General features: G+C 59.0%; 56 protein-coding genes and 1 tRNA gene. 39 read left to right on the top strand and 18 right to left on the bottom strand.

Going from position 1 to position 56,432, the window contains the following annotated elements; genetic code table 11:
• Positions 1-12 precede the first annotated feature (12 nt).
• The 6 genes from ACOYJL_RS03040 to ACOYJL_RS03065 all read left to right on the top strand — a co-directional run bounded on the left by ACOYJL_RS03040 (position 13) and on the right by ACOYJL_RS03065 (position 5,530).
• Positions 13-834 (top strand): Cof-type HAD-IIB family hydrolase, encoded by an 822-nt coding sequence (locus tag ACOYJL_RS03040; protein WP_433568738.1) that lies wholly within the window; start codon positions 13-15, stop codon positions 832-834.
• Between the two features lie 170 nt (positions 835-1,004).
• Complete coding sequence (gene pepT, locus ACOYJL_RS03045; protein WP_433568739.1) at positions 1,005-2,249, top strand: peptidase T; 1,245 nt, start codon at positions 1,005-1,007, stop codon at positions 2,247-2,249.
• Between the two features lie 281 nt (positions 2,250-2,530).
• Positions 2,531-3,073 carry a hypothetical protein gene (locus tag ACOYJL_RS03050; protein WP_433568740.1) on the top strand — a complete coding sequence of 181 codons (543 nt, stop codon included), beginning with the start codon at positions 2,531-2,533 and terminating at the stop codon, positions 3,071-3,073.
• Between the two features lie 125 nt (positions 3,074-3,198).
• The gene (locus ACOYJL_RS03055; RefSeq protein WP_433568741.1) at positions 3,199-4,044 is read left to right on the top strand and encodes an HAD family hydrolase; all 846 of its coding nucleotides are present in this window, start codon (positions 3,199-3,201) and stop codon (positions 4,042-4,044) included.
• 56 nt (positions 4,045-4,100) lie between these two features.
• Positions 4,101-4,898: an HAD family hydrolase gene (locus ACOYJL_RS03060; protein ID WP_433568742.1), complete on the top strand. Its 798-nt coding sequence runs from the start codon at positions 4,101-4,103 to the stop codon at positions 4,896-4,898.
• 555 nt (positions 4,899-5,453) lie between these two features.
• A tRNA-Met gene (locus ACOYJL_RS03065) sits at positions 5,454-5,530 on the top strand.
• 48 nt (positions 5,531-5,578) lie between these two features.
• Here the strand turns inward: ACOYJL_RS03065 and ACOYJL_RS03070 are convergent.
• The gene (locus ACOYJL_RS03070; protein ID WP_433568743.1) at positions 5,579-6,928 is read right to left on the bottom strand and encodes a hypothetical protein; all 1,350 of its coding nucleotides are present in this window, start codon (positions 6,926-6,928) and stop codon (positions 5,579-5,581) included.
• A 112-nt stretch (positions 6,929-7,040) separates the two neighbouring features.
• Positions 7,041-8,243 carry a PucR family transcriptional regulator gene (locus ACOYJL_RS03075; RefSeq protein WP_433568744.1) on the bottom strand — a complete coding sequence of 401 codons (1,203 nt, stop codon included), beginning with the start codon at positions 8,241-8,243 and terminating at the stop codon, positions 7,041-7,043.
• Between the two features lie 197 nt (positions 8,244-8,440).
• On the opposite strand from ACOYJL_RS03075, the gene ACOYJL_RS03080 reads away from it, so the two are divergent.
• Entirely contained in the window at positions 8,441-8,815 is a 375-nt protein-coding gene (locus ACOYJL_RS03080; RefSeq protein ID WP_433568745.1) for a 3-hydroxyisobutyrate dehydrogenase, read from the top strand.
• Between the two features lie 109 nt (positions 8,816-8,924).
• Here ACOYJL_RS03080 and ACOYJL_RS03085 read toward each other — a convergent pair whose 3' ends face one another.
• Complete coding sequence (locus tag ACOYJL_RS03085; protein ID WP_433568746.1) at positions 8,925-9,170, bottom strand: hypothetical protein; 246 nt, start codon at positions 9,168-9,170, stop codon at positions 8,925-8,927.
• A 59-nt stretch (positions 9,171-9,229) separates the two neighbouring features.
• Positions 9,230-9,919 carry a PrsW family intramembrane metalloprotease gene (locus ACOYJL_RS03090; protein WP_433568800.1) on the bottom strand — a complete coding sequence of 230 codons (690 nt, stop codon included), beginning with the start codon at positions 9,917-9,919 and terminating at the stop codon, positions 9,230-9,232.
• A 707-nt stretch (positions 9,920-10,626) separates the two neighbouring features.
• Here ACOYJL_RS03090 and ACOYJL_RS03095 point away from each other — a divergent pair.
• The 12 genes from ACOYJL_RS03095 (at position 10,627) to ACOYJL_RS03150 (ending at position 20,898) form a co-directional block, all read left to right on the top strand.
• Positions 10,627-11,148, top strand: a complete 522-nt coding sequence (locus ACOYJL_RS03095) for a flavodoxin (protein WP_433568747.1) — start codon at positions 10,627-10,629, stop codon at positions 11,146-11,148.
• 15 nt (positions 11,149-11,163) lie between these two features.
• Entirely contained in the window at positions 11,164-11,940 is a 777-nt protein-coding gene (locus tag ACOYJL_RS03100) for a carboxymuconolactone decarboxylase family protein (RefSeq protein ID WP_433568748.1), read from the top strand.
• Between the two features lie 113 nt (positions 11,941-12,053).
• A complete protein-coding gene (locus ACOYJL_RS03105; protein WP_433568749.1) occupies positions 12,054-13,247 on the top strand; it encodes an iron-containing alcohol dehydrogenase in 1,194 nt (397 codons plus the stop codon).
• Between the two features lie 9 nt (positions 13,248-13,256).
• Positions 13,257-13,766, top strand: coding sequence for a flavodoxin (locus ACOYJL_RS03110; protein WP_433568750.1), 510 nt, complete (start codon positions 13,257-13,259; stop codon positions 13,764-13,766).
• Position 13,767: 1 nt separating this feature from the next.
• Complete coding sequence (locus tag ACOYJL_RS03115; protein ID WP_433568751.1) at positions 13,768-14,196, top strand: cupin domain-containing protein; 429 nt, start codon at positions 13,768-13,770, stop codon at positions 14,194-14,196.
• Between the two features lie 143 nt (positions 14,197-14,339).
• Positions 14,340-14,888: a hypothetical protein gene (locus tag ACOYJL_RS03120; RefSeq protein ID WP_433568752.1), complete on the top strand. Its 549-nt coding sequence runs from the start codon at positions 14,340-14,342 to the stop codon at positions 14,886-14,888.
• A gap of 244 nt (positions 14,889-15,132) precedes the next feature.
• Complete coding sequence (locus ACOYJL_RS03125) at positions 15,133-15,984, top strand: MerR family transcriptional regulator (RefSeq protein WP_433568753.1); 852 nt, start codon at positions 15,133-15,135, stop codon at positions 15,982-15,984.
• 249 nt (positions 15,985-16,233) lie between these two features.
• Positions 16,234-17,718, top strand: a complete 1,485-nt coding sequence (locus ACOYJL_RS03130) for a UbiD family decarboxylase (RefSeq protein ID WP_433568754.1) — start codon at positions 16,234-16,236, stop codon at positions 17,716-17,718.
• Positions 17,719-17,736: 18 nt separating this feature from the next.
• Entirely contained in the window at positions 17,737-19,131 is a 1,395-nt protein-coding gene (locus ACOYJL_RS03135) for an SLC13 family permease (protein WP_433568755.1), read from the top strand.
• 275 nt (positions 19,132-19,406) lie between these two features.
• Positions 19,407-19,967 (top strand): UbiX family flavin prenyltransferase, encoded by a 561-nt coding sequence (locus ACOYJL_RS03140; protein ID WP_433568756.1) that lies wholly within the window; start codon positions 19,407-19,409, stop codon positions 19,965-19,967.
• 2 nt (positions 19,968-19,969) lie between these two features.
• Positions 19,970-20,521 carry an isopentenyl-diphosphate Delta-isomerase gene (gene idi / locus ACOYJL_RS03145; protein WP_433568757.1) on the top strand — a complete coding sequence of 184 codons (552 nt, stop codon included), beginning with the start codon at positions 19,970-19,972 and terminating at the stop codon, positions 20,519-20,521.
• Complete coding sequence (locus ACOYJL_RS03150) at positions 20,518-20,898, top strand: hypothetical protein (RefSeq protein WP_433568758.1); 381 nt, start codon at positions 20,518-20,520, stop codon at positions 20,896-20,898. The genes idi and ACOYJL_RS03150 overlap by 4 nt, the downstream gene beginning before the upstream one ends.
• 3 nt (positions 20,899-20,901) lie before the next feature.
• Here ACOYJL_RS03150 and ACOYJL_RS03155 read toward each other — a convergent pair whose 3' ends face one another.
• Complete coding sequence (locus ACOYJL_RS03155) at positions 20,902-21,414, bottom strand: YbhB/YbcL family Raf kinase inhibitor-like protein (RefSeq protein WP_433568759.1); 513 nt, start codon at positions 21,412-21,414, stop codon at positions 20,902-20,904.
• 390 nt (positions 21,415-21,804) lie between these two features.
• Between ACOYJL_RS03155 and ACOYJL_RS03160 the strand changes: the two genes are divergently transcribed.
• Together ACOYJL_RS03160 and ACOYJL_RS03165 are read left to right on the top strand one after the other, a co-directional pair.
• Entirely contained in the window at positions 21,805-22,902 is a 1,098-nt protein-coding gene (locus ACOYJL_RS03160; RefSeq protein ID WP_433568760.1) for an ABC transporter substrate-binding protein, read from the top strand.
• 15 nt (positions 22,903-22,917) lie between these two features.
• Positions 22,918-24,309, top strand: coding sequence for an ATP-binding cassette domain-containing protein (locus ACOYJL_RS03165; protein WP_433568761.1), 1,392 nt, complete (start codon positions 22,918-22,920; stop codon positions 24,307-24,309).
• A 378-nt stretch (positions 24,310-24,687) separates the two neighbouring features.
• On the opposite strand, the gene ACOYJL_RS03170 is transcribed toward ACOYJL_RS03165, so the two are convergent.
• From ACOYJL_RS03170 to yihA, 3 genes are all read right to left on the bottom strand, one after another.
• The gene (locus ACOYJL_RS03170; protein ID WP_433568762.1) at positions 24,688-24,948 is read right to left on the bottom strand and encodes a TM1266 family iron-only hydrogenase system putative regulator; all 261 of its coding nucleotides are present in this window, start codon (positions 24,946-24,948) and stop codon (positions 24,688-24,690) included.
• A 13-nt stretch (positions 24,949-24,961) separates the two neighbouring features.
• Positions 24,962-27,100, bottom strand: coding sequence for a HelD family protein (locus ACOYJL_RS03175; RefSeq protein ID WP_433568763.1), 2,139 nt, complete (start codon positions 27,098-27,100; stop codon positions 24,962-24,964).
• 160 nt (positions 27,101-27,260) lie between these two features.
• Entirely contained in the window at positions 27,261-27,845 is a 585-nt protein-coding gene (yihA, locus tag ACOYJL_RS03180; protein ID WP_433568764.1) for a ribosome biogenesis GTP-binding protein YihA/YsxC, read from the bottom strand.
• A gap of 223 nt (positions 27,846-28,068) precedes the next feature.
• Here yihA and ACOYJL_RS03185 point away from each other — a divergent pair, with 223 nt between their 5' ends.
• From ACOYJL_RS03185 to ACOYJL_RS03215, 7 genes are read left to right on the top strand one after another with little or no spacing between them, the layout of a single operon-like run.
• Positions 28,069-29,616 carry an amino acid adenylation domain-containing protein gene (locus ACOYJL_RS03185; RefSeq protein ID WP_433568765.1) on the top strand — a complete coding sequence of 516 codons (1,548 nt, stop codon included), beginning with the start codon at positions 28,069-28,071 and terminating at the stop codon, positions 29,614-29,616.
• Positions 29,617-29,619: 3 nt separating this feature from the next.
• Positions 29,620-30,783: a D-alanyl-lipoteichoic acid biosynthesis protein DltB gene (gene dltB / locus ACOYJL_RS03190; protein WP_433568766.1), complete on the top strand. Its 1,164-nt coding sequence runs from the start codon at positions 29,620-29,622 to the stop codon at positions 30,781-30,783.
• Complete coding sequence (gene dltC / locus ACOYJL_RS03195; RefSeq protein WP_433568767.1) at positions 30,776-31,030, top strand: D-alanine--poly(phosphoribitol) ligase subunit DltC; 255 nt, start codon at positions 30,776-30,778, stop codon at positions 31,028-31,030. Before dltB ends, dltC begins: the two co-directional genes overlap by 8 nt.
• Before the next feature lies 1 nt (position 31,031).
• Positions 31,032-32,258, top strand: a complete 1,227-nt coding sequence (dltD, locus tag ACOYJL_RS03200) for a D-alanyl-lipoteichoic acid biosynthesis protein DltD (protein ID WP_433568768.1) — start codon at positions 31,032-31,034, stop codon at positions 32,256-32,258.
• A complete protein-coding gene (locus ACOYJL_RS03205; protein WP_433568769.1) occupies positions 32,248-32,448 on the top strand; it encodes a hypothetical protein in 201 nt (66 codons plus the stop codon). The genes dltD and ACOYJL_RS03205 overlap by 11 nt, the downstream gene beginning before the upstream one ends.
• A gap of 20 nt (positions 32,449-32,468) precedes the next feature.
• Positions 32,469-34,301, top strand: coding sequence for a serine hydrolase (locus ACOYJL_RS03210; protein WP_433568770.1), 1,833 nt, complete (start codon positions 32,469-32,471; stop codon positions 34,299-34,301).
• Positions 34,302-34,319: 18 nt separating this feature from the next.
• Entirely contained in the window at positions 34,320-35,693 is a 1,374-nt protein-coding gene (locus ACOYJL_RS03215) for a glutamate-5-semialdehyde dehydrogenase (protein ID WP_433568801.1), read from the top strand.
• Between the two features lie 214 nt (positions 35,694-35,907).
• Here the strand turns inward: ACOYJL_RS03215 and ACOYJL_RS03220 are convergent, their stop codons facing one another.
• From ACOYJL_RS03220 to ACOYJL_RS03235, 4 genes are all read right to left on the bottom strand, one after another.
• Entirely contained in the window at positions 35,908-38,490 is a 2,583-nt protein-coding gene (locus ACOYJL_RS03220; protein ID WP_433568771.1) for a DEAD/DEAH box helicase, read from the bottom strand.
• Positions 38,487-38,843, bottom strand: coding sequence for a hypothetical protein (locus tag ACOYJL_RS03225; RefSeq protein WP_433568772.1), 357 nt, complete (start codon positions 38,841-38,843; stop codon positions 38,487-38,489). The genes ACOYJL_RS03220 and ACOYJL_RS03225 overlap by 4 nt, the downstream gene beginning before the upstream one ends.
• A gap of 3 nt (positions 38,844-38,846) precedes the next feature.
• On the bottom strand, positions 38,847-39,275 hold the full coding sequence (locus tag ACOYJL_RS03230; RefSeq protein WP_433568773.1) for a hypothetical protein: 429 nt from the start codon (positions 39,273-39,275) through the stop codon (positions 38,847-38,849).
• Positions 39,276-39,411: 136 nt separating this feature from the next.
• The gene (locus ACOYJL_RS03235; protein ID WP_433568774.1) at positions 39,412-39,729 is read right to left on the bottom strand and encodes a helix-turn-helix domain-containing protein; all 318 of its coding nucleotides are present in this window, start codon (positions 39,727-39,729) and stop codon (positions 39,412-39,414) included.
• A 95-nt stretch (positions 39,730-39,824) separates the two neighbouring features.
• On the opposite strand from ACOYJL_RS03235, the gene ACOYJL_RS03240 reads away from it, so the two are divergent.
• The gene (locus ACOYJL_RS03240) at positions 39,825-40,043 is read left to right on the top strand and encodes a hypothetical protein (protein WP_433568775.1); all 219 of its coding nucleotides are present in this window, start codon (positions 39,825-39,827) and stop codon (positions 40,041-40,043) included.
• A gap of 145 nt (positions 40,044-40,188) precedes the next feature.
• Here the strand turns inward: ACOYJL_RS03240 and ACOYJL_RS03245 are convergent, their stop codons facing one another.
• The gene (locus ACOYJL_RS03245; protein WP_433568776.1) at positions 40,189-40,665 is read right to left on the bottom strand and encodes a hypothetical protein; all 477 of its coding nucleotides are present in this window, start codon (positions 40,663-40,665) and stop codon (positions 40,189-40,191) included.
• A 115-nt stretch (positions 40,666-40,780) separates the two neighbouring features.
• Here ACOYJL_RS03245 and ACOYJL_RS03250 point away from each other — a divergent pair, with 115 nt between their 5' ends.
• Positions 40,781-41,296, top strand: a complete 516-nt coding sequence (locus ACOYJL_RS03250; RefSeq protein WP_433568777.1) for a ferritin — start codon at positions 40,781-40,783, stop codon at positions 41,294-41,296.
• A 79-nt stretch (positions 41,297-41,375) separates the two neighbouring features.
• Here the strand turns inward: ACOYJL_RS03250 and ACOYJL_RS03255 are convergent, their stop codons facing one another.
• The gene (locus ACOYJL_RS03255; RefSeq protein WP_433568778.1) at positions 41,376-41,546 is read right to left on the bottom strand and encodes a hypothetical protein; all 171 of its coding nucleotides are present in this window, start codon (positions 41,544-41,546) and stop codon (positions 41,376-41,378) included.
• A gap of 39 nt (positions 41,547-41,585) precedes the next feature.
• On the opposite strand from ACOYJL_RS03255, the gene ACOYJL_RS03260 reads away from it, so the two are divergent.
• Positions 41,586-42,125, top strand: coding sequence for a hypothetical protein (locus ACOYJL_RS03260; RefSeq protein WP_433568779.1), 540 nt, complete (start codon positions 41,586-41,588; stop codon positions 42,123-42,125).
• A 161-nt stretch (positions 42,126-42,286) separates the two neighbouring features.
• On the opposite strand, the gene pyrE is transcribed toward ACOYJL_RS03260, so the two are convergent.
• Positions 42,287-42,949 (bottom strand): orotate phosphoribosyltransferase, encoded by a 663-nt coding sequence (gene pyrE, locus ACOYJL_RS03265; protein ID WP_433568780.1) that lies wholly within the window; start codon positions 42,947-42,949, stop codon positions 42,287-42,289.
• Positions 42,950-43,406: 457 nt separating this feature from the next.
• On the opposite strand from pyrE, the gene asnS reads away from it, so the two are divergent.
• Positions 43,407-44,816, top strand: a complete 1,410-nt coding sequence (gene asnS / locus ACOYJL_RS03270) for an asparagine--tRNA ligase (protein WP_433568781.1) — start codon at positions 43,407-43,409, stop codon at positions 44,814-44,816.
• A 111-nt stretch (positions 44,817-44,927) separates the two neighbouring features.
• Here the strand turns inward: asnS and ACOYJL_RS03275 are convergent, their stop codons facing one another.
• On the bottom strand, positions 44,928-46,307 hold the full coding sequence (locus ACOYJL_RS03275; protein WP_433568782.1) for a sucrose-6-phosphate hydrolase: 1,380 nt from the start codon (positions 46,305-46,307) through the stop codon (positions 44,928-44,930).
• Positions 46,308-46,400: 93 nt separating this feature from the next.
• On the bottom strand, positions 46,401-48,371 hold the full coding sequence (locus ACOYJL_RS03280; protein ID WP_433568783.1) for a glucose PTS transporter subunit IIA: 1,971 nt from the start codon (positions 48,369-48,371) through the stop codon (positions 46,401-46,403).
• A gap of 372 nt (positions 48,372-48,743) precedes the next feature.
• Between ACOYJL_RS03280 and ACOYJL_RS03285 the strand changes: the two genes are divergently transcribed.
• From ACOYJL_RS03285 to ACOYJL_RS03315, 7 genes are all read left to right on the top strand, one after another.
• Entirely contained in the window at positions 48,744-49,547 is an 804-nt protein-coding gene (locus ACOYJL_RS03285) for a YebC/PmpR family DNA-binding transcriptional regulator (RefSeq protein WP_433568784.1), read from the top strand.
• A 144-nt stretch (positions 49,548-49,691) separates the two neighbouring features.
• Positions 49,692-50,345, top strand: coding sequence for a YveK family protein (locus ACOYJL_RS03290; RefSeq protein ID WP_433568785.1), 654 nt, complete (start codon positions 49,692-49,694; stop codon positions 50,343-50,345).
• Between the two features lie 3 nt (positions 50,346-50,348).
• Positions 50,349-51,311: a CpsD/CapB family tyrosine-protein kinase gene (locus ACOYJL_RS03295; RefSeq protein ID WP_433568786.1), complete on the top strand. Its 963-nt coding sequence runs from the start codon at positions 50,349-50,351 to the stop codon at positions 51,309-51,311.
• 27 nt (positions 51,312-51,338) lie between these two features.
• Positions 51,339-51,980 carry a tyrosine-protein phosphatase gene (locus tag ACOYJL_RS03300; protein WP_433568787.1) on the top strand — a complete coding sequence of 214 codons (642 nt, stop codon included), beginning with the start codon at positions 51,339-51,341 and terminating at the stop codon, positions 51,978-51,980.
• A gap of 657 nt (positions 51,981-52,637) precedes the next feature.
• The gene (locus tag ACOYJL_RS03305; RefSeq protein ID WP_433568788.1) at positions 52,638-53,462 is read left to right on the top strand and encodes a sugar transferase; all 825 of its coding nucleotides are present in this window, start codon (positions 52,638-52,640) and stop codon (positions 53,460-53,462) included.
• A 2-nt stretch (positions 53,463-53,464) separates the two neighbouring features.
• The gene (locus ACOYJL_RS03310; RefSeq protein WP_433568789.1) at positions 53,465-54,265 is read left to right on the top strand and encodes a DUF4422 domain-containing protein; all 801 of its coding nucleotides are present in this window, start codon (positions 53,465-53,467) and stop codon (positions 54,263-54,265) included.
• Between the two features lie 129 nt (positions 54,266-54,394).
• A complete protein-coding gene (locus tag ACOYJL_RS03315; RefSeq protein WP_433568790.1) occupies positions 54,395-55,645 on the top strand; it encodes a hypothetical protein in 1,251 nt (416 codons plus the stop codon).
• Positions 55,646-55,657: 12 nt separating this feature from the next.
• Here ACOYJL_RS03315 and ACOYJL_RS03320 read toward each other — a convergent pair whose 3' ends face one another.
• The gene (locus tag ACOYJL_RS03320; protein WP_433568791.1) at positions 55,658-56,356 is read right to left on the bottom strand and encodes a hypothetical protein; all 699 of its coding nucleotides are present in this window, start codon (positions 56,354-56,356) and stop codon (positions 55,658-55,660) included.
• Positions 56,357-56,432: the final 76 nt, after the last annotated feature.

The raw sequence follows: 56,432 nt of genomic DNA on the forward strand, positions 1-56,432 counted from the left end.
GGGGAGGTAGTCATGGTCAAGCTGGTCTTTGTCGATATGGACGACACGTTCTTGAATCCGCAGAAAGAGATTACCGAGGAAAACGCGCATATCCTGGACGTCGCTTATGAGCGGGGAGTGCAGTTTGTGCCTTGCACGGGCAGAAACATCTCCGGCCTTCCCAAGCAGCTCGTCGAGCACCCTTGCGTGAGGTATGCCGTCTGCGGAAACGGAGGGCTCATAGTTGAGGCGGACACCGGAAAGGTGCTGCGCAAGATCCCTATCGAGAAGAGCACCCTTCACAGGCTTTACGCGCAGCTCCGTGACCTCTACGTGACCTTCGACATCTTCTCGGGAGACAAGATATATAGCAGCAGAAAGCGCTTCGAGCCGTTCTATTCCGTTGACGTTGGCGATGCCATGCGGCGCTTCATTATCAGCGAGAGGACCCTTGTCGATATCGAGACGGACGCGCTTCTCGACGCAGTGGGGGACATCACAAAAGCAACCGTCTTCTACACCACGCCCGAAGACAAGAAGAAGGTCTTCTCCGCGGTGGCAACGCACCCCGACCTTGTCTGCGTGCAGTCGCTTCCGGTGAACGCCGAGATTTCCAACGTCGAGGCCACCAAGGGCAAAGGTCTGGTCTGGCTCAGCAACTATCTGGGCATTGCAATCGCGGATACCATCGCCTTTGGCGACAGCAGCAACGACCTCAGCATGATTGAGGCGGCGGGAGACGGGGTGGCCATGGGAAACGCGACCGACGAGGTGAAAGCTGTCGCCGACCATATGACGGCGAGCTGCGCGGACTCTGGCGTTGCGCGTTACTTGGAGCCTCTGCTGGAAAAATAGCGTGGGTCGGTTTGGGTGCCGGCCTCCCCTCTGCTGGTCGAGCCGTTGCACTTTTGATTGTGACCTTCTCGCCTCGCCGGCGGGTCTCTTGTCGGTATTAAGACGGAGAGCTTGCAGAAGGGGTATAGAATCGCCTTGGTTTTCTTTGCGGCGATTCGAAAGGATGCATGATGAGCGACGTTGTCGAGCGCTTTATGCGCTACGTGCAGGTTGACTCCCCGTCGGACCCGGAGAATGAGGAAGAGACCCCATCTACGCCCCTGCAGCATGGCATGGCGCATATGCTGGGCCAGGACCTTGAGGAAATTGGCTGCGTAGACGTGCAGGTCGACGAGCACGCCTATGTGACGGCAACGCTTCCTGCCTCTGCTGGTGCAGAAGAGCTTCCTGCGCTTTGCCTTTGCGCGCATATTGACACGTCCTTTGATGCGCCGTCGCTTGACGTCCGCCCGCATCTCGTGCATTACGAAGGCGGAAACCTTTTGGCCGGCACCGTTGACGGCAAGGAGGTTTACACAACGCCTGACCAGGTCCCAGACCTCAAGAAGTTTGTCGGCCAGGACATCGTCTGCTCCGACGGCTCCACGCTTCTGGGAGCCGACGACAAGGCCGGCGTCGCCGAGATTTGCTCGCTTCTCTCCCGCCTTGTCGCAAATCCCCAAATGCCGCACCCGGCGCTCAAGATCGCCTTCGTGCCTGACGAGGAGATTGGTCATGGCGCAAGCTTGCTTGACCTCGACAAGCTCGGCGCGGCATGGGGCTACACCGTCGACGGGGAGGACCTAGGAGAGTTCAGCTACGAGACCTTCAATGCGTCTGCAGCCGTCGTGCGCATTCGTGGCGTGATGGTTCATCCCGGCACCGCCAAGGGCGTGATGGTCAACGCCATAACCGTCGCCTCCGAGTTTATGCAGATGGTGCCTGCCGCGGAGAGGCCCGAGCACACCAGCGACCGCGAGGGCTTCTACCATCCCACGTCGGTCAGGGGCACGGCCTCTGATGTCTCGCTTGCCTTTATCGTCCGTGACCACGATGCTGCCATTTTCGAGCAGCGCGAGCAGACGCTTCGCGACATCGCCGCCTTCTTGAACAAGCGCTATGGCGAGGGAACCGTTGAGGTTTCGATCCACGAGCAGTACCGCAACATGGCCGAGGCCTTCGGCGACTGCCCGTTCTTGATAGACAACGCGCTTGCGGCCTACCGAGAGGCTGGCGTCGAGCCCAACGTGATTCCGACACGCGGAGGCACTGACGGCTCGCAGTTGTCGCTGCGCGGGCTCCCGTGCCCCAACATTGCGACGGGCGGATACAATGCGCACTCGGTACGCGAGTTCATTCCGGTCAGCTCGCTTGAGACCACGGTCGATATCCTGCAGAACTTGGTCGCCAAGTTCGCTGTTCCGCAGAGGGCCTAGCGCAAAGGGGCGGCCGTCTGGAGCCAATCGCGCGCCATTCTCACGATTCTTATTTGTGCCGGAGCCCCCGTCAGCCAATCCACGCTGCCGGGCGGCTCCACACTTTCTTCAATTATGTAACCGTTTACAGTCAGTAATGCCCCGCCTGCCCGTATGGCAGACAATGAAGCCCATTGACGGCAGGACCTAGGCTTTTTTCAGGAATTGGAATATAGAGTGGTTATAGAAGTAGACGGGAGCATACCTATGCGGTCAAAGAGGTTCAACGGAGGCGTCGATCGATGATGCACGGCATTCTCGCGGCGGTCGCCGTGGGGATGCCCGTGCTCGCAGCTGTAGTCGAGTGGTTGGGCAGCATCGGTATCTCTGAGCGGCACCACAGCCATCATGATACGTTTGTGATATCGGCGGCTCTCACGCACTCTATTGCGCTTGCGATGGTCTTCATGGGCGTTACGGGCATGCTGCTTGTGTGGCTCTGTGAAATCGGGGTGTTCCGTGCAGACTCAATGACAATCCTGGCGTTCTTCTCGACCTTCATCCTGGTCTCATTTGTGGCCTGGCTGTTCTTGCGTCGCTATCGCGTCTCGCTCTACGACGACTTCATGGACGTGCGCCCCTTTGTGGGCAACGTCCGTTCTGTTATCTACGACGAGATCGAAAGCATGGAATGGACTGGTCTCCGGACGGGATCCGGCTATCGTGACCTCGTGATTTATGAGGATGGCGAGAAGTACGTGAGGATTCCGGGGATGCTCAACATCGAGCAGATTTTGATGCGGATCGACCGCTATGACGTGCTGGCCCGCCAGTCTGACAAGTAGCTAATGAGCTTATGAAGGCCTCGTTTATCGTGACGCAGCGCTTTTCCTGACCGTATGATAGAAGTGAATACTACCTGTATAAGCTGGCTGGAGTCCGTTTTCTTTCCGTTTGAAGGGGTCGCGTCTTGATAAAGCTTGTTCTTTCCGACATGGACAACACGCTTGTGCCCGTGGGTCAGCGCAGCGTGTCCTATCGGACTATGGAAGCCATTCATGCCGTTCTCGATGCGGGCGTTCGCTTTGGGCCAGACACCGGTCGCGACTACATCGAGCTGCTGCGCTTCTTCAAGATGGACGAGGCTCCGCTGCAGACGGCCATCATGTCTAACGGAAAGCGCGTCCGTGTCGACGGAAAGTACGTCTCGGTCACGTGCTTCGAGAAGGGGAGCCTCGATCGCTTGGGGGAGGCCCTCAAGAACGAGGATGGCATGTTTTTGGTCTGCTATCCGGAGAAGAGCAACTTCATGGTGCCGGCCTACGTCATAGGCGCCACCGAAGACGAGCTTGCCGCCATCGAGCGCTTGACTCACTTTAACGGTGGCTTGGTGGAGAAGCTGCCGAAGATAGACTACATTGCCGCAGCTATTGCTTGCTTTGGCGGCGAGAAGCGCATGGAGCGGTGCCGCCAGATTGTGAGCGAGGTCACGCCTGAGCTAGACGTGGTGTGTCCGCTGCCGGGCATGTTTGACGTGCTGCCGCACGGAGTGACCAAGGCCACTGCGCTTGACACTGTCCTAGAGGCTACGGGAATCAAGCGCGACGAGGTCGTTGTGTTTGGCGACTCGGGAAACGACCTGACGATTATGAAGCAGGCTGGCTATCCTGTGGCGGTGGGCAACGCTATGCCCGAGGTCAAGTCGGTGGCAAAGGCTGTTGTAGGCAATTCGGCTGACGAGGGGGTTGCCGATGCGCTGTTCCAGATTGCAGAGGCCTCTAAGGCCGGGCGCATTCCCGATTTTTTGCGTGGCTAAGCTAGATTGGGCTGGGTGATCTGAGGAAATGACTATCGAGGGATACGGGGGGTCAAATGATTAAGCTCGTCGCTTCCGACATGGACGGTACCCTGCTTGACGAAAACTCGGAGCTTCCCGAGGAGACGTTCGACCTGATTCACCAGATGCATGAGCAGGGGATTGTGTTCGTGGCAAGCTCGGGACGCAGGTATGGGACGCTTCGATGGTTCTTTGAGCCAGTAGCGGACGAGATGGATTATGTCGGGTCGCTGGGGTGCCAGGTCTATGCGGAGGGGAAGCTGCTCGATCGGGAAGTCTTCTCGACGCTGGCCATTCAAAAGCTGTTCCGCACCTGCTCTGCGTTCGACTGCTTGCATCTGGTGCTGTACGACCAGGAGCACACCTATCTGCTCGACGACCTCTCTCATTACGTTCGAGAGCTGGACAAAGACTTGCCGAATGCCCAGCGCATGTACGATCCGCCATCGCCAGGCATCAGCATCATCAAGGCTGCCGTCTGCTACGATCGCGCAAGCGACATCATGGACATGGTCTACGTGCTCGAGCGCGAGCTGGGTGAGTGGTTTACCTTCATGCCGTCGGGCTCCAAGTGGATTGACGTCACGCCGCGTGGGGTGAACAAGGCCACGGGAGTCGCACAGCTTATGCGCTACTACGGGATTACGCCCGACGAGGTCATTGCGTTCGGTGACTCCATGAATGACTACTCTATCCTGCGCTTTGTCGGCCATCCATACGTTATGGGCAACGCGCGCTACGCCTTGAAGCAGATTGCCGAAAACGTGATTGGCACGAACGAAGAGCACGCCGTTCAGCAGGAAATGCGAAGGATTCTGGCTGATCAGGGATAGGTCGCGGTCGTTGGTGCGTGATGTCGAGGGATTTTGGAGGGCGGACCTTATGGGTTCGCCCTTTTATTGTGCCACAGTCTTGTCGCCACAATCTCATTTTTATGACCTGGCGGGGAGGGGAGTGCGCATAACCTAACAGCACCCCCTCTTGCGGAGGCGAGTCGTTGAGGTTATGCGCACTCCCCCTTGCCGCTTCCCCTTGGCAGAGGGGGCGACCGAGCTGGAACGCTTGGTCAAAAGGCGCCGCGACCCTTGGAAAGCTATGCCTCTAAGCTGCCGTGATGCGGGTTATGCGCGCTTTCCTGAAAGCTCAGGGATCTCTGGTCCCAAGGGCTACCAGAGCAAACGCCAGAGAATGCCCCCAAGGCGAGTGCGCATAACCTCAATGCGCAGGGGCTGCGAGTGGTGTTGTTGTGAGGTTATGCGCACTCGCGTCCTGCTCAGGCAAAGACGATGGCTAGCAATGATTGTGTGGCATCTATGAAGATGGCTTCTAATATTGCTCTCTATGGCAAGAGTCGCTAAAGTAATTTCTTGCGCAAAGGCGCAGCATATTGCGGGGTGGAGCAGTTTGGTAGCTCGTCGGGCTCATAACCCGAAGGTCGTAGGTTCAAATCCTACCCCCGCGACCATAAAAAATCAGCCCAGAAGCTTTCGCTTCTGGGCTTTTTCTTTCGCTCCTATTCAAAGCGCTTCGGCACAAGCTTGTTCACGTCGCAGGTCTCGTTGCGCCACTCCCCTTGGTAGTACGGGAAGCGAGCGACGATTGCGCGGATGCGCTTCTGCGGATGTCCGGGCTCGCCCCACAAAACCTCGAGCTCGGTGCCCTCCTTGGCGTAGCCCTGCTCGATGCAGGCGAGCGAGATCATCCTGCGCTCGTAGAAGGCGTAGCAGCGACCGGTCGCAAAGCCAATGCGCTTGTCGCCGTCAAGCACATAGCTGCCAATGATACGCGCCTGCAAGTTGAGACCGTTGTAGGTGTCGTGGTACTGCTCGATGGGGTCGTAGGGCTCAACGTCCCGACCACGGAATTGGCTCATGAACACGTCGCCGACGTCCTCGGTGTTCCACTCGAGCGTCACCATCTGACGGCCTTCGTGGGCCTTGTGCGCAGCCTTGGCCTTCTCGGCGGCGGCCTTGCCGCGGAAGTCGTGGTTCATGTTCACGCAGTAGCCCCAGCCAATGTCCCAGGGCGTGACGTCGAGGGAGTGCGGGTCGTCGGCAACCGAGCCACCCGGAACCTGCGGCGGGCAGTACTTGCGAGCAAAGTCAGCCAGGCCGGGGTCGGTGTCGTAGTACGCGTAGGCATAGTGCTGGAACTGGTTGGGATAGCCGCCTGGCGTGTGGTTGAGAATCGTGTAGTTTCGGAAGCCAATCGGCTTTCCGCCGAACTTCTCGAGCGAGTTGCGCAGCGCGTCGTAGGCGGCCTCGGCGTCCTTCTCGGCTCCGTGAATCTCATAGGCCAAGCAGCCGCTCATTCCCAGGCGGTGCACAGTGCAAGGCGCTCCGCCCAGCGTTGCCGGCTTGTTCCGGGCAAACTCGATGTCGTGCAGGTCACACTGGCAGGCGTCCTCCACGATTTCGAGCGACTTGGGCCCGTCCACCTGGTAGAAGTACTCGTCCGAGACCATCTCGGTCTTCACGTCTTTGCCTTGGGCTGCCGCGGCCGCGCCAAAGTACAGAAGCGGAGCCAGCCAATAGCAGCGCCAGAGGTTGTCGCTCTTGTACATAATCACGCCGTCGCCAATGAGCTTGCCGTTGTCGTTGAGCATCAGACCATGCTTGGACTGCCCTGGCTTCATCTGCGAGAAGTCGCGGTTCACGCACTGGTAGTTGAGGAAATCCGCCGCGTCGGCGCCGCTTACGTCTATGACTGGCGAGCAGCACAGCGTGGTGCCGAGCCATGCCGTGGACCTGCATGCCAGATACTCCGCGCGTGCGCCCTCGTACTCGTTAGGCAGGTTTGTCCCGTAGAGCGGTCGGATGTCGAAAGCTCCCTCGTAGACCCTGCTGTCTTTCGAAAAGTTCATGGTGCCTCCTCCGTCGGTAACTTCATCTTGCTCGTTACCTTGAAGGTAGGATTTTCAACAGGAGGCCTCTACGGATGGACGTCCGATTTGAACGGCCCAGCTTTGGAAAGTATTACGAAGGAATGTGCCCGCTCATGCGTAGCCGCAAGGCAAGGAGCGCGCACTCCTCTGTGTCCGAGAGATCGATGCCAGACACCTCTGAGATGCGTGACAGCCGGTAGTACAGCGTGTTTTTGTGGACGTGCAGCATCTCCGCGGCCTTGTTCACATTGCAGCCGCAGGAAAGGTAGGCTGCCAGGTCATCGACATGACTCGTGCCGTCGCGTTGGTCAATTTTCTGAAGAAGCTCGAGTTCGGGAAGAGAGAAGCATTGCTCGTAACCGGAGTTTCGGACGATTTCGCCAAGGTGGGAGAACATGACGCTGCGGTAGCGAACGATGCTGCCCGCGGATACGTCGACAAGGCGAAGCGCGGCATCTGCTTGGCAATAGGCGTCTCTCAAGGCGAGGAGGTCGCCGAACGACTCGCTGACTCCTATGGCCAAGGGCTCGACATAGACACGTTTCTTGAGGGTGGCGATGATGCGCTCCGTGCCGGGGGCGGCGTTTACTACGTGGATGTTCTCGTCGTCCTGCTCGATCCCAAAGCTCCCGGCAAACGTGTTCAGCAGCTGTTGGCGGAGGTAGAAGGGCGAGATTCGTCCCTCGTTCTTCCGCGGACGCAGCACGAGCAAGATCATGCGTTCCGGAACCTTGAGGCCAGCCCGGCGAGCCATGAGGTTGCATTCCTCCGCATCGGTGAGGCTGCCGTCCAGCATCGAGCGCATCAGGTTCCAGTAGGGGACGGACTGGGAGCGGTTCGACCCGCGCATGCGCATGGAGTAGCTGACGATTTGCGCAATCGTTGGGAGAAGCTCGCGGTCCTCGTCGGTGAACTTGCGGTTCGTCTCGACGACTACGACGTGGCCCATCAGGTCGCTGTTGTATCGCACGCGTGCAGCGATGCATTTGCGGTTGGCCTTGGGGTACCAGCCTTCAACCGTCTTGTCGGAGTCATAGACGTGAGCGAGGTCGCCAGCCATGATTGCGTCATCGAGAACGGTGTCGGTGGCGTCGCCGAACAGGTCTTGGGGTTTGATGACGCGCCCATGGTCGCGGCATATGCAGAGCACGTTGAGGCCCATGTCGCTGACAAAGATTGGATTGCCGAGCACCTCGAATGCGGCGTCAAGCATGTGCTGGATGCCGGCTCCCGACAGCAGCGCCTCGAAGAGCGCGAGCTTCTTTTCTGACAGGTCTTTTGGCGTTTCTCCCATGGCGAGCTCCTCCCGACCCAATCATCATATGACGGGTCGTGTGGCGCCGAGGGCTGTGGGAGACCTACTTTTTGCAGCCAGTTTTCCGCCGATTGGCATGCAAATTCTTGAGACTGATTGACTGGCTCGCAATAATTTTATAGAAGACCGATTCTCGGAACTATGGCAATCGGTCCAGACTCAGCAAAGGGGGCATCATGGACAAAGAACTTTTCGAGTTTACGAAAGCAAAGGTTGATGAGATGCTCGCTTCGACAGCGGCATCGCAGGCAACAAGAACAGCTGCGCTTGCTTGGAAAGACGTCGTCGCAAAGGGCGTCGATCTTGAGTCTGCAACCAACACCCTACTGGACGCGGTAAGTGCTCGCCAGACCACCATCGACGATGCCATTGCGTTCGCTCGATCCGACAAGGCCAAGAGGCTCTTTGGCGAGGAAGGCGCCGCCAAGATGCTGGACCATCAGCTGAAGCGCAAGGCTGCTGGCGCCCGGTTCTGCGATTGCGCCGCATGCAAGCCTTGCCATGAGCTACTCACCAAGTTTGGCCGCGAGACGCCAGACGTATACCTGTAGCTTTGCTATCCCGCTATCCGCAATTGAAAGAAAGCCCGGTCAGAGCCTCTGACCGGGCTTTTATGTGACGGCCTCTCGTGAATGAGCGGTGCTGGTGCGCAGCGCACTGCTACAGAGGGCAGCTTTCCGAAACGTTTCCGCGGTCGTTGCCGCTGAGCTCGTAGGTCTTTGTCGCCTTGAGCATGTTTAGCTCGGCAAGTTCCATCTCGCCCTCGATGTAGGGCTCGTAATACTTGTCGATGCCGCAGGCGTCCAACGTGCAGTCGCCGCAATCCTCGCCCCAGCTGAGCGCTTCGGTCACAATCTGGATGCGCTCTTCGCGTGTGGTGTCAGCAATGCGAGTGCTCTTTGCCATACCCAATCGCGCCTTTCTACTACTCGGATTGGCTTTGTCGATAGATGTTACAGCCTAAATTAGTACCACGAGATGCGCTCTGCTTGGGCGGACATGCGTTTCATCAAGCGAATGCCGGTTACGACCATCAAGACAAGCAAGGCAAAGAACAGCAGGCTGGACAGATCGCTGTCGATGCTTGCAAGCGTGTCATAGCTGCCGTGGCAGAATACCGGAACGAGGATGGCGCATGTCTGGTTGCCGGCGCGTTCGCCCGCGTTGCCCTTTGCATCTGCCAGCTTTGCCTTGCCATAGAAGCAGCCCATAAAGATGCCGAACATGCAGTGACCTGGTATTGCCGTGACCGCCCGAACAAAGGCGACGGAGATTCCGTAGTTAAAGACGTACAGAATGTTCTCGGCAATGGCAAAGCCAAGCCCGACGAACACTGCATAGACAATTCCGTCAAAGACGTAATCAAAATGAGGGTCTTTCCACGTGCGCCATCTCAGGAAGAAGAACTTGCAGCCCTCTTCTACCAGAGCAACGATGATGAAGTTCTCAAAGGCAAGCGTCTCTAGGTCGTTGGGCTCGCCGCCGCCTAGGAACACCTCGGTTCCTAGCAGCTCAAGCAATACGGCGGGAAATGTCGAAAGCATGCCGCAAAGAAGAAGGCTCAGGAGGAGCCCTGCGGGCTCTTTTTCCATCGGGTCAAGCCTATAGACGTATACGAGAAGGATTACGGCAGGAAGCACTGCCAGCTGCAACATTAGCCTCACGAGCTTGCCCCAATTCTGTTGAGGTCGGATATCTATGGGGCCCTTGGGGCCCAAGAGCGAAATTGCTCTGGGAGAATTGTAAGGCGCAAGGCGAAGAGGAGAGGGGACGGGTGCCAAATGCCGCAGTGGCTGGCTAGTGCTGGTTTTCATCGGAATTGCAGAAGCACCGGCGCTCTCAGAGGACATTTTGCAGCGCCTAGCCGGCAATTATTTCCGTGTTGAAAAGCAGCTGCAAGAATTCTTCGGTTGTAGGTCTTTTTCGAAGAGACGCCTTAGTATCACCGGCGAGGTGCCATTTATCTACCTGCGGATTCTTTGACGTGAGGGTTGTCGATACTTTTGGGGTCCGCTTGAAAAGACCTACAACCGAAGATTTCTTGCAGCTGCCTTCGTGGACGCGCGCCGATTGGTCGCTTTCGGTCGCCTCGACACAGGGGTTCTTGGAGTTCCGCGCGCTTGGAGTAGGCGATATTAGTCCGGCTTCAGAAGAGACCGGACGATATTTGGAGAAAACCCTGCCTGGGCCATCTTTGATGGCCCAGGCAGGAGGCATGGGCGCAAGGCCATGCCGCGGGGGTTCGGATTCGGTAGAAAGGTATGCGCATGCGGTATAGCAACCTTCAAAGGACGAATACCATGTTCCCTTGCGCTAGTGCCATGATTGTCTTGACAGATATAAGGACGGAAAGGGAGAAGCCGTGTCAAAGACAATCGTCGTATGGTTCTCGCACCCTGGCGAGACATATCTATCAGGGGAAATACGCACAGTCGAGCGTGGCAACTGCGAGAAGCTCGCCGAAGCCATTGCTTCTGACCTTGGCGCTGACAGCTTCCGTATCCAAGAGGCGGACCCGTATCCTGAAGACTACCAGCAGTGCATAGCGAAGGCGAAAGCAGACAAGAATGCCAACTCCCGTCCTGCGCTTGCTGCTCCCGTCCCGGACCTTTCGCCCTATACCCACATGGTCCTCGTCTATCCCAACTGGTGGGGCACCATGCCCATGCCGGTTCGCAGCTTTCTCGACGCCGCTGACCTGAGAGACATCACGGTCGCGCCGCTTTGCTCAAACGAGGGCTCGGGCATGGGGAGCTCCGAGAGCGACTTGCACACGGCATATCCCAAGGCCCACTACGTTCGCGGCCTATCCATTCTTGGTCACGATACCGATCGTTCGATTGACAAGGCAATTAGCTGGGCGCAGAAGAGCGTCGCTCGATAGGAGAAAGGGTTCAACATGGCAAATATCAATCGCACCCAAGCCGCACAGGCCTATAGGGACCGCCTTTTTGCAGGAGCGGAGAGCCCTCTCGCATCGACAGATCCCGAACTCGTTGAAATCTGGGAGAACTTCGCTTTCGACGAGGTCGCCTCTCGTACTGACATTGACGAGCGCACGCGCTTTGTCTGCATCCTTGCCGCGCTCATGGGCTGCCAGGGCACGGATCTCTTCCGAGAGATGGTCCCCGCAGCGCTCAATGCGGGCGTAACGCCGGTTGAGCTCAAGGAAATCGTCTATCAGGGCGTTGACTACCTGGGCATGGGTCGGGTGTATCCATTCGTGCGCATCGCTTCTGACGTGTTGGACGAGAAGTGCATCGACCAGCCCCTCGAGCCCCGCTCCACCACTACGCGCGAGACGCGCCTTGCCGCTGGCAGCCAAGCGCAGGTAGACATCTTCGGCGACGGCATGAAGGGCTTTGCCGAGTCCGGCCCTGCGGAGCGTCGCCACATCAATCAGTGGCTTGCGGCCAACTGCTTCGGCGACTTCTACACCCGCAAGGGTCTTGACCTGCGCGAGCGCGAGCTCATCACCTTCTGCTTCATCGCCGCCCAGGGCGGATGCGAGCCCCAGCTCACGAGCCACGCGGGCGGCAACATGGCCATGGGAAACAGCCGCGCCTTCCTGATTGGCGTCGTCTCGCAGCTGGTGCCCTACCTTGGCTATCCGCGCTCGCTCAACGCTCTTACCTGCATCGATAACGCCGCTCGCAAGCGCGGAGAACTGGACTAGCCAGCCAAGCTATGTGCTCTATGCATAGCAACCGACCTCATTGGCATGGTGCCAAGCTCTCCAGCAGAGGGAAGATTGTCCTGTAAGAAACGCTAACAGACCGGAGGGACTTCATGTTCGATTCCAACCTCTCGTATTCCTTCAACGCCCCCACGCGCGTCATCTTTGGCCCTGGCAGCCTAAACAAGCTGCACGAGCAGCAGCTCCCTGGAAAGAAGGCGATGATTGTCATCTCGTCGGGCAAGTCAACGCGCGCGAACGGCTACCTCGATCGCACCGAGGCAGAGCTTGATGCCGCGGGCGTCGAGCACGTCGTCTTTGACGGGGTTGGCTCTAACCCCACCAAGGAGGCTGTCGAAGCCGGCGCTAAGGTCGCCCGCGAGAACGGCTGCGACTTTGTCGTCGCGCTGGGCGGAGGCTCGGTGCTTGATGCCGGTAAGGTAATGGCCATGTTCGCCCCGCAGCCGGGCGACGACCTCTGGGATTATGCTGGCGGCACAACTGGCAAGAACAAGCCCCTCGTGAATCCGTCGCTTCCCTGGATCGCCATTACCACGACCGCCGGAACTGGCTCTGAGGTTGACGCCGCGGGCGTTATCTCGAAGCTCGAGACCCACGAGAAAATCGGCGTGGGCGCGGCCGACCTCAATGCGAAGATCGCCATCGTTGACCCCGAGCTCATGCTCACCGTCCCTGCGAAGTTCACCGCTTACCAGGGCTTCGACGCCCTCTTCCACAGCCTCGAGGGCTACATCTCAAAGCCAGCCAACCTCTTCTCCGATATGGTGCAGCTCGCGGCAATCGAGAACATCTCGACCTGGCTGCCGCGCGCCGTGGCTGACGGCTCCGACCTCGAAGCCCGTGCGCACATGGCCTTCGCAAACACGATGAGCGGCTACTCGATGGTGACCTCCGCCTGCACCTCCGAGCACTCGATGGAGCACGCGATGAGCGCCTTCCATCCCGAGCTTCCTCACGGCGCCGGACTCACCATGATCAGCCTTGCCTACTTTGGCTACTGGATCGACCGCCACGTCTGCGACAGCCGCTTTGTGGACATGGCGCGCGCCATGGGCAAGAAGGACGCCGAGAAGCCCGAGGACTTCCTCGAAGCCCTGCGCGGACTGCAGGAGGTCTGCGGCGTTGATGACCTGCGCATGAGCGACTACGGCTTCACGGGCACCCACGAGGAGGCTCTCGAGCTGGCTCGCACTGCTCGCTCGACGATGGGCGGCCTGTTCATGTGCGACCCGGATACGACCACTGACGAGGACATCGCCGGCATTTACGAGCGCTCGTTCAAGTAGGGGGTTCGCGTGAAGACACTCGTTGCATATTTTACCTGGTCAAACGGCAATACCGAGAACATCGCGCGCCGGCTTGCCAAGGCCCTTGGCGCCGACCTCGAGCAGATTCGCACCGTCGTGCCCTACGACGGAAGCTACGACGAGGTGGTCGAGCAGGGCAGGCGCGAAGTCAATCAGGGCTATGAGCCAGAGCTCAAGCCCCTTGAGCACGACGTCTCCGACTACGACGTGATTTGCGTCGGCACTCCTACGTGGTGGTACACGATGGCGCCTGCCGTGAGCTCGTACTTCTCGGCAAATGACTGGACTGGCAAGGTTGTGGTCCCGTTTATGACAAATGGCGGCTGGCCGGGTACGGTGATCGACGACATGGAGTCGGCCGCCGAGGGAGCGGATATACTCGAGCCCATGGAAGTTCAGTTTGACTCGCAGGGCGGCTCGCACCAGAGGACTCCCGACCGCGAGGTTTCAGCCTGGATTGATCGCGTAAAAGCTGCTGTTGATAAAAGGAGAAACTAACATGAGCAAGGACGACACCATCACGAGCAAGGATGGCCTCTCGAAGGACTTCCCGCTGGGCGAGGAGAACGTCAACTACGCCAAGTGGTTCACCGGAACCAGCTACCTGGCCGGTCTTGGCGATCCGCAGCTGGGCACCTCGAACGTGACCTTTGAGCCGGGCTGCCGCAACTGGTGGCACATCCACCACAAGGGCGGCCAGGTGCTGATCTGCATCGCCGGTCGCGGCTGGTACCAGGAGGAGGGCAAGCCTGCCCAGGAGCTTCATCCCGGCGACGTCGTGAGCATTCCGCCCGAGGTCAAGCACTGGCACGGCGCTGCCAAGGACAGCTGGTTCCAGCACATCGCGCTTTCGGTGCCCGCGGAGGGCGCATCGGCCGAGTGGGTGGAGCCCGTCACTGACGAGCAGTACGCGTCGGTGGAGAAGTAGGCGCCAATAAGGCGCGTTTCGCCACCCCCTTACGCTGCGTTTACCATGCCGCGCCTCCTCTTCCCTAGACTCGGGGGAGAGGAGGCGTTTTTGAGTCCATGGAAAAGTCGACACGGCAGGCACGGCATAGTGTGCGAAGGAAGATGCTGCTCTACATCTTTCTGGCGATTGTTACCCTTGGGATCATCTTTGGGGGAAGCTTCCTGGATCGGATCGCCTCGGTTGGCTATTCCGCGTTCTGGATTCAGCTGATTGCCTCCTCGCTTATCGGAGTCGCCTTTCTGGTGGGAGGCGTGATCATCATCGTTTACCTGATAAACAAGGGGACGCGTGGGGAGCTCCTCGAAGGCGACGAAGGGTCCCACCAGGTGAAGGTCGTGCTCGCGATGGTCTGCCTCAGCTTGATGTGTCTGGCCATTGGGGCGATACTGATGCTCGCCTTCAACGACTACGTCCGTGACATTCCCTACCTCAGCGACCCTATCGTGGCGGACCTGACGGACATCTCGACCGATACTGACGACAGCGGAGACAGCACCACCTATTACGTAAGAGGCGTTGACGAGCAGGGGCAGCGCCTCTCCTTCAGCGTCTCAAGGGACGTGTGGGAGCACTACTCGAGCGGCGAGCATCCCCTGGTGACGGTTTCCTATCTGCCTAACAGCCACGTGGTCATCTCGATGCTGGAATAGGCTGTGGTTAGCATGTGCTTGGGTGGCCTTCACGGCTTTCCCAGCGTCCCAGCCGTGATGGACTAATTCATTTTCTTATGCACTATGGTCGGAAGGCGGGGCTGTCGCTAGCCCAAAGGGAACCGCAAGCCCGCATACCTGCTCCATGTGCGCGAAGTCGCCGCTCGCCGGATTTCGCCGCGCTCGTGCAGGGAAAAACTATGTACCTTGTATCGGGTTCATTTTTTGCGAACGGAGGGCGCCGATGCGAGAGAACGAGCTTGTCAAGATCAGCGAGATGGCCAAGATTCATGGCATTTCTCGTCAGACGCTCATCCTGTACGACCGCATGGGGCTCTTCAAGCCGTCGTATGTCAGCGAGACGGGATATCGCTACTACAGCATCGACCAAGTTCCGCAGCTTCGCGAAATCATCTTTCTGCGCGACATCGGAGTCTCGCTCTCCGACATTGCCGAATACATGAAAGATCGAACTACCGAGCGCTTGCAGGACGTGCTCTCCGAGCGGCTCGCCGCGATTGACGAAGAAATGGCGACGCTCGAGCGCCAGCGCACCTTTGTCAAGCAGCGCCAGCAGCTGCATGCGCACGTGGCCACCAAGAGCAAGAACGTGGGCCGGCCCTACTTCGAGTGGATGGAGGAGCGCCACGCCATCTTTGAGCCGTACCCCTCGAGCCACATGGACGAGCGGTCGCTGCACCTGACGCTGATGAACGCGTGGCGGCACCTCTCGAAGCTTGAGATGGTCCCGTCATGCGGCTTTGGATCGCTGATTCGTACCAAGGCGCTCTCGAGCGACGAGCCGCTTTCCGGCGCGGGCAGCATCATCATGCTCCCGGAAGAGGTGGACTCCAAGCGGCTTCATGACGCCGGCATCGATGACCAGCACTTTGTTGTGCTTCCGGCAGGCGAGTACGTGACGCTGTATACCTACGAGATGCCCTATGAGCTCGACTCCGACCGTTGGCTCATGAGCTGGATGACCGAGCAAGGCATAGAGCCAAAGGGCGACATCGTGGACCTGTGCCTGCTCGACTTGATGTTTCATGGCGAGGGCGAGAAGGACCTCTGCCAGCTTGAGGTTCGCGTGGGCTAGCTCCGCGGCTGGCGCGCCAGCCGAGGGGCTGGTGCGGTAGCCTCGCGGCTGGTGCGCTGCAGCGGGTGGACAGCGCCAGCCGCGCGACGCCTCGGGTCAAGAGCGTCCATTTATCTGCGAAAATGCCGTTCGCCGAAATGTTTTGCCCTTCTCGCTTGACTCGATACCAGCTACACTCTCGTACCTTCGTTCCGATGCGGTGGCGGTCCCGTGGCCGCCATGGATACGCAAGAAGACGAAGGAGAACAGATGAAGGCAAGCGAGATTCACGACCTGCGCAGCGCCCTGGAGTACCTCTCCGAGCAGCCGGGCCAGCTCCTGACCACCGACACCGAGGTCGACCCCGACGCAGAGGTCTCGGGCGTCTACCGTTACGTCGGCGCTGGCGGGACCGTCAAGCGCCCGACCAAGGAAGGCCCCGCGATGGTCTTCAATAACATCAAGGGCTTTGATGACGCCAAGGTCGCCATCGGCCTTCTCGCCAGCCGCAAGCGCGTCTCCGAGCTCATCGGCCTTGAGGAGGAGCACCTTGGCATCGAGATGGGCAAGAAGCTCAACCACACCATCCCGCCCGTCATGATAGAGGAGGGCAAGCACATCGACTGCCAGGAGGTCGTGCACAAGGCCACCGACCCCGACTTCGACCTGCGCACGCTCGTGCCCGCGCCCACCAACACCCCCGAGGACGCCGGCCCCTACATCACGATGGGCCTCTGCATGGGGCACAACCCCGACGACACCATGTCCGACGTCACGATCCACCGCCTGTGCATCGAGTCCAAGGACACCCTCGGCATGTGGATTACGCCGGGTAGCCGTCATTTGGGTGCCTTCTTCGACCAGTGGAAGGAGAAGGGCGAGGACATGCCCATCTCCGTCTCCATCGGCCTTGACCCCGCCGTCTACATGAGCGCCGGCTTCGAGGCGCCCACGACGCCGCTTGGCTACAACGAGCTTCAGATTGCCGGCGCCCTGCGCGGAAAGCCCGTCGAGCTGGCCCAGTGCCTCACCGTCCCCGAGAAGTGCGTCGCCAACGCCGAGTACGTCATCGAGGGCTACCTCTCCATCACCGACACCGTCCGCGAGGACATCAACACCAACACCGGCAAGGCCATGCCTGAGTTCCCTGGCTACACCGGCGACGCCAAGCCCGCGCTGCCCGTCATCCACGTGACCGCCGTCACGCACCGCGAGCACCCCATCATGCAGTCCTGCATCGGTCCGTCCCACGAGCACGTCTCGATGGCCGGCATTCCCACCGAGGCGTCCATCTACAAGATGGTGGAGACCGCCATTCCGGGACGCCTGCTCAACGTGCACGCGGCTCCCTGCGGCGGCGGCAAGTTCGTCGCCATCCTGCAGTTCAAGAAGTCCTCGATCAACGATGAGGGCCGCCAGCGCAACGCCGCCATGCTCGCGTTCTCTGCGTTCTCCGAGCTCAAGCACGTCTTCCTGGTTGACGAGGACGTCGACATCTTCGACATGAGCGACGTCATGTGGGCCATGACCACGCGCTTCCAGGCCGACACCGACCTCATCACCATCCCCGGCTGCCACTGCCACGTGCTCGACCCGTCCAACGACCCCTCGATGGACCCGTCCATCCGCGTGCACGGCATCGCCTGCAAGGCCATCTTCGACTGCACCGTCCCGTTCGACCGCAAGGCCAACTTCGAGCGCTGCCACTTCCTTGAGATCGACAAGGACAAGTGGGCGACCGAGCTGAACGCGTAAGAGAAGGGAACACGAAGCATGGCTTTGAAGCTCAACAAGAGGACGGTTGGCCTGTTTGCCGGCCTGATCGTCCTTGCGATCATCTGGGTGGCGCCGCTCAACGCCCTCGGAGAGATCAGCCAGCAGGGCCAGCAGTGCCTGGCTCTCACGCTGATGACCGTCGTGTGGTGGGCCTGCGGCGTAGCGCAGCCTGCGTACGTCTCGGCAATTTACTTGGCGCTGCTGATTTTGACGGGAACGTCGGATGCCGCCACGGTGTTTGCGTCTTGGACGAAGATGCAGATGTGGATGGTCATCGGCGCCTACCTGATTGCCGCGGCCGTCAAGGAGTCTGGCCTGGGCGAGCGCATCGCCTACTGGTTCGCCATCAAGTTCGTGCGCGACTGGAAGTCGCTCGTCATCTCGATCTTCGTGCTGACCGTGGTCCTTTCCGTGATCATCCCGCACCCCTTCCCGCGCGCCTTCATGATTCTTGCCGTTATGCTCGTGATCTGCGACGCGGCCAAGATGTCCAAGGCTGACAAAGTAAAAGTAGGCTTTCTGGTGTTTGCCGCCGCGGCGCCTGGCTCGATGTTCGTGCTCACTGGCGACTCCACGCTGAACCCGCTGGTTGCTTCCTATGCGGCTGACGGCGTCTCTTATGTGCAGTGGTTCATCTACATGTCCGTGCCCATGCTCGTGGCAACGATCTGCACGCTGGCCCTTGGCCTCGCGCTCTTCAAGCCCGAGAAGGAGATGGAGATCGACTTCGACGAGGTTCGCGAGAAGCAGGCCGCGCTCGGCCCTGTGAACAACAAGGAGAAGAGGACCATCTTCTGGCTGTGCGTTGCCATCGTCCTGTGGCTGACCGAGTCTCTGACCGGGCTCAACATCGGCTTTGTGACGCTGCTCATCGGCGCTGCCATGGCGCTCCCCGTGATCGGCGAGGTCCTGACGCCAGCTACGTGGAACTCCGTGCCCATCAACACCCTGGTCTTCCTGACTGCCGCAATGGGCATCGGCACTGTTGGCTCCGCGACCGGTATGAACTCTTGGATTGCGAACGTTGTCCTGCCCGACTCCGTGCCTGACAACATCTTCGTGCTCGCGCTGCTCATCGCCGCAATCACCGTGATCATCCACATGTTCATGGGCTCCGTCATGGCCGTTCTCGGCATTTGCGTGCCGGCGTTTCTGGCCTTCACGGCGGGTTCCGGCGTGTCCGACATCGCCGTGGCCATGATGGTCTTCTCCGCCATCAACATCCACTACATCCTGCCGTTCCACAACCTCGCGATACTTGTCGGCGAGGGCGAGGATGCCGCTGGCTACTCCTCCAAGGAAGCCATGCGCATGGGCATCCCGCTGACTGCCGTGGTGTTCATCGTCGTGCTTGTGGAAGCCCTCTGGTTCCACGTGCTTGGCCTGATGTAAGAGAGGGTCCTGAGTCGGTCGCCCCGCAGCTGGCTTCCGCGGGGCGACCGGCACTTTGCGAGAGGGACGGGGCGCACGGTCCGTGGACTCCGCTGCCGGGGTCAAACCGCAGAGTGCCGGGGGCAAACCGCAAGTTTTCGGCGGCAAACCGCAAGTTTTCTCGGTGGCAAACCGCAAGTTTTCTCTGCGCCCCCTCGTCCCAAGCTGCCGATTAAGGCGTATTTCTCAGCGCGAAGTATTCGCAGAAGCTTTGTTGCATAGTTATGGGGGTCTTTATGCGCAAGATTATTGTTGGCATCACGGGCGCGACCGGCGTTCAGATTGGCTATCGCGTGCTGCAGGCGCTTGCTGACGTCCCCGACGTTCAGACGCACCTGATCGTGAGCGATGGAGCCAAGATAATCTTTGCCCGCGAGACCTCGATCACGATGGAACAACTGACTGCGCTGGCGGACGTCACCTATGACAACCACGACTTAGCGGCCGCGGTGTCTAGCGGATCGTACAAGACCGATGGCATGATTGTGGCTCCGTGCTCAATGAAGAGCCTTTCGGCTATGGTCAATTCCTACGACGATGACCTTTTGGTGCGCGCCGCAGACGTCTGCATGAAGGAGAATCGCCGCGTCGTCTTGGTGCCGCGCGAGATGCCGCTCAACAAGAGCCATTGCCGCAACCTGCTGCAGGCAGCCGAAGATGGCTACGTGATTGTTCCGCCGATGCTGACCTTCTACAGTGGGTACCAAACGGTCGCCGAACAGGTCGACCACATTGTGGGCAAGGTGCTCATGCAGTTTGACATTGCGTACGACAAGATGAGGCCGTGGGAGGGCTAGCGATGGGAGACCAGATGGTGCTTGTGGACGTCTTCGACCGTCAGGTTGGGACGGCCGAGAAGCTCGAGTGCCATAAGCTGGGACTTCTCCATCGAGCGTTCTCGCTTTTCCTGGTTGATTCTAAGGGGCGCATACTTTTGCAAAAGCGAGCCCTGGGAAAGTACCATTCGGGCGGTCTTTGGACGAACACGTGCTGCTCGCATCCGCGCGAGGGCGAAGACGTGCGCCAAGCGGCGGCAAGGCGCGTCAATCGAGAGATGGGGATTTCCGGAATCCGTGCCTCTGACCTGCGCGAAATCGGAAGCTTTGTCTATCGGCACGACTTTCGTCCCGAAGGCGGAACCGTCATCGAGTTTGAGCTTGACCACGTGCTGCTCGGCTTCTGGGAAGGGGAATGCTCTCCCAACCCGGAGGAGGTGTCCCAGACGGCGTGGGTCTCCCAAGACGAGCTCGCCCGTTTGCTGACCGTTGAACCCGAGCGCTTCACAACATGGCTATTCACGGCGGCGCCGATGGCGCTCCGCGAGCTCCGGAAAGAGCGCGATGCGCAATGATAATAAAAACGTTAACTTGTGGAGAAGGCCGGTACGCGCTTCAGGCGGTCGTGGTCGTGACGGGCAATGGGGTTACTGTGACCATTTGCACCGCCGAGCACGACCATCTTGGCGCGACGGCGCAGGCCGTTCCGCGTCCAGAGCATGACCGGACGGCTACAACAAGCCTGCTTGCGGTGCCGTGCCACCGCGATGATGTGCCTGCTCACGACCTTGCCGCGTCCTTGGCCACGAAGCTGCGCGTGCCTGTTGCCGTTTCCGCAGGAATGCATATAGACAATGCCAGCCGCGAAGACATTCAAATGCTGTTAGACAATACGCAGGCGATGGGCGAGAAGATTGTCGAGGTTGTCAGAGGCTCACAACAAGCAAGATAAACTCTATACGCGAGCAGGGAGCTGTGCCACTGCGCGAGCAAGGGTATGGCCTTCGGCTGCATGGAGAAGCTCATTTGCCCAGAAGCCTTCTTTGAGCTGCGGCGCATAGTCAAGCGCGAAAACCACGAGCGTATAGACGTGGTCCTTGTCGGGCGGCTGAGGTCCGTTGTAGCGGCAGGTCACAAGCTTGTCGTGGCTGCCGACAAGGCGCGACGCCGAGGAGTTGCGCCCTTGAACCATGTCGAGCGATTGCAGGTTCGATGCGTTCTCAGGAATCTTGCGCGCGTATCCAGGGATGTTGCATGCGCACCAGTGAATCCATGGGAATCCACAGACGGGCGTTGAGTCAACGTCGAAGAAAATCAGCGCCAGCGACTTGGTGCCGTCGGGCACGTCGCTCAGCGTGAAGGGAAATGACCTGGTTGGAGTGCCGGCATACATGCCGGCTTCATCGGCATACTTCGCATACGCGTCCGGAATGTAGCCCTTCTCGTCTAGCTGAACGTGAACCTCCATGGTTGCCTCCAAGCTCGAACTGTCCCTTTGCCTCTGCCTGCCTCCGCGAGCAAAGGCTCATCCGTCTGTATGCGGTGTCTACCTCATTCCGCAGGCTTTCAAGAAGCGCAGGAGTGCCGTTTCCTATTTTTCTGCCCTAAACTCATGAAAAAAGTCTCCCGACTTCTACAGCGGCTGAACTTCTCGTGTCAGCGGTGCTCAACCCGGTAAATGCAGGGCGCTCACGCCGCTGCGTGGGGGCTCCGCCGCGCCGTGATGCACGGACCGGCATGTTAGAATGACGTCGCCTGACGGCAAGCCCTGGCAAACCGAAAGGCATCGTACGTATCGCTCCAAAGTTCACCGACAAGAGGCCGCAAACGTGGCCAACAAGAAGTGAGGAGAGTCTCAATGCTCAAAGATCCCCAGCTCACCCGTCGCCAGGCGCTCGCCGCCCTTGGCTCTGTCTCTGCGCTTGCGCTCGCTGCCTGCGGAAACTCTAGCAGCGACTCTTCGGCCGCCGACAGCTCGTCCGCCTCGGACGCAAGCTCTTCTGCCGACGCCGACTCTGCCTCAACCGAAGACGTCACCGTCCGCGTGGCGTCGCTCAAGGGCCCCACGACCATCGGTCTTGTCTCTATGATGGACACTACCTCAGGTGTCCCTACCGAAGACGCCCCCACTGAGCCCGCCGAGGGATCCACGGGCATCACCTATTCCTACACCATATCCGGATCCGCCGATCAGGTGCTCCCGCTCGTTATTCAGGGCGAGACCGACATCGCGCTCGTCCCCTCAACCGCCGCATCCGTCCTCTACAACAAGACCTCTGGCGGCGTTCGAGCGATTGACGTCAACACGCTCGGCGTCCTTTCCGTAGTAACTGGCGACACTTCCATCGAGCAATTCGAAGACCTCGCCGGTCACACCGTCTACCTGTCCGGTCAGGGAGCAAGCCCCGAATACACGCTCAACTACCTGCTTGACCAGGCGGGCATCGCCGACCAGGTGACTGTCGAGTTCAAGAGCGAGCACAGCGAGTGCGCTGCCGTGCTCGAGGCGGACCCCAACGCGATTGCCATCCTTCCCGAGCCCTTCACTACCGCGACGCTCGCCAAGAACAGCGCACTGTCCGCGCCGGTCTCGCTGACCGACGTATGGAACCGCTTTGCGACCGACGGCAGCGAGTTCGTCCTCGGCGTCACGGTGGCACGCACGGAGTTCGTCGACCAGTACCCCGACGCGATCGAGGACTTCCTGTCGCGCCACGCCGAGTCCGTCGCGACCGTGAACGCCGACCCAGCCGCAGCGGCTCCGCTGGTGGTCAAGGCGGGCATCGTCTCCAGCGAGGAGATTGCCGAGCAGGCCATCCCGCGCTGCAACCTCGTCTGCACCACGGGGTCCGAGATGCGCAACGCGCTCGAGGGCTACTTGCAGGTGATGTACGACTCGAACGAAAGCTCGGTGGGCGGCGCGCTGCCCGGCGACGACTTCTATTACGGCGCGTAGGGTGTGCGCAAGCCGATGGACGGGCGCAAAAAGACCGGGGCCAGCATTGCGAGAAGGGTCGTCGTGCTTCTCGCTTGGCTTGCCATCTGGGAGGTGGCGAGCGTTCTTGTGGGCAGCGAGCTGCTGCTTGCAGGTCCCATCAACGTTGCAGAGCGGCTTGTTGCGCTTGTTCCCACGCTTGCGTTTTGGCAGACGGTGGCCTTCTCCCTTGAGCGTGTCGTCGGAGGATTTTTCCTTGCGTTTGCAATCGGCCTTGCGCTTGGCCTTGCCTCCGCGCGCTGGCGATCTCTGGCAGACTTCCTCTCGCCGGCGATCTCGTTTCTCAAGAGCGTGCCCATCGTATGCGTAATCGTCCTGCTGCTCATTTGGTTCGGCGCGCGCCAGGTGTCTATCGTTGCGACGTTTTTGGCAACGATGCCGCCCATCTACTTTGGCGTTCTTGAAGGTCGCCGCGCCGCTGACCCCAAGATTGGCGAGATGCTTGCCGTCTTTGGGGTGCGCGGCCCCAGGCGCTTTTTTGCCGACACTTGGCAGCAGCTGCTGCCGTACCTCACCGCTACCTGCAGAAACGCATGCGGCATGGCATGGAAGGCCGGCGTTGCCGCCGAGCTTATAGGCAGCCCCCGCGGATCGATGGGCGAGCGCATCTACCAGTCTAAGCTGCTGTTCGAGACAGGCGACCTCTTTGCATGGACCATCGTCGTCGTTGTGCTGGCATGGGCTTGCGAGAAGGTTTTCATGGCACTCCTAACAAAGACGGGCGGCTGGGCGCTTGCAGCGGCGGTCTCTCCAAGGCGCCACGAGACTGTGCAGAAAGACGCAAAGCCCCAGCCAATCGTGTTTGACGACGTCACGCTTGGTCATGCCGGCAACGCCTGCGTGCGAGGAGTGGACCTTTTTGTTGGAACGGGAGAGCGCGCGGTTCTGGGTGATGCCTCTGGTGCGGGAAAGACCACGCTGCTCATGACCTCATGCGGGCTCTTGCCTGCTCTTAGCGGAAACGTGAGCGCGCCTTCGCAGCTTTCCGTGGTGTTTCAGGATTCGCGGCTCGTCGAGCAGCTGGATGCCATGGGAAACGTCTTGCTTGTTGGGGCGGGTGGTCGAAGCGCGCAGCAAGTACGTGCTCTCTTGCGCGAGCTTCTGCCTGAAGACGCCCTCGACCGCCCGGTGAGCGAACTTTCGGGAGGCCAGCGACGCCGCGTAGAGCTCGTGCGAGCTCTTGCACATCCATCGGCCGCCGTGCTCCTGGACGAACCCTTTGCCTCCCTCGACGTTACCGCGCATAGGGCTTCGGCGGCGTTTGTGCTTGGCCATCTGGAGGGTCGCACGCTTCTTGTCGCATCGCACGAGCGGCATGACGACGCTCTCTTGGCTGCCCGTCGTGTCAGCTTGGGAGCAAAGGGCTGATTTCCAAGCCAGCTCTTGCACTGAACTCGCCTTAGTGCGAGTTTCTCGTTCCAGATTGCACCGAACTGCCCTTAGTGCAGGCCCTGCCGGGGGTATCGCCAGAGCAGGACTCGTTAGGCAATTTAGAAAATGCAGGTAGATGGCATTATCAAACTCTCAACATCTTCAAGAATGGGCTTCGGCATCTAGAAAGGGCCTGCACTAAGGGCAGTTCGGTGCAGAAATGGCGCTCGGGCCTGCACTAAGGGCAGTTCGGTGCAGCTAGGGAGCTTCCGGCACTCTATGGGAGCTTGTTTGCCCGCTTGGAGCGGAGTTCGACAGGATTACTTAGGAACGGCAATGGCCATTCGCCTGAGGGCGCCGCCGAAGGCGGCGCCCTCAACTCTCGGAAATCACGTTCGAATATGCGGTTTTGACGCTAACTCCCTCGATGGCGCCAATGCGACCGGCAAGGGCAGCAATCTTGTCTTGGGGCGCGTCGATGGCAACGGAAATGATGTTCACGTGTCGCTTGGGGTAGGGGATGCCCATACGACCAATCACATACTGCGCATACCCATGCAGCGTGCTGTTAAGCTGCGCCACCGACTCGGGGCGCTCAACGATGATCGCCATCACTGCGACGCGCGTTTCAGACATGGCCTCTGCGCCCCTACCCCTCTTCAATGACGCCTTCTAGCAGCGGCGACAATGGTCCCTGCGAGACTATCGTAACCTTGTGCATGGCGCGGCTTATGGCCGTGTAGAGCCTGCGACGATAGAGCGGCTCGTCGGGATAGACCTCTGCTTGCGCGTCAGCCACAATAACGTGGTCAAACTCCAAGCCCTTCGCCAATCTCAAGTCAAGCGACACAACGCCCGACTCAGGCAGAATCGAGTTGCGGTCAATCAGCTGCACGGGCTTTCCCAGCTGCTTTGCAATCCAGCGGGCGCGCGCGGCGTCAGCGGAGACGATGGCGACAAGCCCCTCTTCTTCCTTTGTCTCGTCGACAATGCGTCGCAGCTCAGAGACGTAGAGGTCGGGATTGCCATCGGGAACCTCAACAAGCTCGGGCCTTGTGCCCTCGCGATGAATAGAGCTGACCTTCGTGGCCGCGTCGGCCGGCATCAGGCTTGTGAACAGTGCCGTTATCTCGGGGCTCGAACGGTAGCTGGTCAGCAAGCGGCATTCTTCGACCTCTCCGTGGGTCTGAGCAAAGATGTCGCGAATCTGCTCCGGTGTTGCCGTACCCTCGCGAATTGCCTGGTTTTGGTCGCCCAGCAGCATGAAGTGGGCGCGTGGGAAATAGCGCGCCAGCACCAGAAGCTGAGTCACCGTGTAGTCCTGAACCTCGTCGATCATTACGTAGCGAGCCTTGCGGTCGCCGCCTCCGGCAACAAGAAGCCGCAGGTAGGTGACTTCGGCTGCGCTCAGAGCCTCTTTGCCAAGCAGGCGCATTCCAATGCGGTCAAAGCGCAGCCAGTCACACGCCTCGATGGAGTCGTGTGCGTCGGAGTAAAGGCTGCGCACGTAGGTGAGCGTGTAGGCGGCCACCTCTTTATCGTCCTCAGGGGAGATGGTTTGACCAAAGACCTCAACCTGGGCCTCCACGTCAAGCCCCAGCATCCTCTCCTGCATCTCGTCCTTCTTGGAGAGCGCTGCGAACTTGCGCTCGAGGCGCTCATGCAGCTCGTCTTTCACCAGCGCGGTAAAGCGCGAGCCGATGGGGATAGTTGAATACTTGTTGATGGCGCCCTCAATCGAGGAAACCTTCAGCAACACCTCGCCGCCAGCCCTCTCTGAGCGAATCGGGCGCAGGTCGTCGGGCTCAATCGTCAGCGTGGCGATGCCTTCCTCAAGCCGCTTAAGCTCATTGGGATCGCCGTCGCGCCCGTCGTTTCTCTCGGAAAGCCCAAGCGAGGCCATGAACCCGCGCCATGTGAAGATGCGTGGGTTGGCCTCGCCCATGGTGGGGAGCACGGTGTCGATGTAGTGCCCGAAGACGTCGTTTGGCGTGAAGATCCATACCTGCTCTGGCTTCAGGGTCTTGCGCTCCTGGTAGAAGAGGTACGCAACGCGCTGCAGCAGCACGGACGTCTTTCCCGACCCTGCGATGCCGTTCACGATGAGCACAGGGACGTCCTCATGGCGAATGACCTCATTCTGCTCGCGCTGGATTGTGGCGGTGATTGCCTGCAGCTTCTTGGAGTGGTGCTTCTTCAGGGCGTTCAGCAGCAGCGAGTCCTGGATGGCCACGGTGGTGTCAAAGTATGAGTTCAGCCTGTTGGCCGTGATGTCAAATTGGCGGCGCAGCAACAGGTTAACGGTGCGCGTGCGACCGTTTACCTTGTAGGAGGTCTTGCCCATCTCCTGGTTGTAATAAGTCTCCGCGACAGGGCTTCGCCAGTCGACGACCATGGGATTTCTGTCGTTGTCGGTCATTCCGACGGTCCCGATGTAGATGTCACGCGCGGGCTTGCCAGGTCGCATCTCAAGCGTGACCTTGGCAAAGTATGGCTGGCGCAGAAGCAGCAGGACGTCGCGCAGCTTCTCAACATTGAAGTCGTGGTGCTGGTTGTAGGCGTCGATGACCGAGTTCAAGGTCTCGATGGCGGCGAGCGATTCCATGACCTCGTCTGACTCGCCCATGGTGTCGGGGCGAATCTCCTCGCTCATGTCGATGAGGTCTTGGCGGGCGGCTGCATCACGAACCGCAAGGTCTTCCTGCAGCTGGTCGCGAAGTTCCTCCAGCTTGGCGTAGACCTCGTCGAGGTGTCGCTGTTCTTGCTCAAAGATCTGGTCGTGCTCCATGCGTCCTCCTGGCAGAGCTGCCTATGGTAAAAACGTAGCTAACTATCGTAGCGCATTGGAGCCGAGCGCATGTTGGTCGCTCGGCGGCAGGTCAATTGGCCGAGCGAGAAGGGCGCACCCGAGAAGGGCTGCGTCGGCTCAAGGGGGTCGCTCAGCGCCGCTAGTCGCAGGCCTCCTGAATGCGGCGGCGAAGCTCGTCTATCCCCGTGCCCTTCTGGGCAGAGGTGATGACCATCTGCTGCGGGTCAACCTCTAGCTGACGAGCAAGCAGGGCCTCTTGCTGCGACGCCTTGCTGCGGCTGAGCTTGTCGGCCTTGGTGAGGGCGACCACAAACGGGAGCTCGTTCTCCTTCAAGAACGAAATCATGTCCTGGTCAAGGCTCTGCGCCTCCAGGCGGATGTCCACCAGCGCAATCACCAGGTTGAAGCTGCGGTCTTGCGAGAAGTACCCCGAGATGAGGTCTGCCCAGCGCTGGCGCTCCTTGGCCGAGACGCGCGCAAAGCCGTAGCCGGGAAGGTCGACAAAGCTGATTCCGTCGGCCTCGAAGAAGTTCACGTTGGCGGTCTTTCCTGGCTGTGCGGAGACCTTTGCCAAGGCCTTTCTGCCCAGAAGCTTGTTCAGGAGGGAGGACTTTCCCACGTTCGACCTGCCGACAAAGGCAACCTCGGGCGTCGTCGGCTGGGGAAGGGATTCCACCGTGCCGTACGAAGCCACAAAGCGTGCGTTGTTCAGGTTGAGTGCCATGGCTGCCTCCTCGATGCTCGAGCTGTCATTCTACCCAATGACCGAATCGAGTACGAATAATCTCCTTCCCTCAAATCTACTTAAGGCGCCTTTTAAGGATGTAGCAGAGGCGTGATGATTCGGCTCTCGTTATCGGCATGTTAAAACCCCGTTCAATAATGCCCACTTAGCGATGAAAGTGCATAGAACTAGGGCGCAAGTATCTGCATGGGATGGGTTTGATATGACAAACGAGCTGCTCCAAAGTGTGGTCTCAACTGTCCGGTCAACTCCCGACGCCGTGGCGTACGAGGTGGAAGGGGAGGGACGCACCACCTATCAGGAGCTTTGGGCGATGTCGTGCTCCGTTGCTCGTGCGCTCCTTTCCCAGACCGACGGCCAATCTCCCGTGATGGTGCTCGGTCGCAAGTCTGCCTCAACCGTCGCCTGCTTTTTGGGCTGCCTCATGAGCGGCCACGCCTACGTGCCGGTTGACGCAGAGCTGCCCGCTGCGCGCATCAGCTCCATCGCCTCTCAGATTGCCGGCGTGCTGGTGCTCTCGACCGTCGAGATGTCAGACGAGCTCGAAAGCCTCATACCCGCAGGGTCGGTCCTCGACGCCCGCGCGATAGCCAACAGCGCCGCGCGCGAGAAGGTCGAGCCGCCTACCGAGGACCTCTGGGTATCGGGCGAGCGGACCCAGTACATCATCTTCACGTCTGGCTCCACCGGACGGCCCAAGGGCATCGAGGTCAGCGCGGCAAACGTTGCAAACTTTATGCGCTGGCTGGATGGATTCCCGGTCATCTCAAAGGGCGGCCAAGTGTTTCTCGACCAGGCGCCCTACTCGTTTGACCTCTCTGAATATGAGCTGGTGGGCGCCCTCTCCACCGGCGGCTGCCTTCATGCTCTGCCCGCCTCCAAGCTGCGCGACCACGCCGCGCTCCTGAAAGACCTCGACGGCGCGGGCATCACGGTGTGGGTCTCGACGCCCTCCTTCGCCGACTTCTGCCTCACGAGCTCGAAGTTCTCCGAGCGGGTGCTGCCCGACGTGCGGCTGTTTCTCTTCTGCGGCGAGACGCTGCACCATACCACGGTCGAGGCCTTGGCCAAGCGCTTCCCGCGCGCCCTTGTGGCGAATACCTACGGTCCCACCGAATCCACCGTGGCAGTGACCTTTGGCCTTATCGGGCCTCGCGACCTGGCCGACCCCGCGCCGCTTCACGTGGGCGTGGCGCGCCCGGGCACCGAGATCCGCATCATCGACCGCAAGACGGGCGCCCTGTGCCCCACGGGCATCTCCGGCGAGATCATAATCGTGGGCGACACCGTCGCGAAGGGCTACTTCGAGAACCCCGAGAAGACCCGCGCGGCCTTCTTCATGTCGCGCATGTCTGACGGCACTCCCGCCCGCGCCTATCGCACCGGCGACGTCGGCCACCTGGACTCAAGGGGCCGGCTCCACTGCGAGGGCCGCCTGGACTCGTTCATCAAGCTCAACGGCTTCCGCATCGAGCTGGGCGAGGTGGAGGGCACTCTCGAGGGCCTCTCAGGCGTCAAGCAGGCGGCGGTCGTCGCGGTCAAGAAGGGCGGCCGCGTCCATCACTTGCAGGCCTTCGTCGTCCTCGACCAGCGCGAACCCTCTGAGGACTTTGCCGCAAAGCGCGCCATCAAGACCCAGCTCTCCTCGCACCTGCCCTCCTACATGGTTCCGCGCGTGGTCAGCATCCTGGACGAGATGCCCCTCACGGCGAACGGCAAGGTCAATCGCAAGGCGCTGGTGGGGGCATAGCGCATGTCGTTTTTTGCCGACCCAAGCTTCTACGTGCTGCTCGTTCCGATAATAGGCGTGGCCGCGGCGCTGGGACTCACCGAGCACCCCCTGCGCCGCTACGGGCTTGCCGTTTCCATCCTGATGGTCTTCCTGCTCTTTTGCGAGACGCTCGAGCAGGGTCTGGCCTTTCTCGCCTTCCTTGCGCTGGCGACGCTCTCCACGCGCTGGCTTCTGGCCAAGCCCGACTCGGGGGCGCGCTACGGCACGGCCCTCGCCCTTACGCTGACCCCGCTCGTCTCGTACAAGCTGGGGTCGGTCTTCGACCAGAACCTCCTTGGCTTCTCGGGCGTCTCATACGTAACCTTCAAGGCCATCCAGGTGATCATCGAGGTGCATGGCGGCCTTATCAAAGGCATGTCGTTCTCTGACTACCTCTACTTTCTCGTCTTCTTCCCGACGTTCACCTCAGGGCCAATTGACCGCAGCCGCCGCTTCGAGCAGGACGCACGCAAGACGTGGACCCGCGACGAGTATGCGGGGCTTCTTGGCCGTGGCCTGTTGCTGATCCTTGCCGGGATGCTCTACAAGCTCGTGGTGGCGACGCTGATCCACCGCAGCTATTCGCCGCAGCCGCTCGGCGACGGCACCGGCTTTGCCTACCAGCTCATGTGCGCCTACCAGTACGCGGGATACCTCTTCTTCGACTTCGCCGGCTACAGCATGATGGTCATGGGCGTGAGCTACTGCCTGGGCATTCGCACCCCTCGCAACTTCCGAGCGCCCTTCGTGGCCGTGGACATCAAAGATTTCTGGAACCGCTGGCACATCACGCTGTCGTTTTGGCTGCGCGATTTTGTCTTTATGCGCTTTGTCCGCTTCTCGATAAAGCACAAGCTCGTGAAGGGCCGCCTTGCCAACGCGCAGCTAGGATATCTTGTAAACATGCTGCTCATGGGCTTCTGGCATGGAGTTACCATCGACTACATAGCCTACGGCCTGTTCCACGGCGTGTTGCTCGCCTTGACGGAGCGCTATCAGAAGAAGTCGGCGTTCTACAAGGCGCACAAGAACGACAACTGGTACCGCGTCCTCTCGTGGTTTGTGACCATGCAGCTCGTGGTGTTCAGCTTCGCTATATTCTCGGGACAGATTTCAATGCTCGTGGAAGGAGCACTTAATGGCTAAGCTTTCCCATGATGAGCTGACCGATCAGATGCTGGACCTTCTCGTGGAGGTCTGCGGCGATGACGCGGTCCGCGACCATCGCGACGAGGACCTCTTTGAGCTTGGGCTTCTTGACTCCATGGCGGCAATCGAGCTTCTCGTGGGCATCGAGGAGAACTTCGGAGTGCGCATCGAGCCCACTGAGCTGCCGCGCGAGGAGATGAACACCGCAAACAAGATCATCGACCAAGTGGAAAAGCGGATCTAGCATGAGCGGTCGCACCCTTCTCCGTGCGGTTCTCGCGGGTCTCGCCGCGGCAGCCGTCGCCTTGGGCGTCTACCTCGGCTTCATCCTGCCGCAAAGCGGCCGCGCCGACGAGTCGCGCCTCTACGACTACACCTATGCCTCGGGCAAGTCAGAAAACGTCGACTTCGTGTTGGCCAACAAGTCGTCCGACGGCATCCTGTGCTTTGGCTCTTCGGAGTTCTACATCTCTAAGGACACGGTGGCCGAGTGCCCGCAGGCGGTCTTTGGCGAGGACAACTACTGCGGCGTCGACATGACCTACATTGGCGAGGGCTACGACCAGAGCCTCTGGCAGGCCATCGCAGAGGGCGCCTACGCGGGCTCGAGCGACGAGAAGAAGGTCGTCCTCTTTGTCTCTCCGCAGTGGTTCTTCCAGGGCAACGGCGACCAGGACAAGTTCTACACCAAGTTCAGCTACACGCTGTACTCCCGCTTCTGCGACAACCCTGACATCTCGGACGAGACGAAGGAGTACGTGCGCCAGCGGGTGCTTGCGCTGGGCGTCGACGAGACCACGGTGTCCGCCGCCAACGACGACACGGCCTTGGACTGGATAAACGACCAGGTCTACACGCTGAGCGACTCGCTCTCCCTGCGCACCAAGATCAGCAACATCGTGTCGGTCTCGCCCAAGAAGAGCGCAACGAGGGTCGCCGGGCAAGACACCGGCGAGCCCGACTGGGAGGCGCTGCTTGTGCAGGCGACGGCGGACGGCGACGCGTCCACCTCGTCGAACGACTACGGGATCCTCGACAGCTACTGGGAGAAGAACGGCAGCTATCGCAAGGAGGCCACCCAGAACTTCCACGAGGCGGACGAGGAGTACGCCGACTTCTCCTGCTTCTTGGACGTGGCGAACGAGTGCGGCCTCGAGGCGCTCGTGGTGATCCTGCCGGTGCACGGCCAGTGGTACGACCTGTGCGGGTTCTCTTCCGAGGAGCGCCAGTCCTACTACCAGAAGATTCGCGACATCTGCGACGAGCATGGGGTGGCGTACGCGGACTTCTCGAGCTGCGAGTACGAGAAGTACTTCCTGTGCGACACGGTGCATCCCGGATGGCGCGGCTGGGTGCACATCGAAGAGGCCATCTACGACTTCGCCAACGACACCGACGACCAGTGGCTGGGCGGCGCAAACTACGGAGTCGCCGAGGGCCTGGGGGAGGAGGCCTCGACGGATGGCCAGTAAGACGCCCGACTTTAGGCGCGAGCCCATCAAAGCGTGCGTGGCGGCGGTGCGAAGCTACTTCGAGGAGCGCGAGTGGCTGCTCTGCATCGTCTGCGCCATCGGCGTTGCGGCTGGCGTGCTCGTGCTAGTGTGGTTTCTCGCGTTCTCCGGCCTTAACGAGCCGGTGCAGTTTATCTATGACAGCTTCTAAGCGCCTTTGGGGAGGTCAGCGTGCTCAACAAGAAGAAACGTGACGAGAAGAAGGGCTCCGGCGCCTCGCCGGCGCGCCTTCCCCTCTGGGTCACGTTTCTGGCTGCCGCCGTTGTTGCCTTGTCGGCAGGCCTTCTGGCATGGGGCGTCCCTTGGGCAAAGGAGGCTTGGCGCGAGGAGGGTGCCGTCGTCAATCAAGAGGTGGCAGACGGCGAGGACGGGAGCGTCCCTAGCGACGACAGCGGCAGTGGAAGCGAGGTCGACGAGCCCGGCACGCCTGACGTCGTCTACGAGGACCCCGGAGGGCTCGACGAGAATGGCGACTCGTCCGGCGACGGGACCGTCGGCTTAGACGAGCAAGAGGTTCCTGAAGATGCGGTCCCCGAGGGCCAGGAGTCAGACGACGCGTCTTTGCAGCAGGCTCTCGACGAGTACCTTCAGAACAACTACGAAGCGGCCGGCCTTCCTGGCGTCGCCGTGGCCGTCGTGGACTCCGACGGCATTCGCTACATGGGAACCTTCGGGGATTGCACGAGCGAGAGCGACACCTTCACCATTGGGTCGCTTTCGAAGTCGTTCACCGCGGTTGCCATTATGCAGCTGGTGCAGGAGGGCGCGGTAAGCCTGGACGCGCCGGCATCCCTCTACGTTCCCGGCCTCAACCTGCCCGACTCGGTCACCGTGCGCTCGCTTCTCAACCAGACGAGCGGCTTTGGCTACTATGACTCGCTTTCCGAGGCGAGCGTGGGCGAGACGTCGGGGCAGTTCTCGTACTCGAACGCGAACTACGACCTTCTAGGGAAGATCATCGAGAACGTCTCGGGAATGAGCTACGCGGAATACCTCGACAAGAACATCTTCGAGCCTCTGGGAATGTCTGACAGCTCGGCCACCGTCGAGGCGCGCGCGGAGGCCTTGGGTCACAGGAACTACTTTGGCTTTGCGGTGGACGACGGCTACGTGCACGTTGACTCTAATGACTCGTGGGGCACTGCGTCTTCGGGCTACGTCTGCTCGAGCGTTGAGGACATGGCCACCTACCTGCAGATGTATCTGCGCGGCGGCGAGGACGTGCTCGACTCGACCTCGGTTGACGAGATGTTCTTCTCCAACGTGCCCGACCCCGATGGCGACACCTTCTACGGGATGGGCTGGACGATGTACTACTGGGAGGACGGCGAGGTGGTCCTCTCGCATGCGGGGCAGGTGGAGAACGCCGTCGCGCAGATGGTCATCATCCCTGGTCGTGACATCGGCATCATCGTGCTGGGCGACGAGTCTGACTACTTCGGCGGCAACGCGGCGTTCTGGGAGCTTTCCGACGCCGTGCTTGACATCGCCGTGGGGAGCAGCGACGTGCCATCGATCAGCTCCGAGGTTCGCAGCCAGTGGCATCTTGAGGTAAACCTCCAGCTTGCGGGCATCTTGGTGATCGCTGCGCTGCCAATTGCGCTTTTCGGATGGTGGCGGCGCCGGCTTGAGCGGGAACCCGAGCTTGTGAGCTGGGCTGTTCTTGTGGGCGTCCATGTGATCTTGCCGATCGTGCTTTGGTGGATGCCCTCTACGTGGGAGGTCAAGTGGCGCGACCTCATCGCCTTTGTGCCGGACGTCGCGCTGGTGCTCATTGTTGCCATCGCCCTCCTCGTTGGGTGCGGCTTGGCAAAGGCCTTCGTGCTCGTGCGGAGGCATCGCGACGAGGGAAGGCGACGGCGCGACGACACTGCGGTTGAGCTGCTTGGAGGGTCGGATGCTCCGGGGCAGCCCGGCGACGCGGAAGGGCCAGACGGCGAGGGCCCTTCGGACGGAGAGGATGCACCGCACGCCTCGGACGGCGGCGATAATGCTACCGCTTGATTGCCGATTTTTGGCACTGTGCTGACGGCTGCCGCGCGTGGGGTAGACTTCTCAAAAATCATATGCTCTACCTGCGAAGGGGGTTCCATGGGCGTTTCCGATCGCATCCACCAGATGAGGCTGGCGTTTCCTTCGATGGCGGCCTCGAGCGTCCAGACGCGTAACGAGGCGCTGGCGAACATCGCCAAGGCGCTCCAGGAGAATAGTGAGAAGATCTTTGCCGCAAACGCGCTGGACATGCAAGCCGCGCGCGAGGCGGGCGTCGCTGCGACCGTGCAGAAGCGCCTGCGCTACGACGAAGGCAAGCTGGCCGAGAACTTGGACCAGCTTTCCGGCTTGCAGAAGCTTCCCGACCCGGTTGGCCGCACGCTTCTTGCGCGCGAGCTCGACGAGGGGCTGGTGCTCCGCCGCGTCACGTGCCCCATCGGCGTGATTGGCGTGATCTTCGAGGCGCGCCCCGACGCGCTCGTGCAGATATCGAGCCTGTGCATCAAGAGCGGCAACTGCGCCGTCCTCAAGGGAGGGCGCGAGACCATGCACACCAACGCCGTGCTCTTCTCGCTGATCCATCAGGCGGCAACCCGCGCCGGACTGCCCTCCGAAGCTCTGCTGCAGGTGGAAAGCCATTCAGAAATTGATGAGCTCTTGGGTTGTGACCAGGATATTGACCTGCTGATACCTCGTGGGTCGAACGGCTTTGTCCGCTACATTATGGACAACACCAAGATTCCCGTGATGGGCCACTCCGCCGGCATATGCCACGTCTACGTGGACAAGGCGGCCGACCAGGACATGGCCGTGCGCGTGCTTGTCGACGCAAAGACCCAGTATCCTGCCGTGTGCAATGCCGCCGAGACCCTGCTGGTTGACCGTGCGATTGCCGCGGAGTTTCTGCCCAAGGCGGCTCGCGGGCTTGCCGAGAAGGGCGCGCGCCTTCGTGGCACGCAGGAGGTTTTGGACCTTCTTGCAAACGTGGACGGCATCCCCGCTCCCGAGCTGATGGGCGACGACGAGTTTGGCACCGAGTACGGCGACTTGGTGATGAGCTGCAAGGTGGTCGACGGCGTGCGCGAGGCGGTCGAGCACATCAACCGCTGGGGCTCGCATCACACGGACAGCATCGTGACCGCCGACGACGAGGCCGCCGAGACGTTTATGTCGCTCGTGGACTCAGCGGGCGTCTACCGCAACTGCTCCACGAGGTTTGCCGACGGGTATCGCTATGGCTTTGGCGCCGAGGTGGGCATCTCAACTGGCAAGCTCCACGCCCGCGGCCCCGTTGGTCTTGACGGCCTGGTGACGTACAAGTATCGGCTGGTTGGCCATGGAGACGTCGTCGCCGACTTTGCCGAGGGGCGCAGGCATTTCCACTTCCGCGACCTGGAGGATTAGGCGATGGGACGCCGGTCGCGGTTGCTGCGGGAAGTGCGCTTCGCGAAACTTCCCTCCGCAACCGCGACCGGCGCGCCTCACCCGTCCAGGCGCCGCCTCCCCCTGGGAAAAGCCTGCGGGAATCGCGCTACGCGCGGCTTCCCTCCGCAACCGCGACCGGCGCGCGTAAACCGTCCAGATTCGCTTCCCGAAGCAAAGCCGAGGGGCACGCCCCCTAGTCGTCCACAAATCCCACCCGATAGCTCTTGAAGACGACGGAGCCCTCGTTCTGCGTGGAGTCCAGGTCGACGTCTCCCCAGATGCCGAAGTCGTGATCGTCGTCGCTGTCGCGGAAGATCTGGTGCACGTGCCAGACGTGGTCGCTCTTCTCGTCCGACTCGTCAATCTGCAGGTACGCTGACGAGCGAGCGTCGCCGTCCAGCAGGATATCCTCGTGCTCGGAATGGAACTCGTCCAAAGCCTGCTGCCACACGACGGCGCGGTAGCCCCAGTCGGCGTCCAGCGCGCCGAGCTCGTCGACCTTGCCGATGGCGGCCAGCCGCACGCGCGCGAACAGGGCGTTTCTCACCATCAGGGTCACGCCGCGGCGGTCGTGCACCACCTCGTCGGCTGCCTGGGGCGCAGAGACCTCCGCGCCTTCGTCCAGCTCGCCGGCAGCCTCCCATTCGTCTACCAGCGACGAGTCCGTGGTGCGCACGACTATGCGCAGCCAGTCAAGCACGTCGCTCAAGCGGTCGTCGAACTTCTCGCGCGGAATCGTGCGGTCAAGCACGCGGTATGCGTCAGACAGGTAGCGAAGCAGCGTGCCCTCCGAGCGCGAGGCCTTGTAGCGGCCGATGTAGGTCTTGAAGTCAGAGGCGGTCTCCACCATGTCGCGCAGCACGCTCTTGGGGGAGAGGGCATAGTCGGCAGCCCACGGCACCTTCTCGCAATACTCGGAAAACGCCTGGTTGAGAAGGTCCTCGAGCGGCTTGGGATAGGTTACCTCCTGCGCGCGCTCGATGCGCTCCTCGTACTCGATTCCCTCTGCCTTCATGGCGGCGATGGCGGCCCCGCGCGCCTCGCGCTCCTGCGCGCGCAGAATCTGCGACGGGTCCTCGAGCGTTGCCTCGACCATTGATATCAAGTCAAGCGCATAGTCGGGGCTCTCGGGGTCAAGGAGCTCGATTGCGGCGAGAAGGAAGGGCGAGAGGGGCTGGTCGAGCGCAAAGTCGTCCGGCACGTCCACGGTCAGCTCGTAGTTGGCGCTCCCGTCCTCGTTCTCGTGCCTGACCGCTACGCCGGCGTCAATCAAAGTTGCAAACACCTCGTCGGCGCGCTGGGAGAGTGCGGCCTTTTGCTCGTCGGTCTGCGCGGAGTCGTCGATGAGCTTGTGCACGCGCGCCCAGGCGTCGCCGCCCTGCTCGACCTCTGCTAGGACCATCGAGTTCGTGATGCGCAGGTGCGGGCGGAGCGGCTCGGGCTCCGCCTGAATAAGCCGCTCGAAGGTCTGCTTGTTCCAGCCGACAAAGTCTGACGGCGGCGTCTTGGTCTTTATCTTGCGAGCCTTCTTTGGGTCTCCGCCAGCCTTGGCCAGCGCTCGCGCGCGTTCGATGTCGTACTCGGTCGCCTCGGCGATCACGCGCCCCTCGGTATCAAATCCTGCACGACCGGCACGACCCGCAATCTGGTGAAACTCGCGCGCGTTCAGCCGCCGCATGCGACGTCCGTCAAACTTGGTGAGCTGCGTCAAGAGCACGGTGTGGATAGGCACGTTGATGCCTACGCCCAAGGTGTCGGTGCCGCAGATCACGGGCAGAAGCCCTTGCTGCGCGAGCTTCTCCACAAGCAGCCTATAGCGCGGCAGCATGCCCGCGTGGTGCACGCCGACGCCGGTAAGCAGCAGGCGCTTCAAGGTCTTGCCGAACGCCGTCGTGAAGCGGACGCCCTTGACGGCCTCTTTGACGGCCTCGCGCTGCTCCTTGCTCGAGACGCCGTAGCTCGAGAGCGCCTGCGCGCTCTTGATGGCGGCCTCCTGCGAGAAGTGCACAATGTAGAGCGGGGCGTCGCCGTCGCGAAGCGCCAGCTCAACGGTGCCCTCAAGCGCCGTGTCCACATACTCAAAGGTTAACGGAACCGGTCGTGGGGCATCAAGAACGCAATCAACTACGCGCCCGGTCCGCTTTTCGAGCGACTCCGCGATGGCGCTGACGTCGCCCAGCGTTGCGCTCATCAGCAGGAACTGCGTGTGGGGGAGCGCCAGCAGAGGCACCTGCCACGCCCAACCGCGGTCGCGGTCGCCGTAATAGTGGAACTCGTCCATGGCGACGCAGCCGATATCGGCGTGCTCGCCTAGGCGAAGCGCGTCCTGGGCGAGGATCTCTGCTGTGCAGCACACCACGGGCGCCTCGGCGTTGATCACCACGTCGCCCGTGATCATGCCCACGTTATCGCGGCCAAGGAGGTCGACAAGGTTAAAGAACTTCTCGCTGACCAGCGCTTTTATGGGCGCCGTGTAATAGGCGCGCCGGTTGGTGCAGTTTGCGATAAAGAGCATGCCTAGCGCCACCATGCTCTTGCCCGAGCCGGTTGGCGTGCCCAATATCACGTGGTCGCCGGCTGCGATGTCCAGCAGGGCCTCCTCTTGGTGGTCCCAGAGCTGCATTCCGCGAGACTCGACCCAGCCAAGGTAAAGGTCGAGCGCGTCTTCGGCAGGTATGTCAGGATAGGTCTCTTCGTCTGGCCAGGGGATGAGCCGCCCAAGCGAGCCGGGGCCGTTGGGCCCTTCGTCCACGACCTGCGTCTCTATTCCGCTCACTCGCCGTCCTCCTCGCCGTCGTTTGCGCACCGCTCGTCTGCGAGCATCTCGGCGCGGACAACTTCTTGAAGCCTTCGCTCCGCTTCGGCCGTGGCCTTTGCGTCTCCGGATGCCTTTGCGCGGCGATACGCGCGCATGGCTTCTGCAAAGGGGCCGTCGACAAGGCCGGTTGGGTCCATGGTGTCCGTGGGGTTCGCGCCCTCCGGGATGGCGCTTGCTCCGTCCTTGGTGTTCGCGCCGTCCTCGCTGTCGTCCGCGTTCACGCCTGCGCTGTCGCCGAACGCCACCTTGGCGCCTGACGCCTCAAGCTGCTGGCGCAGCTCCTCCGCAAGCTCTCTGTCTCTATCGTCCATGCCCTACGACCTGCCCTTCATCAAATGTGCAATCTCTTCCGGCGCGCTTCCGAGCTCGATTGCAGCCGTTGCCATGGCGATGCCCGACTCATCAGTTATCGACACAAGTGGATTATCGGCTCCAAGCGAGGCAAGCGCCTTTGACAGCATGCCGACCGTCGTGCATCGAGGCGCTCCCAGCGCGTCGTTTGTGATGACAACGTCCAGCGGGAGGAACTCATCGCGCCCCGCCGGCCCAATCGTTTCGGCGGCCATGAGAACCGCTCTCTTTGCTGCAAGATGGCCCGCTAGATATTGTGCCGCATGTGATGATTTTGCCGCCCGGTCAAGCTCCTGCCTTGAGAAGAGCGCGCCAAGCGCCTCGCGGTTGTTCGCGAGAAGGTCGCCCATGCTCTGAATGCTGACCGCGGCCGACCCGCTTAGATGTGCCACTCGCGCCCCTCGCTCTTGATCCTTTCTCGCCTAATACATTCTACGAGCCATCTTTGGGAGGGGGGACGCCATTTGGCGGGATAGAGAAATGCATCATCGCTTGAGCGGGGGCACGAGGCCTTGCTGAGGAATGAGGCTAACGGTCGCCTTCATTGTCGGTGCCTGCGCTATGGCTCTTGTTCGCGCTGGAGATGTCGAGCTCCTTCTGCGCGTGCTCGTTGGGAAGGCGATAGCTATTGCCAATTGCGTCGATTATGCGTTTCGGAGTGGTCTGCAATGCGTCTGCATACGAGTACAGCTCGTTTACGTGGAGGGCGCGCTCTCCAGTCTCGATCTTGGATATCAATGACTGAGGCACTTGCAATCTATCGGCAAGTTCGATTTGGCTCAGGTGTGCCTTTCTTCGCAGCCCCCTGAGCACTTTTCCAACGAGTCTGTTTGAAATCTCGTACATGTGATGTAGGCTAGTTTTTGGGGACAAATATCCAAAAATCGAATATTTGTGAATAAAAAACGTAATGAAATACGAGAAAGTTGGAGGATTGCCTCATGGACAGAAAGCAGACCCTTTCGGGTTGCGTAGACCTTGCCTATGCCTTGGCCGAGCGCGCAAAGACTGGGCGTGTCTCATGTGAGGCGCTCTTGATCTTGGCCAAGAGGCTCGAGGAGCTCGAGCAGCTTGAGGACGGATGCCATATCGAGCGTTGGATTGAGGTCGTGACCGACTCAAACGGCACGGAGCTCGAGCGGCATGAGATTCCCTACTAGGGTAGAGCCGCCGAAATCCAGCGGGGCCAGCAGAAAGCCAAAGGGAGCCGATTGCCTTCAGGAGTCCGTATCAACCGGCTCCATATTGGTGACTGCCCATGGTCGTTTAGGCAGCCCCCTGCGCCCTTTTTTCTCGCGCGCAGGTCTAGTAATCAAAAAATGAAGAAATGTGCACAGTGACGCAATCGGTCTTCTCCATAACAAGGTCAAGCGTCGCCACTGTGTCTTCGACAAGCGCGATGCGCTTCTCGCCCACGTTGAGCTGGCGAGCAAGTGCTTTGAGAAAGTCGACCTTCTCAGTCTTGCTCGAGACAATTTTCACGTGATCGGCGGGGATGCCATAGTTCCTTGTCACAAAATCGCGCTTTCCTGCGGCCTCGAAGTCGCTGGCCTGTGAGCATGCCCAAACGCTTCGGGGGCCTTTGTCGGCTACAAAGCGCTGGATTTGAGGCACCGGGCGCGAGCTTGCATAGGGGTCGTTTTCGCGCACGTAGGTCTCCCAATCTTCGTCGGGACATGCGCTGTGGCAAAGCTCGCCAAACTCATAGACAGCAAGCACGCCATCGATGTCAAAGACGACGGCAGTCTTGGGCTCAAGCAGATAGCTCATCAACGGTGTCATGTGGGCCTCCATGATGGTTTGGAGAAGCGCCAGCCAAACGGGAGCTCCCTGGGTACATAAGATAACGTATTGATGTCCCACTCGATGCCTATTTCGGGCGGAAGGGATGGTTCGCATGGCACTTGATGCAAAGCTTGGCGACACCTTGAACGAGCAGATCAACCGTGAGCTTTACTCTGCGTATCTTTACCTCACCTTCGCTGACTACTATGAGGATCGCGGCCTAAAGGGCTTTGCCAACTGGTACATGGTTCAGGTGCAGGAGGAGCTCGCCCACGCAAAGATTCTGCGCCGCTACTTGCTCGACAATGACTATCAGGTAAAGATGCTCGCTATCGCGCAGCCTGACAAGACCTTCTCCAACGATCTTGAGCCGCTCGAGGCCGGTCTTGAGCACGAGCGCTACATCACGGACTCAATCAACCACTGCTACCAGCTTGCCAGCGACGCGCACGACTTCCGCACCATGCAGCTGCTCGACTGGTTCGTGAAGGAGCAGGGCGAGGAAGAGACCAACGCATCCGACATGGTCAAGAACATGAAGCTGTTCGGCGGCGACCCCAAGGGCCTCTATGACCTTGACCGCGAGTACCAGGCTCGCGTCTTCACTGCCCCCACGATGCCGATGTAGGCAGTCCGCCAATTGCTGGTCATTATGCCCGCTTCCACGTCTTTCAGCTGTGGAAGCGGGCGTTGGCGTTTTTGGAGGGCTATTTCTCCGGGATGGGAATGCTTATGTCAAGAGTCGCTGTCCCATCTGCCTCTCCCGCTACGATGACCCCCTTGTACCGTTCAACGATTGATTGGGCAAGCACAAAGTCAGTGCTGCCATCGAGCTTGCAGCAATCGCTTTTTTGATGTTCAAGGTGAATCGATGCCATCTCGCCGCTCCTTCGTAAGACCAGCGATACGGACCTCAAATGGGCGGGCAGCTTGGTCGCATCGTCAATGGCCTCGACCTCATCCAGGTGGACGGCTATGCGTTCAAGGACCTCAACCGCAACGGGAAGCTGGACCTCTGGGAGGACTGGCGCCAGACGCCCGAAGACCGTGCCGCCGCGCTCTCGCAGGAGCTCCCCCTTGAGCTCTGCGAGGGGCTCATAATTCACGAGACAACCAACAGCCTCAACGAAGACGCGACTGACGCGGTGGTGGAGACGGACGACGGCGACCAGAGCGAGCTTGAGCGCATGAAGAACTTCCACTTCAGGACGATCCTCGACCGCTCCGTCCAGTCCGGGTCAGGCACCGTTAACGCCCACCAGCATGCCGAGTGGGTGAACATCGCCCAGGCCGCGGCCGAGGCGGAGGACACGCCGCGCGACATGACGGTCTATGTTGACTCCGAGGGCAACGCTTACGACTTCGCCTTTGGCATGAACTGGTCGGGCGTCATCGACGACGACAGGGTGAAGACCTACAAGGTTTCTCCGATTCTTACGCCAGAGAACCTCGAGTAGATGTCCAGAGGGGTATGCAAAACCGTCAGCGGTGATGTTGGGATGTCTAGAAAGACTGGCGCCCGCCCCCACCATGCCGATGCGGGCTTACTCCTTTAGCCATAAAGGCGGTCCCAGCGCAATGCGCTGGGACCGCCTTTTCTGTCTGATAGAGCAGTCGGCTACTTCACTCCGTACTTCTTGTAGTATTCGTCGATTGCTGCGCGCAGCTCCGGAGTGATGACGGTGCCGTCGAGGGCCTCGACAACCTCTGCCATCGTGACGATTGATGCCACAGGGAAGCCATACTTTTCTTGGATTTCCTGCTGGGCAGTTACCTTGCCTCCTTTGCCAACCTCCATGCGGTTCAGCGATACGATGAGCCCCTTTATCTGCACGTCTGCGGCTCCGGTCACGATGGGATAAGTCTCGTCGATAGACTTGCCCGAGGTGGTGACGTCCTCGATCATCACCACGCGGTCGCCATCCCTGAGCTCGCTGCCCAACAGGTTACCCTTGTCGGCGCCGTGGTCCTTGACCTCTTTGCGGTTGGAGCAGTATCGCACCTCTTTGCCGTACAGGTCGTGCATTGCGATTGCGCAGGACACCGAGAGGGGGATGCCTTTATAGGCTGGTCCAAAGAGCACGTCAAAATCCAGCCCGAAGTTGTCATGGATGGCGCGAGCGTAGTATTCGCCAAGCTTCTTCAGCTGGTAACCCGTAACATATCCGCCTGCGTTCATGAAGAAGGGGGACTGGCGTCCGCTCTTGAGCGTGAAGCTCCCAAACTTCAGGACCTTGCTCTCCACCATGAAATCGATGAATTCGCGCTTGTAGTCCTCCATACGTGCTCCCTTCTTGGGTGCTTGCGTCCTCGCGGATCTTTCAGAGACGATTCTACGCGAGATCTTGCTAGCTATTCGCGAGTTGGAGAGTTCTCCGGGAGTGCCGCTGCAAGAAAATTGCGGTTGTAGGTCTTTTATCTCTGACCCTTCGAGTACGAAGAGGGTAACTTTCTGTTCCGCCGCAGGTAGAGAAATGGCACTGCGAAGGTGATACTTAGCTACCCCCTTGAAAAAGACCTACAACCGAAGATTTTCTGCAGGCGGTTTGCTTCTGGTTCCAACTGAGGGGGTCCACATTGACGCTGGGCCCAAATAATTGGCCGAATTTTCTACGGTTCCAATCCAGCGGTCAATTTCACGCCCGCGCGGGGGCTTCCCGGGCGGGTGCTTTTCGCAGAGGTGCTATAAGATAGGGCGGCTTGACGAATCTACAGTGCTCTCAATCGAAGGGGTTCCAGTGAATCGTACGAGAATCGCCGCTCTCTACGCGGACATGGACCAGCTTGGCGGTGCCGAGCTTACCGTTGCTGGATGGGTGCGTTCCATCCGCGACATGAAGAATTTCGGCTTTGTCACGCTGAACGACGGCAGCTGCTTCAAGGACCTGCAGGTCGTACTGAACAAGGAGAAGCTCGGCGACAGCGAGTATGCCAAAATCGTCTCGCAAAACGTCGGTGCCGCGCTCATCATTACCGGCACGCTGGCGTTGACGCCCGAGCGCCCGCAGCCCTTTGAGCTTCAGGCTACCAAGATCGTGGTCGAAGGGACCTCCGCGCCCGACTATCCCATGCAGAAGAAGCGCGCCACACGCGAGTTTTTGCGCACTCAGCAGCACTTGCGCAGCCGCACAAACCTGTTCCGAGCGGTCTTCCGAGTGCGCAGCGTCGCCGCATTTGCCATCCACACGTTCTTCCAAGAGCGCGGCTTCGTCTACGTGAATACGCCAATCATTACCGCGAGCGACGCCGAGGGTGCCGGCGAGATGTTCCGCGTGACCACGCTCGATCCTGCAAACCCGCCGCTCAAGGAGGACGGAACGGTCGACTGGAGCAAGGACTTCTTCGGCAAGCCCACCAACCTCACCGTTTCCGGTCAGCTGCAGGCCGAAAACTTCGCCCTCTCCTTCGGCGACGTCTACACCTTTGGCCCCACCTTCCGTGCTGAGGACTCCAACACCCGTCGCCATGCCGCCGAGTTCTGGATGGTCGAGCCCGAGATGGCCTTCTGCGACCTCGCCGGCGAGATGGACGTCTCGGAGGACATGCTGAAGTTTGTCATCAAGTATGTGATGGAGCACTGCCCAGACGAGATTGACTTCTTCAACCGCTTTGTCGACAAGGGTCTGAAGGATCGCCTGACCCACGTGGCAACCTCCGACTTTGCGCGCGTGAGCTACACCGACGCCGTCAAGATTCTGGAGGACGCGCAGGCAAACGGCGTCAAGTTTGAGTACCCCGTCTCGTGGGGAACCGACCTCCAGACCGAGCACGAGCGCTATCTGACCGAGAAGCACTTCAAGCGTCCCACCTTTGTGACCGACTACCCGCGCGAGATCAAGGCCTTCTACATGCGCCAGAACGACGACGGCAAGACCGTGGCCGCGGCGGACTGCCTTGTCCCCGGTATTGGCGAGATCATCGGCGGCTCGCAGCGCGAGGAGCGCCTCGATGTGCTCGAGCAGCGCATCTCCGAGCTAGGCATGGACAAGGAGCAGTACAAGTACTACCTTGACCTGCGCCGCTATGGCGGCTGCCACCATGCCGGCTTTGGCCTGGGTTTTGAGCGCCTGGTCATGTACCTTACCGGCGTCGACAACATCCGCGACGTCCTGCCGCACCCGCGCACCGTCGGCAATGCCGACTTCTAAGGCTCAGCCGCGATATCGGTCCGTAACAACCGGCCCCGGCCTCCGCGAAAACGTGCGGATGCCGGGGCCAATTCCGAAAAGCGAAGTTCGCGTGGCGCTGGGTCGCCGAGCCTAGAACATGCCGCCGATCTCCCAGGCGTTAGCCTTCTGGCAGTTGGTGTGCAACGAAACCAGCAGCGTGTCGGCGGTGGGGAACCACCTGGTAGAGATGACGCGCTCGCCGTGGTTTGCGTACGCCTCGACGGTGGAGCCGTCCACAATCACCCGCAGCTCGCTCAGGCTGTCCAGCGGGCACCTGCGCAGGTCGCGGCCGCAGCCTCCCTTGCCGGAGAAGCCAAGCACAAGCATCCCGTCGGCAAAGTCGAGCGTCAGGTCGTTGTCCAGCGACATGTGCAGCTCGCCCTCTATGCCTTCGAGCACGATGTCTGCATAGTGGCGGGGGAGAATTGCGCCCGCGCTTGCAGAGATGGGCTGTGCGGAGATGCGTTCGAGCCCAAGCTCGCGAACCGGCCACTGGCGCAAGAGGCCGTCGGGGCCGACTGAGAGCTCGCGCGGCAGCGTGAGGCAGTGGCACCACTCAAGGCCGTCGGGCGCGGAGCTGTAGTCGACGTCTGGCATGCCCATCCAGCCAATCAAGATCACGCGGCCAGAATCGTCAACAAACGACTGCGGCGCATAGAAGTCGGGCCCAAAGTCAAGCTCCACGAACTTGCTCTCGTCGACGACCTCGGTATCAACCAAGCGCCCGTCCAGCGGGAAGTAGCCCGACTGATAGATGTTCTGCCAGCGGGTGGGCTCGGACGGAAGCCCCTGCGGCGAGACGGACAAGAACTCGTGCCCGTCAACGCGCAGCACGTCGGGGCACTCCCACATGTAGCCAAAGGGGCGCTCGGACTCGATCCTGCGCACCAGCTCCCACCGCTCCGCGTCGTCGGAGCCGTAGAGAAGTACGCCGCCCACGTCGTCAGACCTGCGCGCGCCGAGCACCATGTAATAGCGCCCATCCTGCTCCCACACCTTGGGGTCGCGCACGTGGCGCGTGAGGTCGGACGGGTAGTCCTCGGGGCGCAGCAGCACCTGCTTTTCCGAGAAGTTCTCGCCGTCCTCGCTGGTGACCATGATCTCGTTGGCGTCGCGGCCGGTGTGGATGTGGTCGCCCTCGTACTTGACGTTGCCGGTGTAGTAGAGGCGCATCAGGTCGCCGCCGTCGGAAGCCGCGCCGCCCTGAATCAGCGCGGACCCCGAGTACACGCCGTCGGCGTCCTCGGGGATGGACGGCATGAGGGCTGCGCCCATGTCCTCCCAGTTCAGAAGGTCGCGGCTGCGAAAATGCCCCCAGCCCTTCTTGCCTGCCTTGGGCCAAGCGGGATCGTACTGGTGAAACGCGTGGTAGTAGCCCCTAAACTGGCAAAGGCCGTTTGGGTCGTTGAGCCATCCCGTACGCGGAGAGAGGTGAAAACGCGGTCTCCAGCTTTCGTGTGCGGATGCCATGCGGCCTCCTCCTTCCAATTGCATCTTTTATATCAACGATTATAAGAGCGGGCGCCCCGAAGGACGCCCGCGCAGAGGCAGTGCACAGCCAAGCTACTTGGTGGACACGAGGTCCTCGCCGGCGGTGACATTGCCGGTCTTGAGCTGCTTGACGTCGGTGTAGGCGTCGGTGTTGGTGATGACCATCATCGTGGTGGTCTTCTTGTCGGCTGCCTTAATGGCGCTCAGGTCGACGTCCATCAGAAGGTCGCCCTTCTTGACCTTGTCGCCAGCCTTCACGTGCGCCGTGAACGGCTCGCCCTTCAGCTCGACGGTGTCGATGCCGATGTGCAGCAGGACCTCAGCGCCGGAGTCAGAGAGCAGGCCAACTGCGTGGCCGGTCTCGGCAACAAGCGTGACGGAGCCGTTGACAGGGGAGACGATCTTTCCGTCGGCGGGCTCGATTGCCGCACCCTTGCCCATGGCCTCGGAGGCGAACATGGGGTCGGAGACCTCGGTCATCGCGATGGCGGTGCCGGTGACAGGAGCTGCGATGGTCTCGGCGGAGACGGTAATGGGGGCGTCGTCGTCGACGGTCTCGGCAAGAGCCTCGGCCTCGTCGGCAGCAGCCTTGTCCTCAGCCACGATTGCGTGCTTGTCGGTGGCGACGGCCTTCTTGTCCTCGTCCTTGTAGGCGACGGTGGTCAGGCCGAAGGCAACGCCAAAGGCGACGGCGAACATAACGATGTACTGGATGGGCTGGGTGATGCAGAGCAGGATGCCGAAGATGCCGGTGACGCCGGTGCCGGAAGCGGCAAGCTGGGTCACATAGCAGACCAGGGCGCCGCAGGCGGAGCCGATCATGCCGCAGACGAACGGCTTCATCTTAGGCAGGTTGACGCCGAAGATTGCAGGCTCGGTGATGCCGAGCAGGCAGGAGATGCCGGAAGGAACGGCGAGGGACTTGGTCTTCTCGGACTTGGTCTTCATGGCAACGGCCAGGCAGGCGCCGCCCTGGGCGATGTTCGCGGAAGAAGCGATGGGCAGCCAGTAGGTGACGCCAAGCTGGGCGAGCATCGAGACGTCGATGGCGGTGTACATCTGGTGCAGGCCGGTGACGACAGAAGGCGAGTAGATAAGACCAATGATGATGTAGCCAATGCCAAGAGGCACGGAGAGCAGGAACTGGAGCAGGTAGAGGATCTCGTTCTCAAGCCAGACGAAGATGGGGCCAACGAAGAGAATCGTGATGTAGGCGGCCAGCGAGACGGAGACGAGTGGGGTCACAAAGAGGTCGAACATCTCGGGGACAACCTTGTGCAGACGCTTCTCAAAGAAGCACAGGATCCAGACGCCAACCAGAATGGGGATGACGTGGCCCTGGTAGCCGGTCCACTGGATGGAGTAGCCGGGGAACACCTCGTAGTAGATCATGGTGCCGTCGGCGATGGCGGTTGAGGCGTTGTAGGCGTTGATGAAGTCGGAGCTGATCAGCAGTGCGCCAAGCGACGCGCCCAGGTACTGGTTGCCGCCGAAGACCTTGGCCGCGGAGAAGCCAAGCAGGATTTGCAGGTTGCCGAGTGCGCAGGCGTTGATCAGGCTTGCGATCTTCCACCAGACGTTATCGGTGTCGAGAAGGAAGAACCCTGCGCCGCCGTCCGCTACGGGCGTGCCCATGTACTGGATGGCGCTCATGATGCCCATGAGCATGCCGGATGCGACGATTGCCGGGATGATGGGCACGAAGACGTCGGAGAGGACCTTGATTGCGCGCTGGAACGCGTTGCCCTGCTGGGCGACGATTTCTTTGTTGTCGGCGGTGCTGCCGGCGTTGACGCCCAGGGCGATGAACTCGTCGTACACCTTGTTGACGGTGCCGGTGCCATAGATCACCTGGAGCTGGCCGGAGGCCTCAAAGTTGCCCTTTGCGCCGGTCGCGTTCTCGAGCTTGTCCTTGTCGATCTTGCTGTTGTCGGCAATGACAAGGCGAAGGCGCGTTGCGCAGTGCGCTGCGGAGACGACGTTGCCCGAGCCTCCCACCGCCTCTAGTACCTCTTTCGCTGCCTGTTTGTAGTCAAGTGCCATGTGTCCTCCTGACTCCCTATCCTTACCTGCTTGTTCGGGCAGTACTGACGAAATAGTGAAAACGTTCTCACGTCTAATTACTGCTATTTTCAGGCATATGTGAGAACGTTTGTGAAATCGTTCTCACAAACAGATATTAGCCAATTGCAAGTTGAATGCAAAGTTATGTCATGGAAGTCCGCGAACGGTAGAATATCGACCGCCAACGGCATAAGGCACAATCAGGAAAAATTGAACTCCCTGTGTGGACGTAGGAATTTCCTGCGTAAAGGCGTTGCGCTCTCGTTCTGAGAGAGTAATATTGCAAAGGTTATAGAACGAGGATTTTGTGCGACGTTAGAAGTTCGCGCATTCTATTGATAGGAGATGTGCATGTCCGGACACTCTAAGTGGGCTACCACCAAGCACAAGAAGGCAGCGATTGACGCAAAGCGCTCCTCGCTGTTCTCAAAGCTCTCGCGCAACATTACCGTTGCTGCCAAGCTTGGCGGCGACCCTAACCCGGACAACAACGCCACGCTTGCCGCGGCCGTCCAGCGCGCCCGCATGGTCTCGATGCCCAATGCCAAGATCAAGGCCGCTATCGACAAGGCTTTTGGTGCCGGCGCCGATGCCTCCGTCTACGAGGAGATCACCTACGAAGGCTATGGTCCCGCAGGCGTTGCCCTCTATGTTGACTGCCTGACTGACAACAAGAACCGCACCGCGGCCGATGTCCGCTCTGCCTTCGTTCACTCCGGCGGCAACCTGGGCACTTCTGGCTCCGTTGCGTTCCAGTTTGAGCGCAAGGGCTCCATCGCCGTCGAGAAGATCATCAAGTCCGACGAGAAGAAGGTCCCCGACAAGGAGAACGCCGTCGACGAGGAAGAGTTCATGATGGCCGTTGCCGAGGCCGGCGGCGAGGACTACGAGGATGCCGGCGACCAGTGGATTGTCTACACCGCCTATGACGCGATGCAGGACGTGGCCAAGGGCCTTGAGGACCAGGGCATTGAGGTCAAGGGCTCCGAGCTCACCATGGTTCCTACAACCCCCGTCGACGTTTCCGTTGCTGACGCCAAGAAGGTCCAGCGCCTTGTCGACCGCCTCGAGGATCTTGAGGACGTTCAGAACGTGTACACCACAATGAATATGACAGACGAGATCGCCGAGGCGCTCGCCGAGGATGACGATTAGCCGTTTCTTTTAGCGGCGTCGGCCAATACCGGCGCCGCTTTTTTCTGTCTGTTTTCGCGTGAGGCTGCGCGAGGGCTTAGACTGTGGTCCGAAGACGTTTTTGCAACTCTGATTGCATGAATTCTGCCTAGGGGAATTGATTCCATGACTCTTGTCGAGCTGTTTCACCTATTGCGCAAGCACCTGCGCTTTGTGATTTTGGTACCTGTTATATGCGCCGCGGTTACCATGGTCTACTGCCTCTTCTTGCCCAATGAGTACACCGCCAGCACGTCCATGTACGTCCTTTCAAAGACGAGCGATGACAGCAGTAACGTCACGCAGAGCGACCTCAATGCCAGCCAGATGCTGACCAACGACGTTGCCACGCTTATTGAGTCTGACCGCGTGAAGAACGACGTTGCCTCGCAGCTTGGTCTCTCTAGCCTTAGTGGCTATGAGATTGACGTCACCAGCTCTACCAGCACGCGCGTCATTGAGCTTTCTGTTACGGGCTCCGATCCGACGACGACGGCAGACGTTGCAAACGCTCTGGTAGGCGATACCTCTAACGTCGCTGCGGAGGTCATGAACGTGCAGTCCGTCAATGTTATCGATGCCGCAACGGCACCAACTTCTCCTTCAGGTCCGAACCGTATGCTCTATATGGGTATTGCTTTCTTGGTTGGTCTTTTTGCGGCTATCGTGATTGTTGTCATTGCTGATATTGCGGATACTCGCGTGAGGAACAGCAAGGACGTTGAGGATCTCGTTGATTTGCCAGTTGTTGGACACTTTCCTAATGTTGAGGGGATGTAACGGATGCCAGGCAAAAAGAATCGGGAGCAGCAGGGTCAGATTGTTGCGAATTCCGCAAAGACCCTCTTTGCCAACATTCGCTTTATGAGCGTGGACAACCCTGTTCACACTATTGCCATTACGTCTTCGGTGCCTAATGAGGGCAAGACCTTTGTCTCGACGAACCTTGCCTCGGCCATTGCCTCCTCTGGGGCGTCTACGCTGCTTGTGGAATGCGACATGCGCCGTCGCAGCGTTGCCACCCGTATTGGCGTGCATGCCCAGTTCGGTCTCTATTCGGTGATTACCGAGCAGGTGTCGATTGAACAGGCGGCAGTTCAGACATCGACGCCCAATCTGTATTTTCTGGATGCAGAGCCTCATATTCCAAACCCGTCGGACATACTCAACTCCCGCCATTTCCAGCGCTTCTTGGACAGCGCGCGCGAGCGCTTTACCTATGTAATCTTTGACACTCCACCTGTTACTACCTTTGTCGATGCGGCGGTTTTGGGCACCAAGGTCGATGCTGTCCTGCTTGTTGCCCGAGAGAACTTTGTCAAGCGTGCTGACGTGATGCAGGCAGTAGAGCAGCTGAAGGCCTCTGGCTGCAATCTTGCAGGCGTCATCATGAACGGCTGCGACTTTGGCAAGAACAACAGTGGCTACTACTCGTACTACTACGAGAGCGGCTCTTCTAACAAGGGCGAGAGCGGAGATTCCTCTGCGCCCAAGTTTGTAAAGGCTCCTACGCAGCGCCCGGAGCGTAGGCAGGCGCAGAATGTATCGGCTAGTTCTGAGGGCGGTGCGCAGCAGTCAGTTCCCGCCGGACCTCCCTCTCGTGAGCAGCGTCAGGGGTCCAGCCAGCGCAAGAGAACCCATATGGCTACCCCCGATGACACCATCGTCTACCAGCAGCTAGCCCAGCAATCACGTGCCGCGCGCGCGGGTCGTACAATCAGGACCTACGAGGACGACGAGTACTAAGCAAGAAAAATAGGGGGAGGGGTCATCATGCACGATATCCACTGCCACATCCTTCCCGGTGTGGACGATGGCGCGCGCACGATGGAAGACTCCCTCGCCATGCTAGAGGCGGCAAAGGCGGCGGGCGTTACCGAGATAACGTGCACGCCGCATTGTCGTGACCCGTACTTTGACTTCAACGCCATGTGGCAGGCGTTCTACGATTTTCAGGACGCTGCTGGAGACTTTCCCGTGCATATGGGCTTTGAGGTCAACCACCGCAAGCTTATGGAGCTCGGGCTCGACTGGGCGCGCGTTCTTGCCTGTGACGGTACGGCCAACTTTCTGCTTGAGCTGTCGGTTAACGCGTCCCCATCCCGCTTTGCAGACTACGAGCGCACGATCTTTGAGCTGCAGGGCATGGGCTACCATATCATCATTGCTCACCCAGAGCGCTACGTTGCCATTCAGCGCGACATCTCAATTGCGCAGGAGCTTGTTGACATGGGCTGTGAGCTTCAGGCATCTGCAGACTTCATTGAGGGCGGGAGGCTTGGCGCAGAGAAGCGCCCTGCTATCAAGATGCTGAAACAGGGGCTGTACTCATACATCGCGAGCGACGCTCACAACGTGAAGCATTACCGCTGCCTAGAGCACGCCATAAATAAATACGCGAAATATTTGGGATAGGTAGCATTTATCTGCTGACTTATGCTTTAAGATTACAAAAACTTTATAGAAAATATCATGAGACCTATTTTCAATAGTTTTTAATGGAGCTACTCAGCTAGACTTAAGACAAACACTAGGACATGACTGTTGACCTCAAGAGACCTCCGGGGGTGGTTTCTGCTTGTCGCAGCTTAACTGTTACAAGTTCACTGCCATTACTGATCATATGAGCGTTTCTACTCTGAGGTCCATTCTATTGGACGAGAGTGTCAGTCGAGGTATAGACACCACAAAACGAGGATGGAATACCTTACTTTTTAGGGCTGGCAGTCTCGTCAATCATTCAGGGCCTTTTTGGTGTCTTTTCAATAGGGATGCGGTATATCGGAACGCCCCTTGAGCTTTTCCGATGGTTGCATAGCGGCAGAGATTCCTTTGGAGCCAATTCGCATCGATGAATTATTCGAGAGTGGGGGCTGAATTCTCAAATCTTGAATAAGAACCTGATGCTTCTTGCGAAATGTATGGCTTTCGATTTTAATGAATCTTGAAAAGTTCTTGAAACCAACTCTAAATACTCAAGAATCTTTTCGGCTGCACCATCGATGAATATAGGTTTCTCTGAAATGGCATTCGCTTGTTTTCTATTACGGCACGGATAGAACTGGGGTTTAGATGGCTTCGCTTAAAAAAAGAAATGTCGCGTTGGCTGTTGGTGGTCTGGCAGCCGCTTGCGTAGTGGGATACACCGTTCTGAATAGCAAGGGCAATGAGGGCGCGAGTCCCAAGCAACCAGACGAGCCAAGCGAAGAGGAAGCTGAGTTTCAGCCAAGTCCAGAGAGGCTTGCCCGACGGGAGCTTGTCGATCGCGAGAACATGCGCGCCGTCTATGCCGCGAAGCCCCTGTCATACAAGGTAATCAAGCGCGTCAGCGACGTTGTTCTCTCGAGCATTGCTCTTGTCGGCCTTTCTCCAGTATTTGCTGCGACTGCAGTTGCAATTATTGCCGAGGACGGTCGTCCAGTTATATACGCTGGCGAACGACCCGGTAAGGACATGAAGCCCTTCCCTATGTACAAGTTCCGTAGCATGTACAAGGACGCCGATGCCCGTCTTAAGGACTTGCTGAAGGACAACGAGCAGACAGGCGCTGCCTTCAAGATCAAGAACGACCCGCGTATCACGAAGGTGGGCGCGTTTATTCGCAAAACCAGCATCGACGAGCTCCCTCAGCTTGTGAACATCATCAAGGGTGACATGTCCATCGTCGGTCCTCGCGCAATTGTGCCCGTTAAGGAGTTCACGGAACATGAGAAGCAGCGCCAGATTGTCCAGCCTGGTCTGACGTGCTATTGGCAGGTCAGCGGTCGTTCGAATGTTTCTTGGGAGGATTGGGTCGAGCTTGACTTGGACTACATCCAGGACATGAGCCTTCTGACCGATGTGAAGCTGATTCTCAAGACCTTTGACGTTGTTCTCAGAGGCGTGGGGAGCTATTAAAGATGAGCGTAAAGATTGTTGTAGTCACGCATAAGCAGGCGCCGATGCCCGAGGGCGACCTTTACCTTCCGCTGCAGGTGGGCAAGGCTTTGCATCCTGAAGTCGATTTGGGAATTGCATGCGACAACACCGGCGACAATATCTCGGCCCTGAATGACAAGTATTGTGAGCTTACGGGTCTTTATTGGGCATGGAAGAACGTCGATGCAGATTTTATCGGTCTTACGCAGTACCGCAGAGTGTTTGCGTCTTCCGGCATGGTAAGGGCATCTAGCGACCAAGAGAAGCTTCGTTACGCGCTCAGTAAGAGCGAGGCAGAGGAGCTGTGTGCAAGAAGCAATCTCATTCTTCCCAAGCCTCGCAACTACTACGTGAAGACGCTCGCAGGACATTTCCTTGGCTGCAGCTTTGCCGAGGAGGATGACATCGAGCGTTTTCGTGCATCGGTTGGGTCTGTCGACCAGAGCTACCTTCCCGCTTTTGACGAAGTCATGGAGCGCACTCAGGGTCATATGTGCAACATGTTCATCATGAGCCATGAACTGCTTAACCAATATTGCCCATGGCTTTTTGCCGTGATGAAGGACCTGGACGAGAGGCTCGATCCAAGCAGGACGCGAATGCTTGGATATTTTGCCGAACACATGCTTGATATATGGGCTACGAAAAATATGGTGCCGTATCGAGAGGCAAATGTCCTCTACCTAGATACTGACAATGAAATCCGTAAGAGAATCGGATATGCATTCAGGCTTCTAGGCATGAAAGATGCGTCTGAGAAAATTGTCAATAGAGCAAAATAGTCATTTTCAGGCACCGTATTAGTGAATAGCAATAAGAATGTTGAACCCATATGTAATACTCGGAGAGTGGTGTTACGGCGGGTTCAATTCTTTGTATTGAAGTAATTTCTGTTGATAATGAGGCAGCTCTTGAATAGCGTCGAAAAAATGGATCGTCTACGCAATGATTCTGATGAATTATGCAGGCTTGATTACTATGAGTTGACAGGCTATAGATGTTTGGGACCGATGCTGCTTGGTATGGCTGAGTGGCTGATTGACAACGTGAGAAAGCAAAATTCTCATGACATCTATTTCCTGGCAAGAGATGGCTATATCGTAAAGCGTGCTGTCGACATCCTTCTTTCGCAACTAAGTGTTGATGACATTCATACTCACTATTTATATGGCTCAAGAAGAATGTTCGGAGTTCCATTGCTGGTAAATTGGAACAAATATCAGGACGCGATAAATCTTTTTGGTCCTAAGCCAAGAATCAAAGCTGAGTCATTCTTAAAGGTGATGGGTCTAGATGACAGAACACTGCCTGAATATGCAATAGGACATGAATGCAGCAATCTAGACTTGTCAAATGATGAGGTATTTCAACATCTATTTGTTGATTTTGAAGACGATATTATTGCGAATGCCAATGATGAGTTCGTTCATCTAAAGACCTATTTCAAACAAGAGGGTTTATTTGATGTCTCTGATCCGATAATTGTCGATATTGGGTGGGCTGGAAATCTCCAAACGTATCTTCAGGAGTTTGGCAAACTTACTAATGCTCCATTTGCAAATGTCCATGGATATTATCTTGGTCTAAATAATAGGGCGGCGCGACATCCCTCGAATATTTCATTCGGTTACTGGTTTGACTACAAGAGGGGAGATGCAGATAAGGCAGCGCCTTTTCGCGGTCTAGTCGAACTCTTCTTCTCATATAGTGAGGGATCTGCGAAACGTACTGTTTCCGTTGATGGTCAGGAGAAACCAGTTCTGAAAGAATATGAGTTCTCTGGGTCACCAGACCGTGAAAAAGAGAGCAAAAGACTTATTAGCATTCGAGATTCGGCGGTTCGATTTGTGGAGAAAGCTGCGGCTGAAAAATTGGATACCAATAACTTGCCGTCAAGTTATTGCTGCTCTTTTCTTGAGGAGCTAGGTTACAATCCAACAAAAAAAGATTTGGCGGCATTTTCAGGTCTGCTGTTTGAGGATAGTGGCGAGTATTTACCTCTGATACCAAGTGAAGGTAATATCCGCGATATCGTTAAACAGTTCTCTTCATCGCAGTGGAAGGCTGGCTATCTTCAAAAGTACATGCCCCTTTGTACAAATTGGGGAAAAAGATTACTGGATGTGAGAACTTTCTTAAATCCGTTCTTTGGAAAATTCTAATGCCCCATATTTTCAGTTAATGCGTACTGAAGAATTTTCGCCGTTCCTGTTGATAAGGAAAGGATGAACCCCTGCCTTACGTGCTCCATGGTAGTCAGGCAAGAAGGAGTCTCCTATGTGGAGTAGTTGAGATGGTTTAGGAATAGAGCATTCCCTGACTGCTATCTGAAAAAGTTCTCCAGTCATCTTAGTAGCCATAAATTCAGATGAAATAAATACGGGCACGTTTTCAATATCGTATCCTGCTGAAGCTAGCACATTAGTAATAAATTGCTTACCTAAATACATGTCAGAGATTAGAAGCACTGTATGTGAGTCTTTTAACTTGTCATAAATCTCTCCAACATCGTTCCTCCTTCTTAAGACTTTCCTCTCGACTGCCAGCTCTTCAGTCATGAGAGAATCCACCCTCGAGGATACTTTCGGGTCTAATTTAATCATTTCCGAATATATATCGGCGAGATGGATTTCTTTAGCATTGCCTCGCCGAGCCATTTCTTCAGCCCTTGTTCTTAGCTGGACATATTCTGCGGGAGTAGTCCATTCTTCGCGTTTTCCGATCTCTTCAAAAACGGTCGTAGGAGATCCTGTTGTTCTCATTAAAAGTGTGTCGAAAATATCAAAACTGATGTATTGATAGCCTTCCGCCTTTGCAAGAATCTCGCCGGTGCTATGTACTAGATGTTTATAAAGGTTTTCTTTGATATTCATAACCATTCACCGGTGAGTTAGAGATTTTAGCTGGAAATGTCGGACATCAGATTTGATAAAAAAGTACGATATCGAA

Source organism: Tractidigestivibacter sp. (assembly GCF_050946515.1).
Taxonomy (GTDB): domain Bacteria; phylum Actinomycetota; class Coriobacteriia; order Coriobacteriales; family Atopobiaceae; genus Tractidigestivibacter.

Coding starts and splice junctions, on each gene's coding strand:
- ACOYJL_RS03040 (WP_433568738.1), top strand. CDS start 13: ATGGTCAAGCTGGTCTTTGTCGATATGGACGACACGTTCTTGAATCCG.
- pepT (WP_433568739.1), top strand. CDS start 1,005: ATGAGCGACGTTGTCGAGCGCTTTATGCGCTACGTGCAGGTTGACTCC.
- ACOYJL_RS03050 (WP_433568740.1), top strand. CDS start 2,531: ATGATGCACGGCATTCTCGCGGCGGTCGCCGTGGGGATGCCCGTGCTC.
- ACOYJL_RS03060 (WP_433568742.1), top strand. CDS start 4,101: ATGATTAAGCTCGTCGCTTCCGACATGGACGGTACCCTGCTTGACGAA.
- ACOYJL_RS03070 (WP_433568743.1), bottom strand. CDS start 6,928: ATGAACTTTTCGAAAGACAGCAGGGTCTACGAGGGAGCTTTCGACATC.
- ACOYJL_RS03075 (WP_433568744.1), bottom strand. CDS start 8,243: ATGGGAGAAACGCCAAAAGACCTGTCAGAAAAGAAGCTCGCGCTCTTC.
- ACOYJL_RS03080 (WP_433568745.1), top strand. CDS start 8,441: ATGGACAAAGAACTTTTCGAGTTTACGAAAGCAAAGGTTGATGAGATG.
- ACOYJL_RS03085 (WP_433568746.1), bottom strand. CDS start 9,170: ATGGCAAAGAGCACTCGCATTGCTGACACCACACGCGAAGAGCGCATC.
- ACOYJL_RS03090 (WP_433568800.1), bottom strand. CDS start 9,919: ATGTTGCAGCTGGCAGTGCTTCCTGCCGTAATCCTTCTCGTATACGTC.
- ACOYJL_RS03100 (WP_433568748.1), top strand. CDS start 11,164: ATGGCAAATATCAATCGCACCCAAGCCGCACAGGCCTATAGGGACCGC.
- ACOYJL_RS03105 (WP_433568749.1), top strand. CDS start 12,054: ATGTTCGATTCCAACCTCTCGTATTCCTTCAACGCCCCCACGCGCGTC.
- ACOYJL_RS03115 (WP_433568751.1), top strand. CDS start 13,768: ATGAGCAAGGACGACACCATCACGAGCAAGGATGGCCTCTCGAAGGAC.
- ACOYJL_RS03120 (WP_433568752.1), top strand. CDS start 14,340: ATGCTGCTCTACATCTTTCTGGCGATTGTTACCCTTGGGATCATCTTT.
- ACOYJL_RS03125 (WP_433568753.1), top strand. CDS start 15,133: ATGCGAGAGAACGAGCTTGTCAAGATCAGCGAGATGGCCAAGATTCAT.
- ACOYJL_RS03130 (WP_433568754.1), top strand. CDS start 16,234: ATGAAGGCAAGCGAGATTCACGACCTGCGCAGCGCCCTGGAGTACCTC.
- ACOYJL_RS03135 (WP_433568755.1), top strand. CDS start 17,737: ATGGCTTTGAAGCTCAACAAGAGGACGGTTGGCCTGTTTGCCGGCCTG.
- ACOYJL_RS03140 (WP_433568756.1), top strand. CDS start 19,407: ATGCGCAAGATTATTGTTGGCATCACGGGCGCGACCGGCGTTCAGATT.
- idi (WP_433568757.1), top strand. CDS start 19,970: ATGGGAGACCAGATGGTGCTTGTGGACGTCTTCGACCGTCAGGTTGGG.
- ACOYJL_RS03150 (WP_433568758.1), top strand. CDS start 20,518: ATGATAATAAAAACGTTAACTTGTGGAGAAGGCCGGTACGCGCTTCAG.
- ACOYJL_RS03155 (WP_433568759.1), bottom strand. CDS start 21,414: ATGGAGGTTCACGTTCAGCTAGACGAGAAGGGCTACATTCCGGACGCG.
- ACOYJL_RS03160 (WP_433568760.1), top strand. CDS start 21,805: ATGCTCAAAGATCCCCAGCTCACCCGTCGCCAGGCGCTCGCCGCCCTT.
- ACOYJL_RS03165 (WP_433568761.1), top strand. CDS start 22,918: ATGGACGGGCGCAAAAAGACCGGGGCCAGCATTGCGAGAAGGGTCGTC.
- ACOYJL_RS03170 (WP_433568762.1), bottom strand. CDS start 24,948: ATGTCTGAAACGCGCGTCGCAGTGATGGCGATCATCGTTGAGCGCCCC.
- ACOYJL_RS03175 (WP_433568763.1), bottom strand. CDS start 27,100: ATGGAGCACGACCAGATCTTTGAGCAAGAACAGCGACACCTCGACGAG.
- yihA (WP_433568764.1), bottom strand. CDS start 27,845: ATGGCACTCAACCTGAACAACGCACGCTTTGTGGCTTCGTACGGCACG.
- ACOYJL_RS03185 (WP_433568765.1), top strand. CDS start 28,069: ATGACAAACGAGCTGCTCCAAAGTGTGGTCTCAACTGTCCGGTCAACT.
- dltB (WP_433568766.1), top strand. CDS start 29,620: ATGTCGTTTTTTGCCGACCCAAGCTTCTACGTGCTGCTCGTTCCGATA.
- dltC (WP_433568767.1), top strand. CDS start 30,776: ATGGCTAAGCTTTCCCATGATGAGCTGACCGATCAGATGCTGGACCTT.
- dltD (WP_433568768.1), top strand. CDS start 31,032: ATGAGCGGTCGCACCCTTCTCCGTGCGGTTCTCGCGGGTCTCGCCGCG.
- ACOYJL_RS03205 (WP_433568769.1), top strand. CDS start 32,248: ATGGCCAGTAAGACGCCCGACTTTAGGCGCGAGCCCATCAAAGCGTGC.
- ACOYJL_RS03225 (WP_433568772.1), bottom strand. CDS start 38,843: ATGGACGATAGAGACAGAGAGCTTGCGGAGGAGCTGCGCCAGCAGCTT.
- ACOYJL_RS03235 (WP_433568774.1), bottom strand. CDS start 39,729: ATGTACGAGATTTCAAACAGACTCGTTGGAAAAGTGCTCAGGGGGCTG.
- ACOYJL_RS03240 (WP_433568775.1), top strand. CDS start 39,825: ATGGACAGAAAGCAGACCCTTTCGGGTTGCGTAGACCTTGCCTATGCC.
- ACOYJL_RS03245 (WP_433568776.1), bottom strand. CDS start 40,665: ATGACACCGTTGATGAGCTATCTGCTTGAGCCCAAGACTGCCGTCGTC.
- ACOYJL_RS03250 (WP_433568777.1), top strand. CDS start 40,781: ATGGCACTTGATGCAAAGCTTGGCGACACCTTGAACGAGCAGATCAAC.
- ACOYJL_RS03255 (WP_433568778.1), bottom strand. CDS start 41,546: ATGGCATCGATTCACCTTGAACATCAAAAAAGCGATTGCTGCAAGCTC.
- ACOYJL_RS03260 (WP_433568779.1), top strand. CDS start 41,586: ATGGGCGGGCAGCTTGGTCGCATCGTCAATGGCCTCGACCTCATCCAG.
- pyrE (WP_433568780.1), bottom strand. CDS start 42,949: ATGGAGGACTACAAGCGCGAATTCATCGATTTCATGGTGGAGAGCAAG.
- ACOYJL_RS03275 (WP_433568782.1), bottom strand. CDS start 46,307: ATGGCATCCGCACACGAAAGCTGGAGACCGCGTTTTCACCTCTCTCCG.
- ACOYJL_RS03280 (WP_433568783.1), bottom strand. CDS start 48,371: ATGGCACTTGACTACAAACAGGCAGCGAAAGAGGTACTAGAGGCGGTG.
- ACOYJL_RS03285 (WP_433568784.1), top strand. CDS start 48,744: ATGTCCGGACACTCTAAGTGGGCTACCACCAAGCACAAGAAGGCAGCG.
- ACOYJL_RS03290 (WP_433568785.1), top strand. CDS start 49,692: ATGACTCTTGTCGAGCTGTTTCACCTATTGCGCAAGCACCTGCGCTTT.
- ACOYJL_RS03295 (WP_433568786.1), top strand. CDS start 50,349: ATGCCAGGCAAAAAGAATCGGGAGCAGCAGGGTCAGATTGTTGCGAAT.
- ACOYJL_RS03300 (WP_433568787.1), top strand. CDS start 51,339: ATGCACGATATCCACTGCCACATCCTTCCCGGTGTGGACGATGGCGCG.
- ACOYJL_RS03305 (WP_433568788.1), top strand. CDS start 52,638: ATGGCTTCGCTTAAAAAAAGAAATGTCGCGTTGGCTGTTGGTGGTCTG.
- ACOYJL_RS03310 (WP_433568789.1), top strand. CDS start 53,465: ATGAGCGTAAAGATTGTTGTAGTCACGCATAAGCAGGCGCCGATGCCC.
- ACOYJL_RS03320 (WP_433568791.1), bottom strand. CDS start 56,356: ATGAATATCAAAGAAAACCTTTATAAACATCTAGTACATAGCACCGGC.